Source organism: Rhizobacter sp. P2_D12, from assembly GCF_056404395.1.
The window spans coordinates 1-56,184 of sequence record NZ_JBFUEB010000012.1 but is presented as its reverse complement, the minus strand read 5'-3'; the positions used below and the strand labels follow the sequence as shown (position 1 = coordinate 56,184).

Sequence of the window (56,184 nt, the reverse complement as noted above, 5' to 3'; positions counted from 1 at the left end):
AGCAGGACGTGCTGGACAGCATTGCCGAGTCCTTCCTGTTCCCGTCGCACTTCGGCAAGAACCTGGATGCGCTGTACGACTGCATGACCGATCTGGTTCACAAATCCGGCGCCCAGCCCGGCTTCGTCGTCGTGCTGGAGCAACTGCCCGACAACCCGCGCTTCGACCGCGAGGCCCGCGAGCAATTGCTCGATGTCTTCCGCGATGCGGCCGATTTCTGGGCGGAGCGAAAAATCCCATTCAGGTGCTTCTATTCTTTTCAGTAGCCCGCTCCCAGGAACAAGGGTCATGGGAGCGGGCGACGGAAACGGCCCAGATTGCAGCTGACAGCAAGCCCGCCAAGCCGGCGGCGAAGAGTGCAGCCAACGCGAACTTCGGAATGAACATGCCGATGATGAGCAGTGCGTTCGACACCTCGATGTGGCTGAACGCCGCCTGATCGACGAACCCCTGTCAAGGCCCGCTTCGGCGGGCCTTTTCTTTTGCGTCACAGTCGGCACAATGCGCGCCACACAACGACAGGGAGGAACCATGGCATTCGGTCTGGGCGCACGCGCGTGTCTTGCGGCGGCAACGGCCCTCGGGATGGCCGCTGCGGCGGCGGCACAGGACAGTCCCTTGGCGGTCCAGCCGCTTTCGGCGGCCGATCCGCAATCCGGCTGGTACGTGTCCGGCGGCCCCGGCGTCAGCCGATACCACGTGCTGAAAGAGCAGTCCGGGCCCGACGGGCACGAGACCCTGACGGGGCACGGCGGCAAGCTGATGCTCGGCTACCAGTTCCGGCGCTCGCTGCGGCTCGAGGCCGGCGCCGTGTCGCTCGGCTCCGACTGGAAAACCGGCCCGGCCATCGCGCTGGTCGGCGCCATCCACCTCGGCGACCGCGTCGCACTGCTCGGGCGTCTGGGGGCCTACTACCGGCGCACGGCCCGCAACGACACGTTCCTCGGCATCAACAACGGCGACCGGGACGAAGAGGGCACCGAGCCGACCGTGGGGATCGGCGTCGAGTGGTACCTGCAGCCGCACACGTCCGTCCTGTTCGAGTACGAATCCTTCGAATCGAAGGTGCAGTACTGGTTCGACGAGACACGCGGCGCCAACATGGCGACGCTGTCGTTGCGCTACCGCTTCTGAACCGCCTGCACCAGCGCCAGGTAGTCCGCCACCGGTACTTCCTCGGCGCGGCGCTGCACGTCGAAGCTGCCGCCGAAGCCGCGCTCGTCGAGCCAGCGGCCCAGCGTGTGGCGCAGCAGCTTGCGGCGCTGCGAGAACGCCACCGTCACCAGCTCGCCCAGCAATGACTGCGGCACGCCGGCGGCATCCGGCAGCGGCTGCATGCGCACCACGGCCGAGTCGACGCGCGGCGGCGGGTCGAAGGCCTCGGGCGGCACGTCGAGCACCGATTCGATGTCGTAGCGCCACTGCAGCATCACCGTCAGGCGGCCGTAGTCCTTGCTGCCGGGCGCGGCGGCCATGCGCTCGACCACTTCCTTCTGCAACATGAAGTGCTGGTCCTGCACCTGCTCGACCGCGTCGAGCAGGTGGAACAGGATCGGCGTCGAGATGTTGTAGGGCAGGTTGCCGACGACACGCAGCTTGCGGCCGGCCTGCGCGGCCAGCGCGAGGAAGTCGACCTTCAGCACGTCCGATTCGACGACCGTCAGCTCGCTGCGTTTGCGCAGCCGGGCCGCCAGGTCGCGGTCGAGTTCGACGACGGTCAGGTGCCCGCTGCGTTCGACCAGCGGGTCGGTCATCGCGCCCAGGCCGGGCCCGATCTCGACCAGCGTCTCGCCGGGTCGCGGGTCGATGGCATCGACGATGGCGCCGATGACCGCGTCATCGGACAGGAAATGCTGCCCGAAGCGCTTGCGCGGGATGTGCTTCACGGGACCGCGCTTACTGCGGCGCCTCGCGCATCTCGATGTAGGCCCGGGCCCGCAGGTCGCGCGACCACTCGCTGTAGGCCTCGTCGAACTTCTGTTCGCGCAGGATGTTGCGGGCCTGCTCGCGCTGCTGCTTCGCGTCGAGCGACATGCGGCGGCGATCGACCACCTGGATCAGGTGCACGCCGAAGCGCGACACCACCGGCTCGGACAGCCCGTTCAGCGGCAGCGCGTTCATGGCCTCCTCGAACTCGGGCACGAAGCTGCCCGGCGAGGCCCAGCCCAGGTCACCACCCTGCGCCGCGCTGCCGTCCTCGGAGTTGTCGCGCGCCAGCTGGTCGAAGTTGCGCGAGCCGCTCTGGATCTGGCGCTTCATCTCCTGCAGCCGCCGCACCGCGGCGTCCTGCGACAGCTGCGGCGACACGCGCAGCAGGATGTGGCGCGCACGCGTCTGCGTCACCGAGAAGGCGCCGCCTTCGCGCTTGTCGATCAGCTTCATCACGTGGAAGCCGGCACCGCTGCGCAGCAGCGTGGGGGCCACCTCGCCCGGCTTCAGCCCGCGCACCGCCTCGACGAACACGTCGGGCAGGCGGTCGGCCGGGCGCATGCCGATCTCGCCGCCCTTGGCCTTGTTGCCGTCCTCGGAGATCTCGCGCGCCACCACGTCGAACGGGGCGCTGCTGCGCACCCGGTTCAGGGCCGCCTCGGCACGGGTGCGGCGCTCGGCGACCAGGGCCTCGCTCGCGTTCTCGGGCACGGTGACCAGGATCTGCGCGATGTTGTACTCGGTGGCGCTGCCGGCCGCGGCGCGCTGCTTGTCGAGCACCGCGTCGATCTCGGCGTCGGTGATCTTGATGCGGCCCTGCACCTCGCGTTCGCGCAGGCGCTCGACCATCAGCTGGTCGCGCACGTTGTTGCGAAAGCGCGTGTAGTCGATGCCTTCCTTCTTCAGCCGCTCGCGCAGCTGCGCCGGCGTCAGCTGGTTCTGCGCCGCGACGTTGGCGACGGCACGTTCCAGCTCGACGTCGTCGATCTTCTGGCCGACGTCGCGCGCGTTGGTGATCTGCACGCGCTCGTCGATCAGCGCGTCCACCACCTGGCGGCGCAGGTCGTCCTCGGGCGGCAGCTTGGCGTTGCTGCGCGCCGCGTCCTCGCGCAGGCGGTCGATGCGCTGCTGCACCTCGCCGGCGGTGACGAGTTCCTGGTTGACGATGGCGACGATGTAGTCGGCGGTGCGCGGGCGCTGGGTGGCCGGCGGGGTGGGCGTCTGGGCCTGCACGGCCGCCGACGCAAGGGTCGCGGACAGCAGCGACATCAGCGCGCGGGAAGCAAGGCGTTGGAATGCAATCATGGTGTCGTGGGGCTCGCAGCGGTCGCGGCAGGATCGTCGCGCAGCAGGCGGTAGCCGGGGATATTGTCCTTCAAGACCTTCAGGGGGTTTGTCCCGAGGCGCGACAGGCCGACCAGCTCGAGCTCGAAGCCGAGCGTCGTGGTCGCGTCCTGCTGGCTGGTCGACAGCCGCTTGGCGACGACGCGGCCGATCCAGCAGCCGGCGTCGTATTCGAAGCCGACCACCGAGTCGGTGATCCGGCTGTCCTTCATGCTGTAGTTGATGCGCCCGACGGTGTACCACGCGCCGGTGCAGCGCCCGCCGCGGTCGCTGCTTTGCCCGGGGCGGCCGTACAGCGGCCACTGCCAGCCCACCTCGAACTGCTCGCTCTCGCCGCGCTTGAGGCGGTAGTTGGTGTTGATCGTGCGATAGGGCCCCGGCGAGTAGCGCACGCCGACGATCGAGCGCACCGTCTGGTGCGTCTCGGGGCTGTACTGCAGCGCGGCGTCGAGCTTCCAGTGCTTCAGCATGCTCGACGAGCCGGTCAGCAGCAGGTCGGACACGCTCTGCGTGATCGGCTGCTCGTCCGGCGTGATGCGCTGGTCCTGGAACAGGAAGCGCTGGGCCACGCCCAGGCGCAGCGTTTCGGAGCCGTCGCCCGCGTCGATCACCCGCGTCGTGACGCCGGCCGTCAGCTGGTGCGCATCCGACACGCGGTCGGCACCCGAGAAGCCGTTCTCGGTGTAGATCGAGTCGAAGTTGAAGTCCTTCTCGGCCGAATCGAAGTTCGGCAGGCCGTTCTGCTCGCGGTACGGCGTGTTGACGTAGAAGAGGCGCGGCTCCATCGTCTGGCGCACCGACTTGCCGAACAGCGTGGTGTCGCGCTCCAGCACCCAGGCGCTGTCCAGGCTGAAGGTCGGGATCACGTGGCTGTACTGGGTGCGGCCGTCGGGCAGCGGCTGGTCGAGCCGGTAGCTCGCGGCATTCAGCAGCACCTTGGGCGTCAGCGTCCAGCCGGGCGTGCCGAAAGGCCAGGCCAGCGAGCCCTGTGCGTGCAGGCGCGAGCCCAGCGGCCGCGGCGTCGCCGGCGTGCCGTCCGGGTTCAGTTCCGGCAGGTGGCCATCGGGGTTCACGAAGCGGTTGACCTCGGCCTCGACGCCGAGTTCAAGCCCGCCGCGCAGCTGCTGCCAGGTGCGCACGCCGAGCTGCGGCAGCCGGTCGTACGGTGCCGGCAGCGGGCTCGCCGGGTCCTGCAGCACCTGCCAGCGCTCGACGCGCGCGTAGGTGGTCCAGTCGGCGAAGTCGCTCGCCACCTGGGCATCGCCCAGCAGCAGGCGTGGCGTCAGGCTGTTGATGCCGCGTGGCAGGTCTTTCCAGTAGTCGTCGTCGCTGACGCGCATCAGGTTCGTGCGGTAGCGCGTGTTGCCGAACACCAGGCCTTCCTGCTCGATGTTCAGCGCGCTGCGCGTGATGCCGGCCAGTCGGTCGTTCGGCAGCAGGTTCAGGTCGAGCCGGCCCTCGTGGCCGGGTTCGAGGTAGCGGAACTCGGTGTCCAGGCCGGCGCCGCGCTTCGAGATGATGGCCGGCGTCAGCGTCGCGTCGCGGTTCGGCGCGATGTTCCAGTAGTACGGCACCGACACCTGCAGGCCGCTCTTGTTGTCGAGGTCGATGCTCGGCGGCAGCCAGCCGGACTTGCGCTCGTCGCTGAGCGGAAAGCTCAGCACCGGCGCGCCGAGGATGGGCACGCCGTAGAAGCGCAGCACCGCGCCTTGCGCGATGCCTTCGTTGTTCGCGAAGTCGAGCTTGACGCGGTCGGCCGACAGGATCCAGTCGGGCGTGCTGCCGTCGCTGCCGTCGACCAGGCAGCTGGTGTAGGTGGCACCGGTCGCCACCGTCAGCTGCTCGCCGATGAAGTCGATGCGCTCGGCGCTGCCGCCGGCCTGCGTGCGCGAGAAGAAATAGGTCGGCCGCAGGAAGTAGCCCTCGAAGCGCTCGACCTTCAGCTGCAGTTCCGGCCCGGTATAGGTATTGCCGTCGCGGGTCACCCGCACCTTGCCGGTGGCATGGGCCAGGTCGTTCGCCTGCTCGTAGCTCATGCGGTCGGCGCTGATGCGCATCGTGCCGCGGCTGAACTGGGCGTTGCCCTCGGCGACCATGTCCTGGTCGGGGCGGGCGCGCACCTCGTCGGCCTCGAGGACGACGGGCTCGGCGGCGGCCGGTGCCGACGCGGTGCGGCCCGGGGCGGATGCGGCCGAGGACGCCGCAGAAGCCGCAGGAGCAGGCGCGGCCGGCATCTGGCTCCACCCGGTCGACGCCCAGCCCGCGACCGAGGCCAGCAGGCCGAGGCGGATCGCGTGAACTGAAAGGCGAAGTCGGAACGGCGGCAGCAACAAAAGAGAGCGAGGGCAGGCGGAGGAAGTGTCTCGGCGCCACGGCACCCGGCACGGGTGACAGGCGGCGCGCCCAGGGCGATTTGTAGAATCGATTATCCACGAGCTGTACCATCCGCCACCCCATGTCCTTGCCACCCGACTCGCCAGCCCCTGCGGTTTCCTGGCCCGACGAAGCTCGTCGCGTCGCCTTCGACCGCTGGCTGCAGCAATTGGTGCGTCGCGGCATCCACGCGAGCGGGGCCCGCCCGGCCAGCAACGATGCGAGCTTCCGCCGCTACCTGCGGGTCGACACCGAGGCCGGCACGCGCATCGTGATGGACGCGCCGCCCGACAAGGAAGACTGCCAGCCCTTCGTCAAGGTCGCCGCGCTGCTGCGCGCCGCCGGGCTGAACGCGCCCGAGGTGCTCGACTGGGAGGTGCAGGACGGCTTCATGCTGCTGTCCGACCTGGGCGACCACACCTACCTGTCGCAGCTGAACCAGGACACGGCGCAGGCGCTGTACCAGGATGCCACCCATGCGCTGGTGCGGCTGCAGGGCATCGAGGCGGCCTCGCGCGTGCCGGCCTATGACCGCGCGCTGCTGCTGCGCGAGATGCAGCTGTTCCCCGACTGGTACGTGCAGCACGCCGGCCAGGTGCTGACGGCCGACGAGCAGGTGCAGCTGGCCGATTGCTTCGAGCGCATCGTGCGCAACAACCTGGCGCAGCCGATGGTGCTGGTGCACCGCGACTACCACTCGCGCAACCTGATGGTGTGCCCGGCCGCGGGCGCCGCGACCAACCCCGGCATCCTCGACTTCCAGGACGCCGTGTGGGGCCCGATCACCTACGACATGGCCAGCCTGCTGCGCGACGCCTACATCGAGCTGGAAGAGGACGTGCAGATCGACCACGCGGTGCGCTACTGGGAGCGCGCGCGCAAGGCCGGCCTGCCGGTGCACGACGACTTCGGCGAGTTCTGGCGCGACCTCGAATGGATGGGCCTGCAGCGCCACCTGAAGATCCTCGGCATCTTCGCGCGGCTGTACCACCGCGACGGCAAGGACGGCTACCTGAAGAACCTGCCGCTGGTGTGGCGCTATGCGCACCGCACCGCGAGCCGCTACAACGGGCTGGGCGCGCTGGCGCGCCTGCTGGAGCGGCTGGTCGGCGAGACGCGCCAGGACGTCTTCCGCTGACCCTCAGCGCGTCTGGCACCCCGCCGCCGCGAGCCACGGATCGGTATCCCCACCTCCGAAGGTTTCCAGCAGGAAGTCGATGAACGCCCGCGTGCGCGCCGGCACGTGCTTGCGCGTCGGCATGGCCGCGTAGATCGTCGTCGTCAGCAGGTGCCAGCGCGGCAACACGCGCTCGAGCGCATGCTCCATCAGCGCGTCCTCGACCACGAACGACGGCAGCCCCGCGATGCCCATGCCGGCCAGCGCCGCCGCGTACATCGTGTCGATGTGCGTCGTGCCCAGCGCCGGGCGGCCCGGTGTCAGCGTGTACGACTCGCCGGCCGGCTCGTCGTCGCCCCACACGCCTTCGTGGAAGGTCAGCTCGCGCAGGAAGGTCGGCACCATCGCCTCGTGACCCGCCAGCTCCGACGGGTGCACCGGGCGCCCGCGGCGGTTCAGGTACTCGGGCGAGGCGCAGGTGATGACTTCGGAGCGCGCCAGGCGCCGCGCGACGAAATCGCCATCCAGCGGTCGCTCGCCGACCGACAGGATGCTGATGTCGAAGTTCTCGTCCACCGCCTCCACCGGCCCCGGGCACGACAGCTCGATCGTCACCTTCGGGAACAGCGTGCGGAATTTCGGCAGGTGCTTGGCGATCTGGTGCACCGCGAAGGCCGGCGGCGCCAGCACGCGCAGGTGGCCGCGCGGTTCCGACGTCGCCGCGCTGGCCAGCGCCTCGGCCTCTTCGACCTCGGTCAGGATCTGCTGCACGCGCTCGAGGTACAGCTCGCCGGTGTCGGTGAGCGCGAGGCGCCGCGTCGTGCGGTTGATCAAGCGGGCGCCCAGGTGCTCTTCGAGGTCGGCCACCAGCCGCGTGACCACCGCCGGCGAGAGGTTGAGCCGCCGCGCCGCCGACGCGAAGCTGCCCTCCTCGATCACCCGGGAAAACACCCGCATGGAATGCAGACGATCCATTCTTTCGCCCTCATTGTTTCTGTTTTGACAATGCGGCATTGAAGCACGTGCCGTTTATTGATTCAAGCGCAATGTCTACAGTTCACCCCATCGATGAGCCCAACGCAACAGTGACTCACCGAGGCTGGACAAGACGGCTGAAACACGAACCCCGAAGCCGCCCTGCCTGGAAACGTCAACAACCTGTTTTGAACTGAAGGAATTCATCATGAGCACCAAGAACCTTGCCGCTGTCGCCACCGTTGCCCTGGCCCTGGCCGGCGCTTCCGTCACCGCTTTCGCTGCCGACAATGGCGGCCTCACCCGCGAACAAGTGCGTGCCGAACTGGCCCGTGCCCGGGCTTCCGGCGAGCTGCTGCCGAATTCGGAAAGCTACGGCTACAACAACGCGGCGGTCACGCTGCCCCAAGCCAAGGCCGCTGTGGCCGACAACGGCAAGAGCCGCGCTGACGTGCGTGCCGAACTGGCCCGCGCCCGTGCCGACGGCACGCTGGTCCCGAACTCGGAAAGCTACGGCTACACCGCGCCGGTGACGACCGCCAGCACCCGCACCCGCGCCGAAGTGCGTGCGGAAGCGATCGAAGCCGCCAAGTCGCACAAGACCGACGCCAGCTACGGCGCCGTGTCGACCGGCTACTGATCGCCGGCATGCGCTGAACGCGCATCGGTTGTGGGATACGAGAAGCCGCCTCCGGGCGGCTTTTTCGTGGGCCATTGCGGCGACAATGCGGCATCCCCCCACCTCCCACGCGGCGCACGCCACAAGCCTGCGCCGCCTTGCGTTTGGCGCCGCCATGCTGTCAGCCTTCTTCCTGCAACGCATCCGCCCGACCGCCGTGCCGCACGGCGAGCCGCCCGCCGGCCTGCTGGCGTTCTACTGGCACTTCATCCGCCAGACGAAGCCGCTGTACGCCGCGATGTTCGCCACCGGCCTGTGCGTGGCGCTGATCGACACGCTGGTGCCGGTGTTCATCGGCAAGCTGGTCACGCTGATGCAGGCGGCCGATCGCGCCGCCGCGTTCAGCGCCGCGGCGCCGGTGCTGCTGGGCATGGCCGCGCTGGTGCTGTTCGGCCGGCCGCTCGCGATGATCCTCGACGCCACGGTGCGCAACGTCGCCGTGATCCCCGGCGTCACCAGCCTGATCCGCTGGCAGAGCCACTGGCACGTGGTGCGCCAGAGCTGGCCGTTCTTCCAGAACGATTTCGCCGGCCGCATCGCCAACCGCGTGATGCAGACCAGCAATGCGCTGCGCGAGAGCGTCGTCAGCTCGATCCGCGCCATCTGGTACATCGTCATCTACGGCCTCACCGCGCTCGCGCTGATGGCCAGCGCCGACTGGCGCCTCGCGCTGCCGACCGTGTTCTGGTTCGCGGGCTACGTCGTCTTCCTGCGCCACTTCGTGCCGCGCATGCGCGACCTGGCGCGCGCCAGTTCCGAGCTGCGCTCGGCGGTGATGGGCCGGGTGGTCGACAGCTACACCAACATCCTGACCGTCAAGCTGTTCGCCCGCGCGCGCGACGAGGATGCCTACGTGCGCGAGACGCTCGACGAGCACACGCTCGCGATCGCCGCCCACATGAGGCTGACGACGCAGTTCATGGCCACGCTGTCGATCATGAACGCGCTGTTCCTGGTCAGCACTGCCACCATCGGCGTGCTGCTGTGGGCCCATGGGCAGATCGCCGCCGGCCTGGTGGCCACGGCCTTGCCGCTGGCCTGGCAGATCGCCAGCGTCGCCGGCTGGGTCAGCTGGGAGGTGACCGGCATCTTCGAGAACGTCGGCGTCGTGCAGGAAGGCATGGAGACCATCGCCGTGCCGCACACGCTGGTCGACCAGCCCGGTGCGCGCGAGCTGGTGGTGCCGCGGGGCGAGATCCGCTTCGAGCACCTCACGTTCACCTACGGCCGCAGCGACGGCAAGCGCGTGCTCGACGACCTGAACCTGGCGGTGAAGCCGGGCGAGCGCGTCGGCGTGGTCGGCCGCTCGGGCGCCGGCAAGTCGACGCTCGTGAACCTGCTGCTGCGCTTCCACGAGGTCGAGCAGGGCAGCATCCGCATCGACGGGCAGGACATCGGGCAGGTGACGCAGGAAAGCCTGCGCGCGGCGATCGGCCTCGTGACGCAGGACACCTCGCTGCTGCACCGCTCGATCGCGTCCAACATCGCCTATGGCCGGCCGGGCGCGACGGCGCAGCAGGTCGAGGCGGCGGCGCGCAAGGCGCAGGCACACGGCTTCATCCTCGAGCTGCAGGACTGGACCGGCCGCACCGGCTACGACGCGCACGTGGGCGAGCGCGGCGTCAAGCTCAGCGGCGGCCAGCGCCAGCGCATCGCGATCGCGCGCGTGGTGCTGAAGGACGCACCCATCCTGGTGCTGGACGAGGCCACGTCGGCCCTCGACAGCGAGGTCGAGCTCGCGATCCAGGACCAGTTGCTGAACCTGATGGAAGGCAAGACGGTGATCGCGATCGCGCACCGGCTGTCGACCATCGCGCGCATGGACCGCCTGATCGTGCTCGACGAGGGCCGCATCGTCGAGCAGGGCACGCACGACGAGCTGCTGCGGCTGGACGGCCACTACGCGATGCTGTGGAAGCACCAGTCGGGCGGGTTCCTGCCGCACGACCAGCCGCTTCCCGCGGACCCGGGCGAGGCCGACGAGGCCGTGATCGACGACGCGCCCGTGGACGAGCTGCGCTCGGCCCAGCAGCCCGAGCCCGCGGGACAATAGCGCCCATGTTGCGAATCACCGAACTGCGCCTGCCGCTGGACCATGCCGCCGACGCCCTGCGCCCGGCCGTGCTGCAGCGCCTCGGGCTGGCCGAGGGCGCGCTGAAGGGCTTCACCGTCTTCAAGCGCAGCTACGACGCGCGCAAGAAATCGGCCATCGTGCTGATCTACACCCTCGACTGCGAACTCGCCGATGCGGCCGGCGAGGCCGCGGTGCTGCAGCGCTTCGCGGCCGACCCGCACGTCAAGCCGTCGCCCGACACCGCGTACAAGTTCATCGGCCACGCGCCGGCCGATTTCCACGCGGCGCAGCGCCTGCGCCCGCTGGTGGTCGGCTTCGGGCCCTGCGGCCTGTTCGCCGCGCTGATCCTGGCGCAGATGGGGCTGCGCCCGATCGTGCTGGAGCGCGGCAAGGAGGTGCGCCAGCGCACCAAGGACACCTGGGGCCTGTGGCGCCAGAAGGTGCTGAACCCGGAGTCGAACGTGCAGTTCGGCGAGGGCGGAGCCGGCACCTTCTCCGACGGCAAGCTGTGGAGCCAGATCAGCGACCCGCGCCACCTGACGCGCAAGGTGCTGACCGAGTTCGTCAAGGCCGGCGCGCCGGAGGAGATCCTGTTCGTCAGCAAGCCGCACATCGGCACCTTCCGGCTGGTCAGCATGATCGAGAAGATGCGGGCCGAGATCGACTCGCTCGGCGGCGAGATCCGCTTCGAGCAGCGCGTCACCGACGTGCTGATCGAGGGCGGGCAGGTCCGCGGCGTGACCCTTGCGTCCGGCGAACAGCTGCGCGCCGACCACGTGGTGCTCGCGCTCGGCCACAGCGCGCGCGACACCTTCGAGATGCTGCACCGGCGCGGCGTGTACATGGAGGCCAAGCCGTTCTCGGTGGGGTTCCGCATCGAGCACCCGCAGTCCCTCATCGACCGTGCGCGCTTCGGGCCGAATGCCGGCAACCCGATCCTCGGCGCGGCCGACTACAAGCTGGTGCACCACGCGGCCAACGGCCGCTCGGTGTACAGCTTCTGCATGTGCCCGGGCGGCACGGTGGTCGCGGCCACCTCCGAGGTGGGGCGCGTGGTCACCAACGGCATGAGCCAGTACTCGCGCAACGAGCGCAACGCGAACGCCGGCATCGTGGTCGGCATTGCGCCGAAGGACTATGCGGCCGACCCGAACGCGGCCGGGCCGGTCGATCCGCTCGACGGCATCGCGTTCCAGCGCCGGCTCGAGTCGCGCGCCTACGAGCTGGGCGGCAGCAGCTACGAGGCGCCGGGGCAGCTGGTCGGCGACTTCGTCAAGGGCCAGCGCTCCACCGAATTCGGCAGCGTGCTGCCGTCGTACAAGCCGGGCGTGCTGCTGGGCGACCTGCACCCGAGCCTGCCCGACTACGCGATCCAGGCGCTGCGCGAGGCGCTGCCGGCCTTCGAGCGGCAGATCAAGGGCTTCTCGATGCCGGATGCGGTGCTGACCGGCGTCGAGACGCGCACCTCGTCGCCGCTGCGCATCACGCGCGGCAAGGATTTCCAGAGCCTGAATGTCAAGGGCTTGTACCCGGCGGGCGAAGGCGCGGGCTATGCCGGCGGAATCATGTCGGCCGGTGTCGACGGGATCGAGGTGGCCGAGGCGCTGGGCGCAGCGCTGCTGGCTACGGGCTGACGAGGTAGTCGAGCGCCAGCGTCGCGAGCGCCTTCACGCCCAAGGGCAAGGCCGCCTCGTCGAAATCGAAATCCGGCGCATGGTTCGGCGGCGCGTTCTGCGGCGTCTTGCCGGGCGGCGTCGCGCCGAGGATGAAGAACAGCCCCGGCACCTGCTTCTGGTATTCCGAGAAATCCTCCGACGCGCTGATCTTCGGCAGCTCGACCACGCGGTTGCCGCTCGCGCGCTGCAGCGACGGCAGCATGCGCGCCGTCAGTGCCGCCGGGTTGTCGGTGACCGCATAGGTGGTGGGGCCGAAGCTGACGCTCGCGTGCGCCCCGCTCGCGGCGGCGATCGATCCGGCGGTGGTCACGATGCGGCGCTTCGCGTCCTCGCGCATGTCCTCGTCGAAGCTGCGCAGCGTGCCGCGCATCTCGACCAGGTCGGGCAGCACGTTCTCGCGGTTGCCGCCATGGATCGACGAGATGCTCAGCACGGCCGGTTCGTGGCTGATGTTGAGCTGGCGGCTCACGATGGTCTGCAGGCCGGTGATGATCTGCGCCGACACGACGATCGGGTCGACCCCCGCCCACGGCGCGCCGCCGTGCGTGCCGCGCCCCTGCACCGTGATGCGCAGCGAATCGGCGCCGGCCAGCATCGGCCCGCTGCGGTAGCCCAGCATGCCGGAGGCGAGATTGGGCGAGATGTGCAGCCCGAACACCGCGTCCACCGCCGGCTTGCGCAGCACGCCTTCCTCGATCATCGCGCGCGCCCCCCAGCTGTCGGCCGCGGTCGCCGGCAGGTCGGCCAGCCCTTCCTCGGCCGGCTGGAAGATGAACTTGACCGTACCCGGGATCTGCGCGCGCAGGCCGGCCAGCAGCTCGGCGACACCCATCAGGATGGCGGTGTGCCCATCGTGGCCGCAGGCATGCATCACCGCGCTGTCGCGGCCCTGGAAGCGGCCTGTGGCTTGCGACGCGAACGGCAGGTTCGTCGCCTCGGCCAGCGGCAAGGCGTCCATGTCGGCGCGCAGCGCCACCACCTTGTCGCCGGGCAGCCCGCCGCGCAGCAGGCCGACCACGCCGAGGCCGCCGACGCCGGCCTGCACCTCCAGGCCCAGGCGGCGCAGGTGCTCGGCCACCAGCCGGGCGGTGCGCACTTCCTGGCCGGACAGTTCGGGGTGCTGGTGGATGTCGCGGCGCCAGGCGATGACGCGCGGCGCCAGCGCGGCGATGCGGGCATCCAGGGCGGGGGCGGCGATGCCTTGGGGTTGGGCAAGGGCGGTGCCGGCGAACAGGATGCAGGCCAGGAACAGCCCGTCGACCACCCGCGAGCCGCAGGCCCCGGTTCGCTGCCACCAGGGCTTCGACAGGCTCAGCCCGAACGGTTTGCTGGAGACCGCCGTGTTCGCTGGCACCGCCAGTCTCAGGGACAAGCCGCCATCACCTGCGCCACCGCCGCCGTCAGCTTCTTGCCGTACGGAACGTGCAGGAACTCGTTCGGCCCGTGCGCGTTGCTCTTCGGCCCCAGCACGCCGCAGACCATCATCTGGGCCTTCGGGAAGCCCTGCTGCAGCAGGCTCATCAGCGGGATGGTCCCGCCCTGGCCGACGTAGCCGCAGGGCGCGCCGTAGTGCGCCTGCGACGCGCTGTTCAGGGCCTCCTCCAGCCACGGCGCCAGGCTGGGCGCGTTCCAGCCGGTGGCGCCCTGCGCGCCGGCGCGGCCATCGGCCCCGAAGGTCACCTTCGCGTTGTAGGGCGCGTTGTCCTCCAGCAGCGTCTTCAGCCGCACCGCCGCCTCGTTTCCGTCGACCAGCGGCGGCAGGCGCAGGCTCAGCTTGAACGCGGTGTACGGGCGCAGCACGTTGCCGGCGTTCTTCAGCTCGGGGAAGCCGTCGGCGCCGGTGACGCTGAGCGTGGGCTTCCAGGTGCGGTTGATCAAGGCCTCGGTCGGGTCGGTGGTGGTCGGCAGCGACGGGCCGCCGTCGGCGCCGCAGGCCCACGGAAAGCGTTTCCAGACCTCGTCGCCGAGGATTTGCGCGGTGGCCTTGGCCTGCGCCAGCCGGTCGCCGGGGATCTCGCAGTGGAAGCTCTCCGGCAGCAGCCGGCCGGTCTTGCTGTCTTCCAGCCGGTCCAGCACCTGGCGCAGGATGCGGAAGCTCGACGGCACCAGCCCGCTCGAATCGCCGGAGTGCACGCCTTCGGTCAGGATCTCGACCTTCAGCACGCCGCTGACCATGCCGCGCAGGCTGGTCGTCAGCCACAGCTGGTCGTAGTTGCCGGCGCCGCTGTCCAGGCACACCACCAGGCTCACGTTGCCCATGCGCGGGCGCAGCACGTCCAGGTAGGCCGGCAGATCGAACGAGCCGCTTTCCTCGCAGCTCTCGATGATGCCGACGCAGCGCGGGCGCGGGATGCCCTGCTTGTCGAGCGCCATGATGGCGGTCAGCGATGCGTAGACCGCATAGCCGTCGTCGGCGCCGCCGCGGCCGTAGAGCAGGCCGTTCTCGTACTTCGGCGTCCACGGCCCGAGGTCGTTGCGCCAGCCGTTGAACTCGGGCTGCTTGTCGAGGTGGCCGTACAGGCAGATGGTGTCGGTGCTTCCCGCTTTCGTGGCCGGCACCTCGAAGAAGATCACCGGCGTGCGGCCCTCGAGGCGGATCACCTCCAGCTTCAGGCCGGCGACCTTCTTGCTCTCGACCCAGGTGGCGGCGTCGCGGATCACGCGCTCGATGTAGCCGTTCTCCTGCCAATCGGCGTCGAACATCGGGCTCTTGGCCGGGATCGCGATGTAGTCGGTCAGCGCGGGGACGATCTCTTCGTCCCAGGTGCGGCTGGCGAAGGCGGCGAGGGCGGTGGCCTCGTCGGGTTGCAGCGGGAGGTTGGGGTCGCGAGCGTTCATGCCTGTTCTCCTGGGCGGGATGTCCCTTGTGAGGAACAGGGAGTGTAGACAATCAATGCGGCGGCGAAGCGAAGCGGCCCAGCCCGGCCTGCAGCCCGGCGAACACGCCGATCTGTTCGGGCTCGTTGAAGATCTCGTGGAACAGCGGCCCGAACTCGTGCGCCGTCACGAGCTTCTTCGGCGCCTCGGCCGCGAAGGCGCGGCTGCCGGCGGGCGCGACGCAGCGGTCGCTGCCGGCGTAGAGCAGCAGCGTCGGCACGGTCCAGGTGGCCGCGTGCCGGCGCACCCACTGGCCGGCGTCGACGATGAAGCGCACCATGCGTGGCGTGACGCGGTCGTGCACCAGCGGATCGGCGACGTAGGCGGCGACCACCGCCGTGTCGCGCGAGATCCAGGCCGGCTTCAGCCCGTTGTGCACCGCCAGCCCCGGCGCGAGCGGGCCCAGCACGGCCAGCAGCAGCTTCTGCGCGGCGTTCATGCCGGGGTCGAGCGCCGGCGACGACATCGCCAGGCCGTCGACCGGGCGCGACCACGGTGCGCTTGCATCGCCGGCGAAGCGCGCGGCCACCAGCCCGCCCAGGCTGTGCCCGAGCAGCACCAGCGGGCCGCGGTGGGCGGTGCGGGCGGCGTCCACGACGCGCGCCAGGTCGTCCAGCAGGTCGTGCGGGGTGTGCAGCGCGCCGTGCGGGCCTTCGCTGAGGCCATGGCCGCGCTGGTCGTAGGCCAGCACGTGCCAGCCCCAGTGGTTCAGGTGCGCGATCACGTGGGCGTAGCGGCCCAGGTGCTCGCCCAGGCCGTGCACCAGCACGACGACGCCGTGCGCCGCCGTGCCGGCCGGGTGGTGCGAGAGGTGCAGCTTCAGGCCATCGGCCGTGCTCAACGAGGTGTCCATGGCCGGCGAGTGTGTCACGACAACCCGCCGTCCGACGAGCCTGTCATAAGGCCCCGGGGAGCGGCCCGGCTCAGGCCGCTTCAGGCTGCAGGTCGAGCCTCGACGCGGCCACCGGGTCGAGGTGCGTCGCCATCCAGCGCACCACCGTCGTCCCATGCGTCATCGGTCCCAGGTGCCCGGCCCCGGGCAGCTCGCAGCGCTGCATCTGCGGCAGCGCCTGGGCCAGCAGGTCGGCGATGCGCTGCGCCGGCGCGCGCGTGCGCTGGCCCTGGATCAGCAGCGTCGGCATCGACAGGCGCGCCAGCACCTGCGGCCCCCAGGTGGCGCAGAACAAGGCCTCGAAGTGATGCGGTACCACCGGCATGCGCGACGCGATCGCCGCCTGGCGCGCTTCGCTCAGGCCGTCCCAGGCCGCACTGCCGCCCCAGTAGCCGGTGAAGGCGCGCGCGGCGGCCAGTACGTCGCCCTGCCGCAGCAGCGCGGCGACCTGCGAGGCGATCGCGCGCACCTCGTCGAGCGACGGGTCCTGCGGCGCCATGCGGCGGATGATGCCGACCGCGACCGGCTCGTACAGCGTCAGCGAACGCACCCACTGCGGGTTGCGCAGCGCGATCTGCATCGCCACCGCCGCGCCATACGAATGGCCGACCAGGTGGATGCCGCGCCGCACCAGCCCCCAGGCCGGCTGCACCAGCTGGTTCACCGCGTTGGCATCGACGTGCAGCGTGTTCAGCGACGCCGACGGCCAGGCCGGGCTGCGGCCATGGCCGTGCAGGTCGGGCGCCACCACCTGCCAGCGCGCGCTCAGCGCATCGGCCAGGCCGTTCCATTGCGCATGCGTGCCGGTCGACGAATGCAGGCACAGGACGACCGGGCCGTCGCCCTGCGTGCGGGCGATCAGGCGACCGGGAAGGGGGTGGTGCGCTTTCATGACGACTCCAGCGGATGGGAGCCGCCAGCATGCGCAGCCGGCGTATCAGCCTCGTGTCGCCGGCCCGGCCGATTGCTTCATTGGTTGCGTCAGCCGCTCTCGGTCACGGCCTTCAGGTTCGCGAGGCCGACCTCGAAATCCTTGCCGACCAGCCGGTCCATGCTGATGACCAGCCCCACAAGCTTCGAGATGAACGGCGCCGGCCCGGACATCGCCCAATGCACCAGCGTTGCGTCGCCCTGCGGCTGCAGCGTGAATTCGGCCGTGTTGTGGGCTTCGAAGGGCCTCAGGAAGTCGAGCTTGAACCCGAGCTTCGACGGCGCGCTGCTGTGCGTGATCTCCATGCGGCCGTGGCCGACCTTCGAGTTGCCCTGCCATTCGTAGACGGCGCCGGTGCCGCGTGCCTTGCCGCTGTGCGTGCGCGTCATGTCCGGGTCGAGCGCCTCCCACGGCGACCACTCGGGCCAGTGGTGGAAGTCGTCGAGCAGCGCAAAGATGCGCTCCGGCGGGGCCTTGATCGGCAGCGAACGTTCGACGCGGAAGATGTCGGGGCGCGTGCTCGCGAACAGCAGCACCGCGCCGACCAACACCAGGACAACGAGGAGCAGGGTCATCCACATGGCGGGTCTCCGGGGTCAGCCGCCGGCCGGTGCGGCGCGGCGGCGAGGGGGGAATTGTCGCGTCTCGCCGATCGCGAGCACGAAGAATTCCGGTTCCGGCAGGCCCTGCAGGCGGCGCTGCTCGACGAGTGCGCGCGGCGGTTCGTCGAGCGCCTCGTCGGACAGCTGGAAGGTGCCCCAGTGCACGCCCAGCGAGCGCTTGGCGCGCAGGTCGCGGTGGATGCGGATCGCCTCTTCGACGTTGACGTGCTGCGGCGCCATGAACCAGCGCGGCTCGTAGGCGCCGATCGGCAGCAGCGCGATGTCGAAGCCGCCGCCGTTCGCCGCCGACTGGCGCTCGGCGAAACGCGCCTGGATGTCGGCGAAGTCGCGCGAGTACGCGGTGTCGCCGGCGTAGAACAGGTGGCAGTCGGGGGCGAACACCGCGAAGCCGCCCCACAGGGTCTTCATGCGGTCGCTCAGGCCGCGGCCCGACCAGTGCTGGGCCGGCACCAGCGTCACGTCGACCGGGCCGGCCGGCGCCTGCAGCGTGTGCGACTCCCACCAGTTCAGCTCGATCGCGTGGGCGATGCCGCGCCCGGCCAGCCAGGCCTTGACGCCGAGCGGCACGATGAAGAGCGGCGGGCCGCCCGGCTGCCGCTGCAGCGCGTCGACCGAGGCGCTGTCGAGGTGGTCGTAGTGGTTGTGCGAGGCCAGCACCAGGTCGATGTGCGGCAGGTCGGCCAGCGCGACGCCGGGCGGCAGGTGCCGCTTCGGGCCGACGAAGGACAGCGGCGATGCGCGCTCGGAGAAGATCGGGTCGGTGAGAACGTTGAGCCCGCCCAGCTGCGCCAGCACCGTCGCGTGGCCGATCCAGGTGACGCCGGGCTGCATCGCGGCGCCGGCGCGTGCGTTGGCCTGCAGCGCGGCGAGATCGGGTGCGACGCACGGGATCGGATCGCGCGGCGGCTGCGGCACGCCGCTGCGGTGGGCGGCCCAGCGCCAGCGCAGCACGTCGGCCAGGCTCTTCGGTTCGAACGCGAGGTAGTTGTTCTGGAAGCTCATCCGGCGTGCCCTACACGCCGTCGGCGACGAAGCCGACCACCGCATGCGAGTTGTCGCAGAACGGCTTGTTTTGCGACTGGCCGCAGCGGCACAGGCGCGCGCTGGTGAGCCGGTCGACGGTGCGGCCGGTGCCGGCGCACAGCTCGAGGTTGCCGCTGACCTCGAGCGGGCCGTTGCGCAGCGGATCGACGCGCAACGTGCCATGGCGCACGGCCAGCGGCTGCGACTCGCGCGTCGGCGGCTCGCCGGTCGCCTTGAAGCCGGCGGCGTTGTGCGAGCCGTCGCAGTAGGGCTTGTTGGCCGACTGGCCGCAGCGGCACAGCGTGGCGCGGAACGAGGAGCCGCCGTTCGGCGCGGTGGCCGACAGCGCCAGTTCGGCGTGGAAGGCGATCGGCCCGTTCTCGCGCAGCCGGGCGACGTTGACGCGCGGCGGTGCCTCGGCCGGGCCACCGTCCAGGCGCTCGTAGGTGACCGCGCCCGACGGGCAGCTGTGCGCGACGATCGCGATGCGTTCCGGCGTCGCCTGGTCGGGGTACAGCCAGTCGCCGGGCGTGTTGGCGAGGAACACCGCGGGCTCGCCGAGCACGCAGTGGCGCGCGTGGATGCAGCGCTGGGTGTCGAAGCGCAGCAGCACGTCGCGGCCGCGAGCCTCGTCGGGCGGCTTCGGCCGGCTGGCCACCAGCGCCACGGGTGCGGCCATTGGCGCGGGTGGCTCGGGTGGTCCGGCAAATGGGGCCAGCGTCGACGGCTTGTGCCCGAGGGCCGGCCAGCGCTTGGCGTGCTCGGCCGACCAGTGGTCGGAGAAGCGTCGCAGCGAGTGCGCGTGGCGTGCCAGCGAGGGCAGTGCGCCGGGTTGGGCGGCGAGCGCGGCCAGGCGGTCGGCGACGCAGCCGCAGCGCTCGGCGAGCACCAGCGTCGCGGTCTCGGCCGACAGGTAGGCCAGCACGGTGCGCGATGCGGTGAAGGTCATGCCGGCGTGGACGCCGGGGTGCTTGTCGCTGGCCGGCAGCGTGGCCAGTGCGCTGCCGATGTCGCCCATCATGTGCATCATCGCGAGCGTCTGGTCGGCCATCTCGCGGCGTCGCGCGGTGGCCTCTTCGGAGCGCGGCGGCACGTCGGACATGGCGGTCAGCAGGCGCAGCATCAGCTCGTAGCAGACGTTGGCGGCGTCCAGCAGGCTCGCGGCCGGCTCGGCGGTGACGTGGATGCGCAGGCCGGCGACCACCGGGTCGCGCATCACCGGGTGGCGTGCGGCGGGGCGGGCCGGCTCGAAGCCCGGGCGGCGCGCCTTCAGGCCCTGCCACTCGCTGCGGATGGCGCAGAAGCGCGCGTAGTGCGAGCCGGCTTTCTCGGAGCGGGAGCCTTCGCCCTGGTGCACGATGAAGTCGATGGCCTGCTGCGCCTCGGCCAGCGTGCCGATGGTGATCAGGCCGGGCAGCCGGAAGTCCTGCAGCGACAGCTGGGCAGCGCGCGGGCCGATGAACAGGGTGGCCTCGCCACCGTGTTCCACGAGGCGCCCGCAGCTCTCGCGGATCGATTCGTACAGCTCGCCGACGGTGGTGTAGTCGTCGGGCAGCATCGACAGCCGGCCGGCGACGGCATGGCGGCGGTAGCTGGTCTTTTCGTAGTGCGCGCCATCGCGCTCGGCCACGTCGATCGGCCGTTCGAGGTAGACGAAGTGGTCGAGCGTGGCTTCGTCGAAGGGTGCGAGCTCGACCGCGATGTCGGCCGGGAACAGGCCGGGCGCGATCGGGAAGTTGAAGCGCCGGTAGTGCGGGCGTGCGCCGATGGCGATGGCCAGGTTGTTGGCGAGCGACAGGTGCAGCATCTCGTCGGTGGCGATCGCGATGATCTCGCGGCGCCAGCGCTGCACGGCGGCCAGTTCGTCGGGTTCCAGTCCTTCGTCGGCCTGCTGCTTCAGCGAGAAAGCGGCATACAGGTAGGTGCACATCAGGCAATGCTCGATCTCGGCCGCTTCGGCGAGCATGCCCACGAGCTGGGCGCGGTGGGAGGCGGGGGTCATGGCGCGAGCATGCCGGGGTGGGCGGTGGGATGCAAGAGGCCTGGGCGCAATGGCGTGTTAGCGTCTCGCCGATGATGAAACGCAGCCTGCAGGCGGGTACCGAAGGTGTCGCGTCATGAGCGTGGCAACGCGAGACGCCTGTGTTCCCGTGTTCCTTCGCTACCTGGGGCGCCTGCGTGCGCTGCTCGATGCTGCCGAGGCGCATGCGTCGTCGCGGGGCTGGCCGGCATCGCAACTGCTGGGGGCGCGGCTGGCGGACGACATGAATCCCTTCGCGACGCAGGTCGTCATCACCGCGAACTTCGCGTTGCGCGCGTGCTTTCCGCTGGCGGGGCAGGCGATTCCGCCGGACGAACGGGTGGGAGCCGGCTTCGATGGCTTGCGCGCCCGGATCGACCGCGTGTGCGAGCTGCTGAATGCGCTGGCGCCCGAACTGTTCGAAGGTGCGCAGGCCCGGGTGCTGCAGAGCCAGGCTGGCGAGGCCCTGGTGTCCTTGCCGGCGCCCGAGTTCCTGTTGCAGTACGCGTTCCCGAATTTCTTCTTCCACCTGTCGATGGTGTACGCCATCCTGCGCAGCCGCGGCGTCGTGATCGGCAAGGCGGATTTCGACGGGTTCCACGCCTATCCAACGACAGCGAGCCGCTCATGACCGATCGTGTGTCCGCTGACGACATCCGCGACCTGGAGCGTTCGCGCCTGCGGGCGTTGGTCGAGCGCGACATGCCACTCGCTTGGCAGCTTCACGCACCGGACTTCCAGCTCGTCACGCCGGCCGGCCGTGTGTTCACGCGCGAGCAGTATCTCGGCAAGGTCGAGGAGGGCGTCCTGCGCTACCTGCGCTGGGAGCCTGGCCCCATCGACGTGCGGCTGGGCCAGGACAGCGCCGTGATCCGCTACCAGGCGACGCTGGAGTTCGAAGCCGGCATGCCATTCCAGTGCTGGCACATCGATTCGTACGAGCGCATCGATGGTCGTTGGCAGGTCGTGTGGTCGCAGGCCACCGCGATCAAGCCGTAGCCCGGATGCCAATCCGGGATGTTCGCAGGAAGCTGCTGTGTCGGCGAAGGCGCGCCCCACCCTCCCCACACGCGCCTTCGCTCGCGCCAGCGCCGAAACCCCGGATTGGCATCCGGGCTACATCAATTCGTCGATGCCGCGGGTTCCTTCCACCCACCACCCAGCGTCTTGTACAGCGTCACCAGGTTTTGCGCCTGCGCCGCCTGCACCTGCACCACCGCCTGCTGCGCGGCGAACAGCGAGCGCTGCGCGTCCAGCACGTCCAGGTAGCTGGCCGCGCCGTTGCGGTAGCGCAGGTCGGCCAGCCGGTAGCGTGCCTGCTCGGCATCCGCCTGCGCGCGCTGCGCCCGCGCCTGCTCGCCCAGCGTCGCGCGACCGGCCAGCGAATCCGAAACCTCGCGGAACGCCGTCTGGATCGCCTTCTCGTACTGCGCCACCGCGATCTCGCGCCCGGCCTTCGCGCTCTCGAGGTTGGCCTGGTTGCGCCCCGCATCGAACAGCGGCAGCGAGGCCTGCGGCTGGAAGCTCCAGCCGAACGACCCGCTCTTGAACAGCCCTGACAGCTCGGTGCTCACCGAGCCGACCAGCCCGGTCAGCGTGATGCGCGGGAAGAAGGCCGCACGCGCCGCGCCGATGTTGGCATTGGCCGCGATCAGCTGCTGCTCGGCCGCGCGCAGGTCGGGCCGGCGGTTCAGCAGGTCCGACGGCAACCCGGCCGGCACCTCGGGCAGCACCTGGTCGGCCACCAGCGACACGCCCGGCGGCAGGTCGTCCGGGATCGATTGGCCCAGCAGCAGCACCAGCGCGTTCTCGTCCAGCGTGCGCTGGCGCGTCTGCTGCGCAAGCGCCACGCGCGCCGCCTCGAGCAGCGATTCGGCCTGGCGCAGGTCGAGCTCGGAGCTGGCGCCGTTGTCGAACTTCAGCCGCGTCAGCTTCTGCGAATCCTCGCGCGTCTTCAGCGTCTGCTTCGTCACCTCCAGCAGCTCGTCGTCGGCCAGCAGCGTGAAATAGCCGTTCGCCACCGCCGCGATCAGGCTGATCTGCACCGCCTTGCGCGTCTCCTCGGTGGCCAGGTACTGTGCCACCGCCACCTGGCTCAGGCTGCGCACGCGGCCGAACAGGTCGAGTTCGTAGGCCGTGACCGCCAGCCCCGCGCTGTAGGTGCTGCTGATGCTGTCGTTGCCGGTCGTCACGCGCTGGCCGTTGGCCGCCGCGGCCACCGTCGGCCACTCGTCGGCGCGCTTGATCTGGTACTGCGCCCGCGCCTGCTCGATGTTCAGCACCGCGATGCGCAGGTCGCGGTTGTTCTTCAGCGCCAGGTCGATCAGGCGCTTCAGCCGCTCGTCGGCGAAGTAGCTCTGCCACTCGATGTCGCTTGCCTTCGGGCCGGGGCGCGGCGTCGTCGCCTCGCCGGCGAAGGAGCCGGCCACCGGCGCCGGCGGGCGCTCGTAGGTCGGGATCATCGTGCAGCCGGCGGCGAGCAGCGTGCTCGCCAGCAGGGCCGCACCGCGCAGGGTCCGGGATTCACTCATGGGAACCATCCTTCGGCGCAGCCGCTGCCGCAGGGGCCGGCTTGCCGTCGAGTTCGTGGGCGTACATGCGGCGCTGCCGCTCGCTGCCCTTGAAGATGCGTCGCACGACGACGAAGAACACCGGCACGAAGAACACCGCCAGCAGCGTCGCGGTGAACATGCCGCCCATCACGCCGGTGCCGATCGCGCGCTGGCTGGCCGAGCCCGCGCCCGAGGCCACCACCAGCGGCAGCACGCCCAGGATGAAGGCCATCGAGGTCATCAGGATCGGCCGGAAGCGCAGGTGCGCCGCCTCGAGCACCGCCTCGACGATGCCCTTGCCCTGCGCATGCAGGTCTTTCGCGAACTCGATGATCAGCACCGCGTTCTTCGCGCTCAGCCCGATCACCGTGATCAGGCCGACCTTGAAGTAGATGTCGTTCGACAGCCCGCGGAAGGTGGCGGCCAGCACCACGCCCAGCACGCCGAGCGGCACCACCAGGATCACCGACAGCGGGATCGACCAGCTCTCGTACAGCGCCGCCAGGCACAGGAACACCGCCAGCAGCGAGAAACCGAGCAGGATGAACGCGGTCGAGCCCGACAGCTTTTCCTCGCGCGACTGGCCGGTCCATTCGAACGCGAAGCCCGGCGGCAACTGGCCCGCGAGCCGCTCCATCTCGTCCATCGCCTCGCCGGTGCTGCGCCCGGGCGCGGCATCGCCGGCCAGGCGCATCGTCGGGTAGCCGTTGTAGCGGATGGTCTGCACCGGGCCGCTGACCCAGCGCGTGGTCGCGAACGCCGACAGCGGCACCGGCTGGCCCTTGCCGTTCAGTGCGTTCAGCCGCAGCAGGTCTTCGGGCTGCATGCGCGCCGGCGCATCGGCCTGAACCACCACGCGCTGCAGGCGACCGGCGTTCGGGAAGTCGTTGATGTAGGCCGAGCCGAGCGCGGTCGAGATGGTCGCGTTGATCGAATCGAAGCCGACGCCCAGCGCGTTCGCCTTGTCGCGGTCGATGTCGATCTGCAGCTGCGACGCGTCTTCCAGGCCGTCCGGGCGCACGCCCGCGACGATCTTGCTCTGCGCCGCCATCCCGAGCAGCTGGTTGCGCGCTGCCAGCAGCGCCGCGTGGCCGTTGCCGCCGCGGTCCTGCAGCCGGAACGCGAAGCCCGAGGCGGTGCCCAACTCGGGGATCGGCGGCGGGCTGAGCGGGAAGATGAACGCATCGCGCACGCCCATCAGCGCGCCGAACGCGCGGCCCGCCACGTCCTGGGCCGCATGGCCGTGGCCCTTGCGCTCGTCCCAGTCTTTCAGCGTGACGAACGCGAGGCCGGCGTTCTGGCCCTGGCCCGAGAAGCTGAAGCCCAGCACGCCGACCATGCTCTGCACCTCGGGCTGCTTCAGGATGAAGCCCTCGACCTGCTGCATCACCTCGACCGTTCGGTTCACGGTGGCGCCCGGGGGCAGCTGCACGTTGACGATCAGGTAGCCCTGGTCCTCGGCCGGCAGGAACGAACTGGGCAGGCGCGAGAAGAACCAGCCCACCGCCGCGATGATCGCCACGTAGACGATCAGGTAGCGGCCGGCGCGCTTCAGGATGCGCGCGACCCAGCCTTCGTAGCCCTTCGCGGTGCGCGAGAAGCCGCGGTTGAACCAGCCGAAGAAGCCGGTCTTCTCGTGGTGGTGGCCGGCCTCGACCGGCTGCAGCAGCGTGGCGCACAAGGCCGGCGTCAGCGACAGCGCCAGGAAGGCCGACAGCCCGATCGACGCCACCATCACCGCCGAGAACTGGCGGTAGATGTTGCCCACCGAGCCGCTGAAGAACGCGAGCGGCACGAACACCGAGATCAGCACCACCGTCACGCCGATGATGGCGCCCGAGATCTGGCCCATCGCCTTGCGCGTGGCCTCGCGCGGCGACAGCCCCTCCTCGCTCATGATGCGCTCGACGTTCTCGACCACGACGATCGCATCGTCCACCACGATGCCGATCACCAGCACCATGCCGAACATCGTCAGCACGTTGATCGAGAAACCCAGGCCGAGCAGCGCGCCGAAGGTGCCCAGCAGCGCGATCGGCACCACCAGCGTCGGGATCACGGTGTAGCGCCAGTTCTGCAGGAACAGGTACATCACGACGAACACCAGCGCGACGGCCTCGAGCAGCGTCTCCACCACCTGCGAGATCGAGATCTTGACGAAGCGCGAGCTGTCGTAGGGCACGCTGTACTTGACACCCTGCGGGAAGTAGCGCGCCAGCTCGTCCAGGCGCTTGCGGATCGCGGTGGCGGTGGCCAGCGCATTGCCGCTCGGCGACAGCTGCACGCCGATGCCGGTCGACGGCTTGCCGTTCAGGCGCGCCGAGGTGGCATAGGTCTGGGCGCCGAGCTCGATGCGTGCAACATCCTTCAGGCGCACCGTCGAGCCGTCGGCGTTCGCGCGCAGCACGATGTTGCCGAACTGCTCGACGTTGGTCAGCTGGCCGTTGACGACGACGGTCGCGAAGATGGCCTGGCCGGGCAGGTTCGGCAGGTCGCCGATGGTGCCCGACGAGACCTGCGCGTTCTGCGCGCGGATCGCGTTCGCGACGTCGCTGGCCGACAGGTTGAAGCCGACCAGCCTGGCCGGGTCGATCCAGACGCGCATCGCGCGCTCGGTGCCGAACAGCTGCGCCTGGCCGACGCCGGGGATGCGCTGGATCTCGGGCAGCACGGTGCGCGAGGCGTAGTCCCCGAGCGCGATCGGGTCGAAGGCCGGGTTGTCGGAGGACAGGATCGTGAACAGCAGGAAGTTCGAGCGCGCCTTGTCGACGCGCACGCCCTGCTGCGTCACGGCGGCCGGCAGGCGCGGTGCGGCGCGGCTCAGGCGGTTCTGCACGTCGACCTGGGCCAGGTCGGGGTTGGTGCCGGGCTCGAAGCTGATGGTGATCGAGCCGGTGCCGTTGGCCTGGCTGACCGATTCCATGTAGATCAACCCGGGCGAGCCGTTCAGCTCCTGCTCGATGACGCTGATCACGCTGTCTTCCAGCGTCTGCGCCGAGGCCCCGGGGTAGGTGGCCGACACGACGATGGAGGGCGGTGCGACCGGCGGGTACTGCGAGACGGGCAGCTGCGTGACCGCCACGCTGCCCAGCACGATGATGAACAGCGCGATCACCCACGCGAAGATGGGGCGATCGATGAAGAACTTGGCCATGGAGGAAGGCTCGCTGGTTCTGTCGGGGGAGGTCCTGGCGTCAGCTGCCGGACGCGGCGGAGGCGGGTGCGGATGCGGCCTTCGCGGCGGCATGCGGCTGCCACGGCACCGGCTTCACCGGACCGGGGCCGCGCAGCTTCTGGAAGCCGTCGACCATCACCTGCTCGCCGGGCTTCAGGCCCTCGAGCACGACCCACTGGCCGCCCTGCGCGGCCGAACCCAGCTTGACCGGGCGCGGCGCGATCTTGCCGTCGGCGCCCACCACCGTGACGCTGTCGCCCTGGTTGCTGCGCGTGACGGCCTGCTGCGGCAACGTGATCGCGTCGTCCAGCTGGGCCTGCTCGATGCGCACGCGCACGTACATGCCGGGCAGCAGCAGGCCGTCGGCGTTCGGCAGCTCGGCACGCAGCGTCACCTGGCCCGAGCTCGGGTCGACCGTCAGGTCGGTGAACAGCAGCTTGCCGGTCTTGTCGTATTCGGTGCCGTCTTCGAGCACCACGCGCACCGCGGCGGCCTCGGTGCCGGCGCGCTTGAGCTTGCCGGCCTCGAGCGCCTTGCGCAGCTTCAGCACCTCGGTGGTCGACTGCGTGAAGTTCACGTACATCGGGTTGATCTGCTGCACCACGGCCAGCTGGGTCGCCTCGCCCTGGCCGACCAGCGCGCCTTCGGTGACCAGTGCGCGGCCGATGCGGCCCGAGATCGGCGCGGTGACCGCGGCATAGCCGAGGTTGATCTGCGCGGTCTGCAGCGCGGCGCGGCCGGCGGCCACGTCGGCCTCGGCGGTCTTCTGCGCCGCGACGGCGTTCACGAAGTCCTGCTTGCTGATCGCGTTGGCTTCCATCAGCGGCTTGTAGCGCTCGGCCTGCGCCGTGGCCTGCACCAGGTTGGCCTGCGCGCGGGCCAGCGAGGCCTGGGCGCTCTGCTGGCTGGCGACGTAGGGCGCCGAGTCGATCTGGAACAGCGCCTGGCCCTGCTTCACGTCGCTGCCTTCGCGGAACAGCCGCTTCTGCAGGATGCCGGCGGCGCGCGCGCGCACCTGCGCGACGCGCGAGGCCTCGAGCCGGCCCGGCAGCTCGGTGACGAGGCCGACCTCGCGCGGCGCCACCGTCACGACCCCCACCTCGGGCGGCGGCGGGGCACCCGCTCCGCCTGCGGCACCGCCACCGGGCGCGCCGGCTCCGTCCTTGGCCCCACAGGCCACCAGCATCACGATCGCCACTGCCACCGGCAGCGCCTTGAACACAACAGCAGCACTTTCCGCCGCGACGCTTTTCAACGCAGACATGCAAATCCCTTCCGGATGCTGCGCCCGCCGCGGGCGCCTGGAGAACTGGTGGGGCACCGGCAATTCGCGGACCCGGGCGCGAAACCCGGATGGACTTGCCAGCATTGCGGGTTAGTATACATACACGACTGAATGTAAACGTCCCTTTACCTACACGGTAGCCGGCCCGCGCTTGCGGCGCACTGACCGGCTGCCTATGACCGAAGGAGTCGCCACCGCGATGGCGCGCCGAACGAAAGAAGAGGCCCAGGCCACCCGCAGCCACATCCTGGACACCGCCGAGCTGGTGTTCCAGGAGCGTGGGGTGTCGCGCACTTCGCTCAACGACATCGCGCTCGCGGCCGGCCTGACCCGGGGCGCCATCTACTGGCACTTCAAGGACAAGGCGGACCTCTTCAACGCGATGCTGCTGCGCGTGACCCTGCCGATGGAGCAGATGGTGCACGCGAGTGACGACCCGCAGTTGGACGCGCCAGTGGATCACATTCTGGAAAGCTTTGTCGATGCCCTTCGCAAGACGGTGCACGACCCGCAGGTGCGGCGGGTGTTCTTCATCGCGACCCACAAGGTCGAGTACGTCGACGAGCTGCACAAGGTGTGGGAGCGCCACCTGCAGGTGCACGACGAGATGCTGGTGCACGTCGAGAGCGCGCTGAAGCGCGCGGTGCAGCGCGGGCAGATCGCGCTGCGCGCACCGGGCCGCACGGTCGCGCTGGGCCTGCATGCGCTGACCGACGGGCTGATCCGCAGCTGGCTGCTGGCGCCCGAGTCGTTCGACCTGGTGAAGGTGGGGCGGCAGGTGTTCGAGGGCTACCTGGCCGGCATGGCGCCGCCGCCCGTCAGGCCCGCGCCGGATGCGCCTGCAGCGAAGGCGCCGGCTCGTCGAGGTGCTGGGCCAGCGTCGCGATGACGGCCGCCAGCCCGGCCAGCACCAGCAGCGCGAAGCGCAGGCTGGTCAGCTGGGCCAGCCAGCCGATCAGCGGCGGGCCGAGCAGGAAGCCGCCGTAGCCGAGCGTGGCCATCGCGGCAATGCCGTGGCCGGCGCCGCGCTTCGAGCGCCGGGCGGCGGCGCCGAACACCAGCGGAGCCACCGTCGCGACGCCGAGGCCGACGCTCACGAAGGCCACCATGGTCCAGCCGGTGTGCTGCGTCCACAGGGCCGCGGCCAGCACCAGCGCCGCCACCGCGTTGCCGATGCGCAGCAGCGTCGACGGGCGCCACAGCGTCGTCAGCCGGTCGCCGGCCAGGCGCAGGCCCATCATCGCGAAGGCGAACGCGGCATAGCCGAAGGCGCCGAGCGCCGCGGTGCGGCCAAGGCCGTCCTTCACATACACCGCGCTCCAGTCGGCCATGCCGCCTTCGATCAGGAAGGCGCAGAACACGATCGCGCCCAGGCCCAGCATGCCCGGCTCGGGCATCGCGAAGTGGGGGCCCGGCTCGGCCGGTTTCGGCGGCGTGGCCGGCAGCCAGCGCCGTGCACCCAGCAGGATCAGCGCCAGCACGACCGCGACGGCACCGAGGTGCACGCCGGGCGCGATGCCGTGGTGCGCCATCGTGCCGCCGAGCGTCGCGCCGCACAGGCCGCCGGCGCTCCACAGCCCGTGCAGCCCGGACATGATGGGCTTGCCGCGGCGCGCCTCGACCTCGACCGCCAGCGCGTTCATCGCGACGTCCATCGCGCCGTTGGCGGCGCCGAACAGGAACAGCGTGAACGCGAGCGCCGGCAGCGAGCCCACCAGCACCGGCTGCGGCAGCAGGAAGCAGTAGATGAAGCCGGTGGCCAGCGTCAGCGTGCGCGCGCCGAGCTGGCCGATGCCGCGGCCGGCGAGCTGGAACGACAGCAGCGCGCCGCCCCCCATTGCCAGCAGCGCCATGCCGAGCTGGCCCTCGCTCAGCGTGAGCGCGTCGCGCACCGCCGGGATGCGCGAAACCCAGCTCGCGAAGCCGGCGCCGTTGGCGAAGAACACGGCCGCCATCGCGACGTGTTCGGCCCGCGAGGCGGGCGTGGGGGTGGACATGGGTTGCTCCAAGGGGATGCTCGGTCAAGCGAAATCGATCAATTTCGAGCATATTAGAGCATTCAATGGGGCCAGGCAAGCTACACTTTCGCCACCATGGTTCGCAAAACCCCCGCTCCCCCTTGGTTCGGCGAAGAACGCCGGGCCCGGACGCTGAAGCTGTTGCAGGAGAAAGGCCGGGTCGAGGTGCTCGACCTTGCTCGGATGATGGGCGTTTCCGAGCACACGATCCGCCGCGACCTGCTCGATCTGCAGGCCCAGGGGGCCTTGCACAAGACGCATGGCGGGGCGGTGTCGCTGGACACGGCGCGGCTGGATTTCGCCGGGCGCGCCGGGGTGATGGCCGATGCGAAGCAGGCGATCGGGCGGGCCGGCGCGGCACTCATCGAGCCGGGGCAGACGGTGATCATCGATGCTGGGTCGACGTCATTGAGCCTGGCGCGCGAGCTGAAGGCGCGGCCGCTGACGGTGATCACGAATGCGCTCGATGTCGCGGCGCTGTTCGACCGCGAGCCGGGTGTGCAGCTGGTGTTGACCGGCGGCACCTGGCATCCGCAGGCGCGTGCGCTGTGGGGGCCGGCGGCGCGCGAGATGCTGCTGCAGTGCCGGGCCGACTGGGCGGTGCCGGGCGCATGCTCGGTCGACCTGGCGATGGGCGTCACCGTCACCGACGAGGCCGATGCGGCGACCAAGCGCGCGATGATCGGCGCCGCGGCGCGCACGATGGTGCTGGCCGATCACTCGAAGCAGAGCAACGTGTCGCCGTTCGCGGTCGCGCAGTGGCGCGACGTGCACACGCTGGTCAGCGACCGAGCCTGGCCCGAGGTGGAATCCCTCGGCGTCCAGGTGGTCGTCACGTAACCCGGATGCGAATCCGGGATTCGTCGCTCGAACTCAGCGAATCTGCTGGTAGTCCACCGGCACCCACACATACCCGCGCCCTTCGGCCCGGATGTGCCCGATCCCCGGGAACGGCAGGTGCGCGGCAGCCACGAGGTAGCCTTCCTTCGCGGCTTCCGCATACGCCTTCTTGCGCTGGATTGCGGCCGACTTCGAGTCGGTGTCGAACGAGATCGTGATCTGCGGCTGCGGGAACTGCACTGCCGCCACGTGCATCAGGTCGCCCCACAGCACCAGCTTGCGCCCCTTGGATTCGACCGCGTAGATCGAATGGCCGGGCGTGTGGCCGCGCGCGGCGATGGCGCGCACGCCGGGCACCAGGTCGGTCTCGCCGTCGAAGGCCTTGAACTTGCCGGCGCTGACGTACGGGTTCAGCGATGCTTGTGCGCCCTGGAAGAAGCCCTTCATCGCCTCCGGGGCCTTGTCGAGGTTCTCCTTGCTGAGCCAGAAGTCGGCATCGTGCTGGTCGGCGCGCACGATGGCGTTGGGGAACACCAGCTTGCCGTCGGCCGCGAGGCCGCCGACGTGGTCGCCGTGCATGTGGGTGATGTAGATCTCGTCGACCTGCTCGGGCTGGTAGCCGGAGGCCTTCAGGTTGGCGACCAGGTTGCCCACCGTCGGGCCGAACAGGTTGCCGGCGCCGGTGTCCACCAGCACCAGCTTGCTGCCGGTGTTGATCAGGTAGCCGTCGACCGAGGTCGGCACGACGTCCTTCTGGAAGCCCTTGTCGAGCAGCTTGCCGACGTCCTTCTGCGTCGTGTTGGTCAGCAGCTGCTTGGGCTGCAGGTCGATGGTGCCGTCGAACAGCGCGGTCACCTCGATGTCGCCCAGCATCATGCGGTAGAAGCCGGGCGCCTGCGTCTTGACTTGCGGGGCGCCGGCCTGGGCAGCCGTCGCCAGGACCAGCGCGCCGGTGAGGGCGGCAGCGCCGTTGCGAATCCAGGACGTGAATGTCATTCGAATTTCTCCTCGGGTGCGGAATTGCGGGCGCAAGCATAGGGGTGGGGTGCAATCCCCACAGAAGAGAGGGTCGCGGTGATGGCGCGCGCGAAGGCGCGGGCAAAGGCGCGGGCGGGCAGGCTGGGGCGCGCCGGATGGGGCGGTCTTCGACTTCCCTGCGCTGACTGCTTTCAAGGCCCGTCGCCGAAACTCCCGCCGCTCGCTGCGCTCGCTGTGGTCAAACAGTCGGCGACAGTCAGATCACGAAGCGTGCTGCGCACGCGGGCCTTGAAAGCAGCCAGCTCCGGCGCCCCATCCCTATTGGCGCTCCCCAGCCTGCCCGCCCGCGCCTTCGCCGAACCCGCGGCTTGGTGCGGAGATCCCGGATTGGCATCCGGGCTGCGAACACGGGGTAGCCCGGATGCCAATCCGGGAACGCCCCACGCCGCTAAACGCCTGCTTTCGCGAGCACCACGAGCGAGATGCCGCGCGCGGGTTCTTGTGCATCGGCGTTCTGATACGAATGCGGCAGGTTCCCCGGGAAGGCCAGCACCTCGCCCTCGCTGAGCGCATAGCGCTCGCCCGCCACCATCAGGTTCACGCGCCCGTCCAGGCAGGTGAAGAACTCGCGCGTGCCCGGCAGGTGCGGCGTGCCACCCATCACCGCGCCGGGCTCGAAGTCCATCACCTCCATCATTTCATCGGGCACCGACTCCGGGATCAGCACCCGCAGCCGCACGCCGCGCCCGCGCCCGGCCGGCCGGCTGCGCAGCGCGACCTCGTCGGCGGCCCAGTGGCGCACCATCGCGCGCGGCGAGGCCAGCAGCTCGTCGATCGGCACGCCCAGCGCACCGGCCACCTTCACCAGCACCGCCAGCGACGGGTTGCCGTCACCGGACTCCAGCGTGGCCATCGTCGAACGCGGCAGCGAGGCGGCCTTGGCGAGCCCGTCCTGCGTCAGGCCGCGTGCATGGCGCAGGCTGACGAGGTTGCGGGCCAGGTGGCTGGCGGTCGGGTCGGAGGGCTCATCCATGGCATGCATTGTCACCAGATGACGGCGGATCGGACGCTTCGCCAATCTGACGGACCGCCCGCTGGGCGCCGCGGACCACGCTGCCTATCGTGCAGCCATCACTCCACGGAGCCTTCCATGAACACCCTTCGAGACGATCCCATCGCCGGCCTGCGCATCGCGGTGACCGGCGGCACCTCCGGCCTCGGCCTGGCGCTGGTGCGCGCGCTGTCGGCGCGCGGCGCCCGCGTCGCCTTCATCGCCCGCGACGCCGCCCGCGTGCGCCGAATCGCGCAGGACATCCCCGGCAGCCACGGCATCGCCGGCGATGTCTCGCGCAAGGACGACATCCACCCGCTCGCGCTGCAGGTCACCGCCGCGCTGGGCGGGCTGGACGTCCTCATCAACAACGCGTCCAGCCTCGGCCCGGTGCCGCTCGCGCTGCTGGCCGACACCGATTGCGAAGACCTGGAGACGGCGCTCGCGACCAACCTGCTCGGCCCGTTCCGCCTCGGCAAGGCGCTGCTGGGCGCACTGGCCGCCTCGGCCCGCACCGGCGCGCAGGCGCTGGTGCTCAACATCAGCAGCGATGCCGCGGTGACGCCGTACCCCGGCTGGGGTGCTTATGGCGCCAGCAAGGCGGCGCTGCACCACCTGAGCCGCATCTGGGACGCCGAGCTGCGCGAGCACGGCGTGCGCGTGCTGTCGGTCGACCCCGGCGACATGGACACGCCGCTGCACGCGGCCGCCGTGCCCGACGCCGACCCCGCCACGCTGAAGCAGCCGGCCGACGCGGCACGCGTCATCGTCGCGCTGATCGCCAACACCGTCGCCCACCCGGAGTTCGCATGAAAGCCGCTCACCAACCCACCCAGCGCCCGCGCGACGCGCGCCTGCTGGTGCTCGACGCCCAGGGCGTGCTGCACCACGCGCAGCGCTCGCAGCTCGCGCGCTTCCTGCGGCCGGGCGACCTGCTGATTGCCAACGATGCGGCCACGCTGCCCGCCAGCCTGGGCGGCATGCATGCACGCAGCGGCGCCGTCGTCGAGGTGCGCCTGGCCGGCCGCCGCTCGCTCGAGGTCGACGCGGTGCGCGACTTCACTGCGATCGTCTTCGGCGCCGGCGACCACCGCACGCGCACCGAGGACCGCCCGGCGCCGCCACCGTTGCGCGCCGGCGACCTGCTGCAGCTCGGGCCGCTGCAGGCGCGCGTCGAACGCCTGCTCGGCCACCCGCGGCTGATCGAGCTGCGCTTTGCCGGCACGCCCGACGAGATCTGGGCCGGCATCGCCCGCCATGGCCGGCCCATCCAGTACGCGCACGTCGCTCAGCCGCTCGCGCTGTGGGACGTGTGGACGCAGGTGGCGGCGCTGCCGGTGGCCTTCGAGCCGCCGTCGGCCGGCTTCGTGCTCGACTGGCAGATGCTGCACGCGCTGCGCGAGCGCGCGATCGGCTTCGCGACGCTCACGCATGCGGCCGGCATCTCGTCGACCGGCGACGTCGCCCTCGACGCGCGGCTGCCCTTCGACGAGCCCTACCACCTGCCCGAAGCCACGGTGCAGGCGATCGCCGACACGCGGCGCAGCGGCGGGCGCATCGTCGCGCTCGGCACGACCGTGACGCGGGCGCTCGAACATGCCGCCGCGCAGGCGCTGCCGCTGCGCCCGGGCATGGGCCTCGCGACGCAGCGGCTGGGCCCGGCGTCGCGGCTGCGCGTGGTCGATGCGATCGTCAGCGGCACGCACGAACCCGGCAGCAGCCACCATGCGCTGTTGCAGGCCTTCGTCGACCCCGTGCTGCTGCGGCGCGCCGATGCGGCGCTCGAGGCGGGCGGCTACCGCACGCACGAATTCGGCGACTCGGTGCTGGTCGAGGCCTCGCGCGAAATCGGCCGCCAGCCCCAAAGATCACCGCGCCAAGCTTCACGAACGATCGTGCGATCCGGGGCGGAGTCAGGGTGTGCGGGCTTGTTGCGGCCGGCATAAGCCCGAATAATCGGCGCCATCCAAGAAACAGATGGCCCCGAGGAGACGCATGACCCCGTTCCGCACGAATGCTGCCGCCGCCACGTTGGCCGTGGCCCTGGCACTGACCGTGGGGGCCGCGCAGGCCGCCACCACCTCGACCAAGTTCGAGCCGCTGATGCAGGTGCAGGGCACGCCGCTGCTGCTGAACGGAGCCGGCACGCGTTTCCGCGCGATCTTCAAGGTCTACGACCTCGGGCTCTACACGACGAAGAAGGTCGGCACCGCCGACGAACTGCTGGCGCTGCCGGGCCCGAAGCGGCTGCAGTTCACCGCGCTGCGCGACCTGCCGGGCACCGACCTGGGCCGCCTGTTCATCAAGGGCATGTCGGAGAACTCGCCGAAGGAGATGGTGCAGAAGCACACCTTGTCGGCGACGCGGCTGATCGAGATCTTCTCCGGCCGCTCGAAGATGGCGACCGGCGAGACCTTCGCGATGGAGTTCGTGCCCGGCAAGGGCACCACCTTCTACATCATGGGCCAGCCGCAGGGCGAGCCGGTGGGCGACGCCGAGTTCTTCGCGATGGTGCTGAAGATCTGGGTCGGCAGCGCGCCGGCCGACCACCTGCTGAAGGCGGCGCTGCTGGGGCACGACAAGGAATAGGGCAGCCCGAAGCGCCCCAGAGCCCCCGCGCTTGCCAGTGCCTCGCGGATCATGTACATATCATGTCCATGACCCATTCCGCGGGAGCACGCCGTGTCCGGAGCCGTTGAACGCATCGTGGTGCAGGCCACGTCCCAGGAGAAGAAGGCGATCGCCGCGAAGGCCGAGCGGCTCGGCCTGCCGATTTCCGAGCTGATGCGCCGCGGCGCGGCGGCCTATGAATCCACCGAAGGCGAGGCCGACCTGATCGCGCTGGCCGATGCGGCCAAGGCCGCCGCCGACCGGGCTGCCGCGTCGATCGACGATGCGCTCGACTTCATCGCCGCCAGCAACAAGCGCATCGCCGCGATGGAAGCCAAGGCCGCCAAGACCCCAGCGCGCAAGGCCGCTTGATGGGGGTCACCGAGAAGATCTGGAGTGCGTTCACCTCCGTCATCAAGCTCGAGGACAAGGTCAACCGCCAGTCGGAGGCGATGAAATCCCAGCAGCAGAAGATCGAAGATTTGACCGGCCGGGTGATCCGGCTCGAGGCCCAGCTCGAACTGCTGACCGGTGCGGCGCTGCTCAAGCGCCTGAAGAACGACTGAAGCTCAGGCCTTCTCGAACTTGAACACCGCGACGCTGGCCGTCAGGTTCGGCCGGCGCCGGCGCACCGTGCCGTTCTGGATGCCGAAAGAATCGATGATCTGCAGCCCGCTCTTGCGCGCCAGCACCTCGAAGTCGGCATAGGTGCCGACGCGGATGTTCGGCGTGTCGTACCACTCGTAGGGCAGGGCCTTGGTCACCGGCATGCGGCCGGTCGCGATGCGCAGCCGGTTGGCCCAGTGCGCGAAGTTCGGGAAGCTGACGATGCCCACGCGGCCGACGCGCGCCGTCTCGAGCAGCATGCGTTCGGTGTTGCGCAGGTGCTGCAGCGTGTCCAGCTGCAGCACCACGTCGAAGCTGCGGTCCTCGAACATCGACAGGCCTTCCTCGAGGTTCAGCTGGATCACGTTGACGCCGCGCTGCGTGCAGGCCAGCACATTGGCGTCGGCGATCTCGATGCCGTAGCCCGTGCACTGGCGCTTGTCGCGCAGGTGGGCCAGCAGCTCGCCGCTGCCGCAGCCGAGGTCGAGCACGCGCGAGCCGGGCGGAACCATCTCGGCGATGAGTTCAATGTCTTTCCTGTCGCTCATGCCCCGAACTCCTTCGCGATGTTGTCGAAGCGAGCCCGCAGCACCCCGTGGTAGCGCACGTCGTCGAGCAGGAAGGCGTCGTGCCCGTGCGGCGCGTCGATCTCGGCGTAGCTGACGTCGAAGCGGTTGTCGAGCAGCGCGCGCACGATCTCGCGCGAGCGCTCCGGCGAGAAACGCCAGTCGGTCGTGAAACTGACCAGCTGGAACTTGCAGCGCGCGCCGGCGAAGGCCGCGCTCAGGTCGCCACCGAACTCGCGCGCCGGGTCGAAATAGTCGAGCGCGCGCGTGATCAGCAGGTAGGTGTTGGCGTCGAAGTACTCGCTGAACTTGTCGCCCTGGTGGCGCAGGTAGCTCTCGATCTCGAACTCGATGTCCTGCGTGCTGTAGCCCGGGGCGCCGGCCTTGAGCCCACGGCCGAACTTGGCCTCCATCGCGTCGTCGCTCAGGTAGGTGATGTGGCCGATCATCCGCGCCACGCGCAACCCGCGCTTGGGCACGACGCGGTAGCCGTAGTAGTGGCCGCCGTGGAACTCGGGGTCGGTGACGATGGCGCGCCGCGCCACCTCGTTGAACGCGATGTTCTGCGCCGACAGGTTGGGCGCGGTGGCCACCGCGATGCAATGGCGCAGCCGGTCGGGGTGCCGCAGCGACCAGCTCAGCGCCTGCATGCCGCCGAGGCTGCCGCCCAGCACCGCCGCGAGCTGCGCGATGCCCAGCCGGTCGAGCAGGCGCGCCTGCGCATCGACCCAGTCTTCCACCGTGACGACCGGGAAGTCGGCGCCGTAGACGCGACCGGTGGCCGGGTCGACGTGCATCGGCCCGGTCGAGCCGAAGCATGAGCCGGGGTTGTTGACGCCGATCACGAAGAAGCGGTCGGTGTCCAGCGGCTTGCCGGGGCCCACCAGGTTGTCCCACCAGCCCTCGCTGCGCGGCTCGCCGGCGTAGGTGCCGGCGACGTGGTGCGACGCGTTCAGCGCATGGCACACCAGCACCGCATTGCTGCGGTCGGCATTCAGCGTGCCGTAGGTTTCATAGACGAGCGTGTAGTCGCCCAGCCTCGCGCCGCTGCGCAGCGGCAACGGATCGGTGAACGGCATCACCTGCGGTTTGACTTCACCCACGGAACCCATGTGGAGCGCACCCCAAAAAAGAAAACCGGCGTCGCCAAGAATCGGGACACCGGTGTGCGTCCTGTCTTTAGCTGCATTTATAGAGCGCCCGCAAGCCGGAACAAATCAGCGCTGGCCGGCAGTATACGGCCCCTCAGGCAGCGTGCTCCGGGGGGACCAGCAAGCCCTCGGCCGCCCACTGCTGGATCGCGCCGACCACGCCCGCGACCGCCTGTTCGTCGCCGAGTTCGCGGCCGCCGATCGCGCACAGCGCAGTGAAGTCGCTGCCCTGCATCGCCGCCGCCAGCAGGCCGGCCTCGAAGTCGCTCGCCGCGGTGCGCCAGCGCGTCTCCAGTGCCGGGCGCCAGACGATCAATGCGTGTTCGCCGGCTTCGGGCTCCGGCAGCTCCGGGTCGTCGCCGCCGGCCTGCAGCGCACGCCAGGCCGGTTCGACCCGCCAGGCCAGCGCGAGCACCTGCACGCTCGGATGGAAGCGCAGCACGCGCTGCGGCCAGCCGTCGGGCGGCAGTGCCGCCAGCCCGGCCGGCGTCAACGGCGTTGCATCGCCTGCATCGAAGGCATCGCGCAGTGCCCATTCCATGCGGGCCAGGTCGACGAAGGCCGGGTGCGGCACCAGCTCGCTGTTCGCCACCATGAAGTCGGCCAACCGGTGCCCGAACCAGCGGATCGACGGATGCCGCGACGGGTGTGCCTGGAGGTAGGCCTCGGCCAGCGCATCGAAGGCCTCGTCGCCCATTGCGCGCGGCAGCACGCCATGGTTGTCGCGCAGCGCGGCGACGAGCCGGGCGCGGTAGGCGTGTTGGTAGATGTGCAGCAACGGTTCGTGCCGGGCGGGCTCGCGCAGCAGGCCCTCTGGCGCGGTGCCGCCCAGCATCGCGCGATGCAACTGGCGCTGTTGTTCCTGCAGCGTCGTCATGCCGTTGCCGCCTTGTCCAGCGCCGCGGCCGCCACCGCGCGCGCCTGGTCCAGCTCGTCCAGCAGCTCGGCCAGCGGCGGGATGTGGTCGTCGCGCTCGATCATCGCCGGCACCTCGCCGAGCCGCCGCACGGTGTAGGCATAGAGATCCCACACCGCCGGGCACACCGGGTGGTCGTGGGTGTCGACCAGGTGATCGCCGTGGTCTTCGTGCCCGGCCAGGTGGATCTGCCGCACGCGTTCGCGCGGCATCGCGTCGATGAAGCGGCGTGCGTCGAAGCCGTGGTTCACGCTGCTGACGTGCACGTTGTTGACGTCCAGCAGCAGCTCGCAGTCGGCGCGCTGCAGCAGCTCGGCGATGAACTGCCACTCGTTCATCTCGTCGGCCGCGAAGGCGACGTAGCTGGACACGTTCTCCAGCACCAGCCGCCGGCCCAGCAGGTCCTGCACCTGCTGCACGCGCGGAACCAGGTGGCGCAATGCCGCCTCGGTGTACGGCATCGGCATCAGGTCGTGCAGGTTGTGGTGGTCGACGCCGGTCCAGCACAGGTGGTCGGAGATCCACGCGGGCTCGACGCGATCGGCCAGCGCCTTCAGGTCGCGCAGGTAGCCGGCATTCAACGGGTCGGTGCTGCCGATCGACAGCGACACGCCGTGCATCACCATCGGGTGATCGCGGCGGATGCGGTCCAGGTGGTGCAGCGGCTGGCCGCCGGGCACCATGTAGTTCTCCGAGATCACCTCGAGCCAGTCGACGCGGCGCGCGAGCGCGCGCTCGCTGAAATCGCCGTAGTGCTCGGTTCTCAGGCCGAGCCCGAAGCCGTGCAGCGCGGTGTTCATGTCGGTGCCGGCTTCGGGGGACCGCCTTACTTCAGCACCGTGCCGCCGGCGCTGGTGCACTCGGCGGCCGTCTTCTTGCCGACCCAGCCCTGGCCCTTGCAGCTGTTCTGGCCCTTGCAGCCGCTCTTGGCGGTCTGGCACTCCGAGGTGCCCTTGCAGCTGTTGACGCCGGCGCACTTGACGCTGCCTTCTTCGGCGGCCTGCACGCTGGTGGCAACAGTGCCCAGCGAGAACAGGGCGGCGGCGGTGGTGGCCAGGGCGAGGCCGGATTTCAGGTTCAGCATGATCGGTTCCTTCAGGTTGGTGTGGGGGTGCAGCCGATGCGTCGGCTTGCCTGCGTCTGTCGACCCGTGCTGGACGGCCTTACACGCGACCTGAAAGAACTTGTTGCGCTCGGGGGGGGGTGCCCGGGCTACTTCAGCACCTCGGCCATCGCGACGGCCGTCGCCTCGACGTTGCCCGAGTTGAGGCCGGCCACGCACATGCGGCCCGAGCGCACCAGGTACACCGCATGCTCCTCGCGCAGCCGGTCGCACTGCTGCGGGCTCAGCCCGGTGTAGCTGAACATGCCGCGCTGGCTCAGGAAGTAGCCGAAGTCGCGGCCCGGCAGCTTGGCCGTCAGCACCGCATGCAGCTTCTCGCGCATCGCCTTGATGCGGGTGCGCATCGCGTCGAGCTCGGCCGCCCACTGCGCGTACAGGGCCGGCGTCTGCAGCACGCGCGCGACGATCTGGCCGCCGTGCGTCGGCGGGCTGCTGTAGTTCTTGCGGATCGTCGCCTTCATCTGGCCCAGCACCAGCGCGGCCTCGGCCGCGTTCGGGCACACCACGCTCAAGCCCCCGCAGCGCTCTCCGTACAGCGAGAAGCTCTTCGAGAACGAGCTTGCGACGAAGAAGCTCAGCCCCGCGTCCGCCAGCGCGCGGATCGCGAACGCGTCCTGGGCGATGCCGTCGCCGAAGCCCTGGTAGGCGATGTCGACGTACGGGATCAGCTTGCGCTGCGCCAGCACCGGGATCAGCTCGGCCCACTGCGCCGCGCTCAGGTCGRCGCCGGTCGGGTTGTGGCAGCASGCGTGCAGCAGCACGATGCTCTTCTCGGGCAGCACCGACAGCGCGGCCAGCATCTCGGCAAAGCGCACGCCGCCGGTCGCCGCGTCGTAGTAGGGGTAGGTGCTGACGGTGAAGCCGGCGCCTTCGAACATCGCGCGGTGGTTGTCCCAGGTCGGGTCGCTGACCCAGACGTTCGAGTTCGGGAAGTAGCGCTTCAGGAAGTCGCCGCCCACCTTCAGCCCGCCCGAGCCGCCCAGCGTCTGGATGGTCGCGACGCGCCCGCTCGTCACCGCCTCGTGCGTGGCGCCGAACAGCAGGTGCTGCACGGCCTGGCGGTAGTTGGCCGCACCTTCCATCGGCTGGTAGGGGCGGGCGCCGATCGATTGCAGCATCGCGCTCTCGGCCTCGCGCACCGCGCGCATCACCGGCAGGCGGCCGGCATCGTCGAAGTAGATGCCGATGCTCAGGTTGATCTTGTGCGGCCGCGGGTCGTGGCCGAAGGCCTCGTTGAGGGTCAGGATGGGATCGCCCGCGTAGGCGTCGACGTGCTCGAACATGGTGGCTGCCTTGGGTGGAGAAGTCTGTGTCGGATGGAAATTATCGGCGACCCTCTCCCTTCAGTGCCGATGGCCTGGGCCGATATCCACCGCACGAGGTGTAGCCAGTGTCCGTCAGATCGATCAGCATGAAGGCCCATTGGGCGGCTTACGTCACCGTGGTGACCTTGGCCGCTGCCGCCTTCGTGGCCGCGTGGTCGGCCCGCCAGGACCGCCTGTGGGGCGAGATGCAGGATGCCGCGCACGAGGCGGCACGAGAGGTCAGCCTGTCGACCCGCTCTGCGCGCGACAGCGTCTTCATGCTGCAGGGCGTGGCCAACGGCCTGTTCCAACAGGAGGCCATCGAGCTGAGCGAGGCGCACCGCAACGCGCTGGCCGAGCGGCTGGACGTGCCGAACACGATCGTGCTGCTGCCCATCGTGCGCGCCGCGCACCGCACCGCCCGCGCCTCGGTCAACAACCATGCCGATTCGCCGGCCTTCAGCATGGCGGGCAGCAAGCCCGGCCCGAAGAGCGCGCTCGGCCGCGAGATCGAGATCGCGCTGTCGCTCGGGCCGGCGCTGATCCATGCCAAGACCACGCAGTCGGCGGCCGCCGCGGTGTACTACCTGTCGGGCCGGGGCTTCCACCTGATCTACCCTCCGGCCTCCGACGACCTGCAGCTGTTCACGCCCGACATGCTGCGCCGCGACGCCTACCTGAACGGGCTGGTCGAGCGCAACCCGGGGCGCGCGCCGGTCTGGTCGGCTTCGTACGACGATCCCAAGGGCAACGGCCTGGTCAGCACGCTGGCGATCCCGATCGACGATGCCGATGGCAACTACCGCGGCATCGCGGCGATGGATTTCCAGCTCGACAACCTGTCGCAGTACGTGCGCCGGCCGGCGCTGGGCATCGCCACCGCCTTCATCCTGGACGACAAGGATCGCGTCATCGCGCACCCGACGATGGTGGGCGGCGCCTCCGACAAGGCGCCGACGCTGGCCGAGGTGGCGCAGCGGGCTGGTGCGGCCGGCGACTGGAGCCCGCTGCGCACCGCGCCGGCCAACAACCGCCAGCGCCTGGGCGCCGACCTGGCCCTGGTCTACGACATCGAATCGACCCCGTGGCGCTATGCGATGGTGGTCGACAGCGCGCAGCTGCGCTGGGCCGCGCTGCGCACCATGCCGCTGGAAGCCGGCGTGCTGGTGGCGCTGCTGCTGTTGCTGGGCTATGCCGAGAAGCGCCGCCGCGAGGTGGTGGTGTCGCTGCGCCGCAAGGCGGCCGAAGACGTGCTGCAGGCCGCGCCCGCGCCGGTGGCGGTGCTGCGCCAGGCCGACCTGTCGATCGTGCTGGCCAATGCCGCGCTGCTGCGGCTGTTCGGCGACGACGGCCAGGCCGATGCGGCGGCGGCGCAGCAGAGTGCGCACGCGCAGCTGCACGACCTGATCAAGAGCCTGTCGTCGCAGGCGCAGATCCAGCCTGGCCGCGTCAACGAGATGTGCCTGCACCGCGGCGACGACACGCCGTTCTGGGTGCTGGTGCGCTGCGTGCCGATGGTGCACGAGGACGAGCCCGGCTGGCTGTGCAGCCTGACCGAGGTGACCGCGCTGAAGCAGGCGCAGAGCCAGCTCGAGACGCTGGCCACGACCGACCCGCTGACCGGCGCGCTGAACCGCCGTGCCATCGCCATGCGCGGCTCGGCCGAGCTGAAGCGCGTTGCGCGCACCGAGAGCAGCTTCGCGGCGCTGCTGCTGGACATCGACCATTTCAAGCGCGTCAACGACGAGCACGGCCACCTGGCCGGCGACCGCGTGCTGCAGGCGGTGTCGCGCGCCTGCCAAGCGGCGCTGCGCGAGGTCGACGTGTTCGGCCGCTGGGGCGGCGAGGAGTTCGTCGCGCTGCTGCCCGAGACCGGGCACGACGGCGCGGTGGCGGTGGCCGAGCGGCTGCGCGTCGCGATTGCCGCGCTGTGCGTCGAGGACGATGCCGGGCGGCCGATCCGCCCGACCGTCAGCGTCGGCGTGGCCGGCTGGCAGCCGGGCGGGGACACGCTGGAGGCCTTGCTGTCGCGCAGCGATGCGGCGCTGTACGTCGCGAAGGCGACCGGGCGCAACCGGGTCTGCGTGGCACCGGCGGGCAATGCGCCGGTCGAGGTTCAGCCGGCCGCGGGTGCGGCCAGCGCGGCCTCGATGTCGGCCGACAGCGATTCGGGCGTGTCGGTCGGCGCATAGCGCTTGATCACCTGGCCGTCCTTGCCGACCAGGAACTTCGTGAAGTTCCACTTGATCGCCTTGGTGCCGAGGATGCCCGGGGCTTCGGCCGTCAGCCATTTCCACAGCGGGTGGGCTTCGCCGCCGTTGACGTCGACCTTGGCCATCATCGGGAAGCTGACGCCGTAATTGAGCTGGCAGAACGACGAGATCTCGTCGTTGGTGCCCGGGTCCTGGTGGCCGAACTGGTTGCTCGGGAAACCCATCAGCACCAGGCCCTTGTCGGCGTACTTCTTGTTCAGCGCCTCCAGCCCGGCGAACTGCGGCGTGAAGCCGCAGGCGCTGGCGGTGTTGACGAACAGGATCACCTTGCCGCGCTGCGCCGCGAGGCTTGTGGGCTTGCCGTCGATGGAGGTGGCTTCGAAGTCGTAGGCGGTGGTCATCGGGGTCTCCTTTGTCCTTTGATCTACGCCATGGTACGCATTTGCCGAACCAGCATCTCTTTTGGGCGAGAACACAAGCTCGGTGTGTGCATGGTGCAGGCCGTTCGAGAACGGGGTCTTGTATCTGTAGCCCGGATGCCAATCCGGGATCTCCGCAAGAAGCCGCTGCTTCGGCAAAGGCGCGGGCGGGCAGGCTGGGGAGCGCCAATGAGGATGGGGCGCCGGAGCTGACTGGTTTCGAGGCCCGCGTGCGCCAGCACGCTTCGTGGTCTGACTGTCGCCGACTGTTTGACCACAGCGAGCGAAGCGAGCGGAGGGAGTTTCGGCGACGGGCCTTGAAACCAGGCAGCGCAGGGTAGTCATCGCCCCCAGGGGCGATGACCGCTCCGTCCGGCGCGCCCCAGCCTGCCCGCCCGCGCCTTTGCTCGCACGAGCGTACGAACGAACGAACAAACCCGGATTGGCATCCGGGCTACGARAACGCRGCAATCCCGGTCTGGGCCCGGCCGAGGATCAATGCATGCACGTCGTGCGTCCCCTCGTAGGTGTTGACCACCTCCAGGTTCACCAGGTGCCGCGCCACCCCGAACTCGTCGCTGATGCCGTTGCCGCCCATCATGTCGCGCGCCAGCCGCGCGATGTCCAGGCTCTTGCCGCACGAATTGCGCTTCATGATCGACGTGATCTCCACCGCCGCCGTGCCCTCGTCCTTCATGCGCCCCAGCCGCAGGCAGCCCTGCAGCCCCAGCGTGATCTCGGTCTGCATGTCGGCCAGCTTCTTCTGGATCAGCTGGTTGGCCGCCAGCGGCCGGCCGAACTGCTTGCGGTCCAGCACATACTGGCGCGCACGGTGCCAGCAGTCCTCGGCCGCCCCCAACGCCCCCCACGCAATGCCGTAGCGCGCGCTGTTCAGGCAGGTGAACGGGCCTTTCAGCCCGCGCACCTCGGGGAAGGCGTTCTCCTCCGGGCAGAACACGTTGTCCATCACGATCTCGCCGGTGACGCTGGCGCGCAGCCCCACCTTGCCGTGCACYGCCGGCGCGCTCAGGCCCTTCCAGCCCTTCTCGAGCACGAAGCCGCGGATCGCSCCGCCGTCATCCTTGGCCCACACCACGAACACGTCGGCGATCGGGCTGTTGGTGATCCACATCTTGGCGCCGCTCAGGCTGTAGCCGCCCTCCACCTTGCGCGCGCGCGTGACCATGCTGCCCGGGTCCGAACCATGGTCGGGCTCGGTCAGGCCGAAGCAGCCGATCCACTCGCCGCGCGCCAGCCTGGGCAAATACTTCTGCTTCGTCGCCTCGCTGCCGAACGCGTGGATCGGCACCATCACCAGCGACGACTGCACGCTCATCATCGAGCGGTAGCCCGAGTCGACGCGCTCGACCTCGCGCGCCACCAACCCGTAGCAGACGTAGTTCAGGCCGGCACCGCCATAGGCCTCGGGAATCGTCGGGCCGAGCAGGCCCAGCTCGCCCATCTCGCGGAAGATCGCCGCATCGGTGCGCTCGTGGCGAAAAGCCTCGAGCACGCGCGGCGCCAGCCGGCCCTGCGCGTAGTCGTGCGCGGCGTCGCGCACCTGGCGCTCGTCGGCCGACAGCTGCTGCTCGAGCAGCAACGGGTCGTCCCAGTGGAAGCGCGGGATGGAGTGCGTTCTGCTCATCTGAAAGTCCGGACGGAAAAATGGATGGCACCGACTCTAGAATGACCGCCGTTCGTGGACAAACGATTTATCCGCACCCACCTGTGCGATATCGGAACTCCGAGGCCCACCCTGCATGCGCCGCAAGATCCCGCCCACCGCCGCGCTCGCCGCCTTCGAGGCCGCGGCCCGCCACCAGAGCTTCACGCTGGCCGCCGATGAACTCGCGGTGACGCAGAGCGCCGTGTGCCGCCAGGTCGCGGCCCTGGAGAGCTTCGTCGGCGTCAAGCTGTTCCGCCGCACCCGCCGCGGCGTGCTGCTGACCGAGGCCGGGCAAACCTACAGCCGCAGCGTGCGCTCGCGGCTCGACGAGGTGGAACGCGACACGCTCGAAGTGATGTCGCGCGCCGGCGCCGGCGGTGCACTGGAACTCGGCGTGGTGCCGAGCTTCGCGACACGCTGGCTGCTGCCGCGCCTGCCGGATTTCCAGCGCGCGCACCCGGACATCACGCTGCACCTGAGCGCCCGCACCCGCCCCTTCCTGTTCGAAGGCAGCGGCCTCGACGCAGCACTCTATGCCGGCGAGGCCGCCTGGCCGGGCACGCAGGCGCTGCGCCTGATGGACGAGCCGCTGCTGGCCGTCGCCAGCCCGGTGCTGCTGGGCTCGCGCCGGCGCCTGAAACCGGCCGAGGTGGCCCGCCTGCCGCTGCTGCACATCGGCACGCGACCCTACGCCTGGCGCGAATGGTTCGGCTCGCTGGGCCTGGCCGTCGAGCACGACATGCGCGGCGCCCGCATGGAGCTGTTCTCGATGCTCATCGAGGCCGCCACGCACGGCCTCGGCGCGGCCCTGGCCCCGCCCTTCCTGATGCAGCCGGAGCTCGAACAGGGACGGCTGCAGCCCCTGCTGCCGCACGAGTTCCGCAGCGGCCGCGCGTACTGGCTGGCCTGGCCGGAGCAGAAGGCACACGACCCGGCCCTGCAGGCCTTCGGCACCTGGCTGCAACACCAGGCCGGGCCCACCCCTCAGAGGTGAACCTTCAGGCCCACGACGAAGGTCCGCGGGCTGCCCAGGAAATACCGCCCCGAAGTGAGCGGGTTCGACGTCGTCAGCTCCGCGCCGAGCCCGCCGATGCAGTGCTCGTTGAACAGGTTGTCGACGTTGAAGGTCAGCTCGGCTTGCCGTTCTGGATCGAGATGCGATCGCGGCAATCGATGTCGTACACCTGGACCGAGAAACCCGCGGTCCGCCCCAGCCAGCGCACGCCGACGTCCTTGTTGATGGACGTCTCGGGCCGGATGCCGTTCTTCGCATCGACCGCCGCCGTGCCCTCGAACACCGAGTCCGGGATCGCGCTGAAGTTCTTCGAGCCCCTCGCGAACACCTCCCACTGGTCGCCGATGCGGACCAGCGGCGCGATCTTCGGCAACAGGCCCGAGTTGACGCTCAGCTCGCGCGTGCCGAAGAACTCGACCGGCGAACGGTAGGTCTCGCTGAAGCGCTGGTAGGTCACGCCCAGGTCCAGCTCCATGCGGTCGCCGAACAGGCTCATGCGGTCCTGCGCATAGGCCATCGACGCGTTCGACTTGTTGTGCCGGTCCTGCGTGATCGAGTACAGGCTGCTCTCGGCATGGTCCCCGCTGGTCTTCGGGTCGGTCGCCTGGTACCCGTTGCGCGTCTTCGTGCGGTCGATGTGCTCGTACCAGCCGCACGGTGCAGGCGGTGGCCGCACGCTCGGGCTTGCCGACCTTCGCGAACCTGCGTACCGTGCTCGGCGACGCGGTCGACGCACCGCCCGACACCGAAGCGGAGGATCTCCCATGCTGAACATCGTGCTCGACTGCGACCCCGGCATCGACGACGCACTCGCCGTTCTGATGGCCGCGGCCGCGCCGGAGCTGAACCTGCTCGGCGTCAGCTGCGTGGCCGGCAACCGGCCGGTGGACGCGACGACCGCCAACACGCGGCGGCTGCTCGACCTGGCCGGGCGCGAGGCGACGCCGGTGTACGCCGGTTGCGGGCGGCCGCTGGCATCCCCCGAGGCGCGTTGCAACCTGGTGCACGGCGAGGATGGGCTGGGCGGCGTCGCGCTGCCGCCGTCGCGCGGGCCCGAGTCCGAGCATGCGGTCGACTGGCTGGCGCGGGTGCTGCTGGACGAGCCGGCCGGCAGCGTGACGCTGATCGCGATCGGGCCGCTGACCAACCTGGCGATGGCCGAGATCCGCCGGCCCGGGCTGCTGCAGCGTGCGCGCGAGCTGCTGGTGATGGGCGGGGCGGCGTTCCGGCGCGGCAATGTCACGCCGGCGGCGGAGTTCAACTTCTGGGCCGATGCGACGGCGGCCAGCGTGGTGCTGAATGCCGGTGCGAAGCTGACGCTGTTCGGCCTCGACGTGACCGAGCAGGCGGTGATGGGACCGGAGTGGATCGCGTCCTTCGGCCGGCTGGGCACGCGCACCGGCGATGCGGTGCGGCACATGCTGGCGGCCTATGCATTCAAGGACCCGCTGCTGCACGATGCCTGCCCGGTGGCGTATGCGCTGCAGCCAGCGCTGTTCAGCGGCCTGGCGCTGAAGGTCGACGTCGACCGCACACCCGGGCCCGAGGAAGGCCGCATGCGCGTGCTGCCCGACGCGCCGCTGCCGCTGTCGACGGTGATCACCGGTGTCGACCGCGAGGCCTTGCTGCGCCTGGTGCATGAAGAGATTGCGCGACTGCCGTAGCCCGGATGAGAATCCGCGATCGTTCACATGGCGACGCCGCCCCGGATGGGCATCCGGGTTACACGGAGACGGGCGATGAGATGGCGCGCGGCGTGCGGGCTGCTGCGGCACTTCGGCGGCATCTCGGGGGCCGAGCGCGATGCAGCGTCGGACACCTGGCTGATGGTGAGCGACGGCAAGTCCGAAGAGGCACCGGCGCGCTTCTACACGCTGCGGCTGCGCATCGATGAACACGGCATCAGGCCGATCGAACCGCTGGCAGTCACCGAGCTGCTGCAGCCCGACGGCACGCGCTACCCAGGGCTGGCCGAGGCGCGCGGGCGACCCGGTGCGGTTGTGCCCGACATCGAGGCGCTGCGCATCGACCCGCAGGATGGCAGCGTGCTGTATTCGAGCGAAGGCGACCGCCGGCTCGTCCTGGATCCCTTCGTGCGCCGCGCCGATCGCGATGGCCGCTTTCTCGGCGAGCTGGCGTTGCCGCAAAGGCTGCGCATGCACCGCGACGAAGGGCGCGGCCCGCGCCACAACCTGAGCCTGGAGGGGCTGGCCTTCACGCCCGATGCGCAGGCGCCGTGGATCGCGATGGAAGCGCCGCTGTACGAGGACGGCGTCGGCGAGATCCTCGCGATCGGCGCGCGAGGCGGGCGAGTTCCGTTTCCGCTTCCATGTCCGGCTGTACGAAGCGGATTTCTCGCTGGCGAGCGACGTGGCCGGCGTGGATTCGCTGGCCGGTGCCGACCTGCGCGTCGCCACCAAGCRCCTGCTGCTGGACCTGAACGAGGCCGGGCTGGGCGAGATCGACTACTTCTCGCCGCACCAGCGCAACCAGTTCATCGTGCTGGAGGTGCTGCCGCGCTGAGCAAGCGCAGCGACGACTGGGGGGCTATACTAGATGCGAACAATTCTCATTGAGCTGATGCGCGAGCTGATCCAGGAACTGGTGGACCACGTGGCGGATTTGCGCCGGCAGCTGACCCGCGAGCTGCGGGATCCCCAGCACGCGGCCGACATCGCGCAGTCGAGCTTCGAGCGCGTGTTCGTCCAGGCGCTCGGCGCCGGCGACGCGATCGCCTCGCCCCGCGCCTTGCTGTTCCGCGTCGCGCGCAACCTCTGCATCGACGAGGCACGCCATCGACAGGTCGCGCAGAATTGGCTGGCCCATCAACCGATGGCCGGGCTGCACGCGACCGCCCCGTCCTGCGAATACGTGCAGGCGCAGCGCCAGGTGATCCGCCGCGTCATCGAGACGCTGGAATCGTTGCCGCCGCTGCGCCGCGAGGTCTTCCTGCTGTTCCGCGCCTACGGCTTCACGCGCACCGAGATCGCCGGCCGGCTGCAGCTCGGCGAGGCGGCCGTCGCCAAGCACCTGGTGCGCGCCGCGCTCGACTGCTCGCGCGTGTTCGCGCAGATGCAGGGCCAGTTGCTCGATGCGCCGGCCGTGCCCCTGCGCCTCGGCTTCAGCGCGGCACTGGCGGAGGAACACGCGTGACGGCACCTGCCGAGAAGCTGGTCGAGCATGCCCTGGGGCTGATCGTGCAGAGCGAGGTGGCGCCGCCCCGGGCCGCCCGCAATGCACTGGCGCGGCTGCAGCAATGGATCGGCGCGGCCCCCGAGCACGCCGCCGCGGCCGACGAAGCGCGGCGCCGCTGGCAGATGCTCGACGGCATGTCGCAGGACCTGCGCGGACACTTCGACCCGCCCGCTGTCGCCTCGCCCGGCCGCCGCAACCTGCTGCTGTCGATCGCCGCCCTCGGCGCGGCCACCCTCGCAGGCCGACTGGGCTGGCGGTACTGGCACGCGCCGGTCTTCAGCGCCGGCTACAGCACGCGCCCGGCCGAAATGCGCCAGCTCAGCCTGCCGGATGCGCAGCCGGGCAGCCAGCTGGCGCTCGGCGCCGACACCGCGATCGACGTCACGCTGTACCGGCAACGCCGCGTCGTCCGGCTGGACGGCGGCGAACTGCGCTGCGACGTCGCCCATGACGCCGCACGGCCGTTCCAGGTGCTGACCCGCGATGCCCGCATCGAGGTGGTCGGCACGCTCTTCAACCTGCGCGACCGCGGCGGCGCCCTCAGCGTGGGCGTCGAGCGCGGCCAGGTGCGCGTGGCGCTGCGCGACCCGCGCACCGGGGCTGCCGCCGATGCCTACGGCGACCCGGTCGACCTTGTCGCCGGCGAGGTGCTGGAGGTGCGCGACGGCACGGCGCTGCCGGTCCGTCGTGGCGATGCGTCGGCGCTGGCGGCCTGGCGCGACGGCTGGCTGGTGTTCCAGGACACGCCGCTGCGCGAGGCGCTGGCCACCGTCAACGCCTACCGCCCCCTCCCCATCGTCAGCGCCGATCCGCGGGTCGACGCATTGCGCCTGTCGGGCCGTTTTCCGCTGCGCGACTCGGCCGGCTTGCTGGCCACCCTGCCCCAGGTGCTGCCGTTGAGCGTGCGCATGCGCGCGGACGGCAGCGCCGAGCTCACCCTGCGTTGACGCCAGCGTTGCGGGCCGGGCTGTCCCACTTCGGGCGGCTCATCCGTCTAAGCCAGCAAGAACCACCCTTCCTGCTGACTTTCACTGGAGTAACCCGATGCATTCCCTCCCCCGCCAGCGCCTGCTGGTCGTCGCGCTGGCCGCCGCCTTCAACGGCACTGTCGCCTTGCCCGGCGCCTTGGCCCAGACCCCCGCGCCGCAGGCCGAAATCCCGGCGTTCGACGTGCAGGTGCCGGCCCAGCCGCTGGGCGACGCGCTGAACGAGCTGTCGCGCCAGGCGCAGGTGCCGATCCTGGCCGCCGGCGAGCTGGTGGCGGGCCGGACCTCGCGCGCGGTGTCCGGCCGGCTCAGCGCGGCGCAGGCCCTGCAGCAGATGCTGGCGGGCAGCCCGCTCGAAGCGACGCGTGCCGCCAACGGCGGTTTTGCGATCCGCCAGGCGGTCGCCGCCGCCCCGGTCGCCGCGCCCGAGACCACGCTGCCGGTGCTGAATGTGCGCGGCCGCAGCGATGCCGAAACCGCCGGCTACGTCGCCCGCCGCGCCAGCACCGGCACCAAGACCGACACGCCGCTGGTCGAGGTGCCGCAATCCATCTCGGTGATCGGCAGCCAGGAGCTGGAGGACAAGGGCCTGACGACGCTGACCGATGCGCTGGCGCAGACGGCAGGCGTCACCGTCAACCCGTACGGCTTCGATTCGCGCGGGCTCGACTGGGTGCTGCTGCGCGGCTTCGACGGCTGGTACACCAGCAGCTTCCGCGACGGCCTGGCCCAGAACGTCGGCATCACCTTCCTGGGCGTGCAGACCGAGGTCTACGGCCTGGAGCGGCTCGAGGTGCTGCGCGGCCCGTCGTCGGTGCTGTTCGGCAAGGGCGACGTCGGCGGCGTGGTCAACCGCGTCAGCAAGATCCCGAGCGCCGATGCGCTGCGCGAGATCGGCGTGCAGGTGGGCCGCTACGACCGCAAACAGGTGATGGCCGACCTGGGCGGCGCGCTCGATGCCGACGGGACGCTGCGCTGGCGTGTCGTCGGCCTGGGGCTGGACACCGGCACGCAGGACCAGTACCCGAACGGCGAGCGAATGAAGCAGAAGCGCCAGTACCTGGCACCGTCGCTCACCTGGCAGCTGGGCCCGCAGACCTCGCTGACGCTGCAGGCCGAGGTGCTGCGCGACGACGGTTCGGACGACGTGCAGTACGTGACCGCTGCCGACGGCTCGCCGACGAGCGTGAAGGAAGGCGACCCGGGCTACAGCCGCATCGAGACCGGCTCGGATGCGATCGGCTGGCAGCTGTCGCACCGCTTCGACGGCGGCTGGCAGCTGCAGCAGAAGATGCGCTACGCCCACCGCACGTCGGACAAGCACCACATCCTGTCGTTCTTCGACACCGACCCGAACACGCTGGAGCGCCAGGCGCGGCACGACGTCGAGTCGGTCGACGAGACCGGCCTGGACACCTCGGTGCAGGGCCGGCTGGACACCGGCGGCGTCTCGCACACGCTGCTGTTCGGGCTGGATGTCGACCGCAGCCGCGCCGAATGGCAGCGCTGGCAGGACATGACGACGCCGCTGGACATGGCGAACCCGGTGTACGGCATCTCGATCGCCGAACCGACGACGAAGGCGCGCGACAAGCAGGTGATCAGCGAGCAGGTGGGCCTGTACGCGCAGGACCAGCTGCGCTTCGATTCGCACTGGGGCCTGACCTTCGGCCTGCGCCAGGACCGCGTGAAGTCCAGGCTCGACGACCGCCAGTCGGCGCTGCAGGACCAGCGCACCGACAACGCGACCACCGGGCGCGTGGGCGTGGCTTACCAGGTCGGCAACGGCTGGGCGCCGTACGCGAGCTATGGCGAGTCCTTCGTGCCGGTGATGGCGGTCGACGACGACGTGCTGTTCGATCCGAGCCGCGGCAAGCAGGTGGAGTTGGGCGTCAAGTACATGCCCGGGGACAGGACGGTGTCGTTCACGGCGGCCGTCTTCCACCTGGAGAAGACCAACGTGGTCTCGTACGACCCGGTCGACTTCGTGCCGCACGCGATCGGCAAGGTGCGCTCGCGCGGGCTGGAACTGGAGGCGAAGGCCGCGTTGACGAAGCAGCTGCGGCTGACGGGTTCGTTCACCGCGTTGAACATGAAGGTGCTGTCCAGCGCGATCGATTCGGAGGTCGGCAACATGCCGATCCTGACGCCGAAGCAGACGGCGTCGGTCTGGCTCGACTACGCGCTGGGCGCCGAACTGATGCCGGGCATCAGTGTCGGCGGCGGCCTGCGCTACGTCGGCAAGCGCTGGAACGACGGCGCCAACACCTCGTACGAGCCGGGCTACACGCTGGCGGACGCGGCGGTGCGCTATGACAACGGGCCGTGGCGCTTCGCGCTGAACGTCAGCAACCTGTTCGACAAGGAGTACCTGGCCGGCCGCGCGTACGGCAGCTACTTTCGCGGCAACGAACGCAACCTGGTGCTGACCGCGAAGTACCGGTTCTGAACTTGTAGCCCGGATGCCAATCCGGGTTCGTGTGCCTGTGCGAGCAAAGGCGCGGGCGGGCAGACTGTGCCGCGCCGGATGGAGCGGTCCTCGCCCCGGGGGGCGAGGACTCCCCTGCGCTGTCTGCTTCCAAGGCCCGCCGCCGAAACTCCCGCCGCTCGCTTCGCTCGCTGTGGTCAAACAGTCGGCGACAAGTCAGTCCACGATCGCGCTTCGCGCGGGGCCTTGAAAGCAGCCAGCTCCGGCGCCCCATCCTGATTGGCGCGACACAGCCTGCCCGCCCGCGCCTTTGCCGAACCAGCGGCTTGGTGCGGAGATCCCGGATTGGCATCCGGGCTACAGGTTCTCGGCGAGATGGGCGTGCAGTTGCGGACTGCGAATGATGTCCAGGTGAGTCGCTCCCGCCACCACGTGCGTCGACAGCACCGGCGCGTGGTTCTCCCAGGCCCGCAGCACCCCCGGCCCGCCCAGCGACTGCTCTGCATGGAACACGTGCACCGGCGTCTCGATGCGCTGGTACGCGTAGCGCGATCCCTGCGCGCGCTTGTCGATCGTCGCCCACAGCAGGTACTCGGCCGCATCGTCGCCGTCGCCGTCCAGCGGCAACACCTGGTCGTCCAGCAGCACCTGCTCGGCCAGGCCGGCGCGCTCGCCGTCGTCCAGGCGCGCCAGCAGTTCGCGCCATCGCGCCGCCATCGTCGAGCGGCCGAGCCAGGCCTCGATCTCCTGCTCCGCCAGCACGCGCTGACCGGCATCGATCGCATGCCTGGCCTCCAGCGGCTCGGTCTCGAACACGTCCACCATGCCGACGAAGACCACCTCGACCCGCCCCTGCAACTGCCGCGCGACCTCGAAAGCCAGGTCGCCGCCCGACGACCAGCCGAGCAAGGCGCAGCGGCCCCGCGTCGCCGTGGCCTCGATGCAGGCCGCGTACTCGCCCGCCAACGCCTCGACCGCAAAGCCGCGCCAGCGCTGGCGCGTGTAGACATGGCTGACGAAGGCATGCACCGGGCGCGTGCCTTTCAGCGCCTCGGCCAGCGGCAGGAACTCGCGCGAGTTCACGATCATGCCGGGCAGGCAGTACAGCGCCACGCCCTCCCCCTGCGCCTGCAGGCACACCGCATCGTGCTGCTGCTCGAAACGCTGCTGCAGCCGCAATGCCAGGTCGCGCAGCCGCGTCGCCTGCATCACCTCCGACAAGGCCAGCCCCGCGCCGCCCGGCACCTGCCGGCGGATGCGTGCGATCAGCTTCAGGCTGCGGATCGAATCGCCGCCGAGGCCGAAGAAGTCATCGTCGCGGCCGACACGGTCCAGGCCCAGCACCTCTTGCCAGATGCGCGCCAGCGCCTCTTCGACCGGCCCGCACGGCGCTTCGGACGGGGCAAGCGCTTCGCGCACGGCAGGCCGTGGCAAGGCCTGGCGGTCGACCTTGCCGTTCGCCGTCAACGGCAAGGCGTCGAGCACGGTGATCGCCTCCGGCAGCAGCCAGGCCGGCAGGCCGTGCTGCAGCGACAGCCGCAGCGCATCGCCGTCCAGCATCTCGCCGGCACGCGGCACCACGTACGCCCACAGCGCCCCGTCGGTCGCCACGACCACCGCATCGGCCACCGCGGGAAGCTCGCGCAGCCGCGCCTGCAGTTCGCCCGGCTCGACCCGGTGGCCGCGGATCTTCACCTGGTCGTCGCTGCGGCCCAGGAAGCCCAGCGCCCCATCGCTGCGCTGCCACACGCGGTCACCGGTGCGGTACAGCCGCTCGCCGTCGCCGAACGGCGACGCGACGAAGCGGCTCGCCGTCAGCCCGGGCCGCCCCAGGTAGCCGCGCGCGACACCCGGCCCGCCGACGTACAGCTCGCCGGCGATGCCGGGCTGCACCGGCTGCAGCGCGTCGTCCAGCACGAAAGCCGACATCCGAGCGATCGGGCGGCCCAGCGGCAGCGTCTCGCCATCCGTTGCAGGGCCGTGCACCAGCATGCCGACGCAGGTCTCGGTCGGCCCGTAGTGGTTGACGATGCGCAGCCCCGGCCGCAGCGCGCGCACCGCCGCCAGCAGGGCCGCATCGGCCGCCTCGCCGCCCAGCACCAGCGTGTGCGCCGGCAGCACATCCTGCGGGCGCGCTGCGTTCAGCAAGCCCTTCAGGTGGCTCGGCACGATCTTCAGCACGTCGATGCGCTGCCGCGCCATCTGCGCCGCGAACGCATCGGGATCGAAGGCGGCCGCAGTGTCGAGCAGCAACAGGCTGCCGCCGGAACACAGCGCGCCGAACAGCGCGGTGTGCCCCAGGTCGGCCGCCACCGTCGACACCATCGCGAAGCGCAGCCCCTCGGGCAGGGCCAGCCGCGCCAGCAGCGCCTGCGCATAGTTGGCCAGCGCGCGGTGCGACACGACCACGCCCTTCGGCTGGCCGGTCGAGCCGGAGGTGTAGACCACGTAGGCCGCCTGGTCGGGCAACAGCGCCGGCAGCGCCCGGTGCGGCACGGCGGGCAATGCCTCGAAGCCCGGGCTCCAGACCGGCAGCGCCGTCCAGGCCACCGGGCCGGCCGCCAGCACGGCGCGCGCCCCGCAGTCGCGCACCAGGTCCTGCAGGCGCTGCTGCGGCAAGGCCGGGTCCAGCGGCACGAAGACGGCACCGGCCTGCAGCACCGCCAGCATCGCCAGCACGAACTCGCTGCAGCGCTCGTACAGCAGCACCACGCGGTCCTCGGGGCCGATGCCATGGTGCTGCAGATGTGCCGCCCAGCATCGAGCAGCATGGGCCAGCTCGGCATGGGTGCGCGGGCCGTGCCGGTCGACCAGCGCCGGCGCGTCGGCATGCCGCACCGCGCCGTCGGCCCACAGTGCCGGCACGCTGTCCCAGGCCCAGCGGGCCGGCTCGCCGTGCAGCACCGCGCCCGTGCCCGGCAGCGCCGTCGACGCCAACGGCCGCCGCGGGTCCTCGGCCACCTGGGCCGCCAGGTGCTGGAAGGCCTGCGCCAGGCGCTCGGCCGTCGCGCGATCGAACAGGTCGCAGGCCCACGCCAGCTCGAAGCCCAGTCTGTCGCCCTGCTCGACCAGGTCCAGGCTCAGATCGAAGTGCACCTCGTCGACCGCGATGCCCTCGACGTCGATCTGCAGGCCGCCGGCCGGCGCCGCCACCGGCCCGCCGGTGTTCTGCGACGCGCACTTGACCTGGAACAGCGGATTCAGGCCGGCGCCGCGCTCGATGCCCAGCGCCTCGACCAGCTGGTCCAGCGGCAGGTCCTGGTGGCGCTTCGCGGCCAGCAGCCGCTCGCGCACCAGCGCCAGCAGGTCGACGAAACCGGCCTGCGCATCGATGCGCAACCTCAGCACCAGCACGTTCGTGAAATGCCCGACCATGCCGGCCAGCTCGGCGCGATCGCGGTTGGCCGTCGGCGCCCCGATGCACAGGTCGCGGTCGCCGCCGTAGCGGTGCAGCAGCAGCGCGAGCAGCGCGACCGCCAGCATGTAGGCCGACGCGGCCTCGCGGCGCGCCAGCGCCGCCAGCGCGGCGCCGCTCTCGCGCGGCAGCGTGAACC

50 protein-coding genes and 1 riboswitch (1 of these 51 only partly in view) are annotated in these 56,184 nt (G+C 70.4%); of the genes, 22 read left to right on the top strand and 28 right to left on the bottom strand.

Annotation, left to right across the window (positions count from 1 at the left end):
- Both AC1DYN_RS06040 and AC1DYN_RS06035 read left to right on the top strand, forming a co-directional pair.
- Positions 1-266, top strand: the 3' portion of a protein-coding gene (locus tag AC1DYN_RS06040) for a barstar family protein (protein WP_047501403.1). 130 nt of this gene lie to the left of the window's left edge; 266 of the gene's 396 nt are visible here — the last part of the coding sequence; its start codon lies off the left edge, out of view; the stop codon is at positions 264-266.
- 265 nt (positions 267-531) lie between these two features.
- Positions 532-1,134, top strand: a complete 603-nt coding sequence (locus AC1DYN_RS06035; protein WP_477958211.1) for an outer membrane beta-barrel protein — start codon at positions 532-534, stop codon at positions 1,132-1,134.
- Here AC1DYN_RS06035 and rsmA read toward each other — a convergent pair.
- Genes rsmA through AC1DYN_RS06020 form a run of 3 tightly spaced genes read right to left on the bottom strand, consistent with a single transcriptional unit; the run spans position 1,122 to position 5,603 of the window.
- Positions 1,122-1,886, bottom strand: a complete 765-nt coding sequence (gene rsmA, locus AC1DYN_RS06030) for a 16S rRNA (adenine(1518)-N(6)/adenine(1519)-N(6))-dimethyltransferase RsmA (RefSeq protein ID WP_477958210.1) — start codon at positions 1,884-1,886, stop codon at positions 1,122-1,124. The genes AC1DYN_RS06035 and rsmA overlap by 13 nt on opposite strands.
- Positions 1,887-1,896: 10 nt before the next feature.
- Complete coding sequence (locus tag AC1DYN_RS06025; RefSeq protein WP_477958209.1) at positions 1,897-3,234, bottom strand: peptidylprolyl isomerase; 1,338 nt, start codon at positions 3,232-3,234, stop codon at positions 1,897-1,899.
- The gene (locus tag AC1DYN_RS06020) at positions 3,231-5,603 is read right to left on the bottom strand and encodes an LPS-assembly protein LptD (protein ID WP_477958208.1); all 2,373 of its coding nucleotides are present in this window, start codon (positions 5,601-5,603) and stop codon (positions 3,231-3,233) included. Before AC1DYN_RS06020 ends, AC1DYN_RS06025 begins: the two co-directional genes overlap by 4 nt.
- Positions 5,604-5,728: 125 nt before the next feature.
- Between AC1DYN_RS06020 and AC1DYN_RS06015 the strand changes: the two genes are divergently transcribed.
- On the top strand, positions 5,729-6,784 hold the full coding sequence (locus tag AC1DYN_RS06015; protein ID WP_477958207.1) for an aminoglycoside phosphotransferase family protein: 1,056 nt from the start codon (positions 5,729-5,731) through the stop codon (positions 6,782-6,784).
- A 3-nt stretch (positions 6,785-6,787) separates the two neighbouring features.
- Here the strand turns inward: AC1DYN_RS06015 and AC1DYN_RS06010 are convergent, their stop codons facing one another.
- Positions 6,788-7,720, bottom strand: coding sequence for a LysR family transcriptional regulator (locus AC1DYN_RS06010; protein WP_477958206.1), 933 nt, complete (start codon positions 7,718-7,720; stop codon positions 6,788-6,790).
- Positions 7,721-7,946: 226 nt separating this feature from the next.
- Between AC1DYN_RS06010 and AC1DYN_RS06005 the strand changes: the two genes are divergently transcribed.
- The 3 genes from AC1DYN_RS06005 (at position 7,947) to AC1DYN_RS05995 (ending at position 12,125) form a co-directional block, all read left to right on the top strand.
- Positions 7,947-8,378 (top strand): DUF4148 domain-containing protein, encoded by a 432-nt coding sequence (locus AC1DYN_RS06005; RefSeq protein ID WP_477958205.1) that lies wholly within the window; start codon positions 7,947-7,949, stop codon positions 8,376-8,378.
- A gap of 154 nt (positions 8,379-8,532) precedes the next feature.
- A complete protein-coding gene (locus AC1DYN_RS06000; RefSeq protein ID WP_477958204.1) occupies positions 8,533-10,470 on the top strand; it encodes an ABC transporter ATP-binding protein in 1,938 nt (645 codons plus the stop codon).
- Between the two features lie 5 nt (positions 10,471-10,475).
- Positions 10,476-12,125, top strand: a complete 1,650-nt coding sequence (locus AC1DYN_RS05995) for an NAD(P)/FAD-dependent oxidoreductase (protein ID WP_477958203.1) — start codon at positions 10,476-10,478, stop codon at positions 12,123-12,125.
- Here the strand turns inward: AC1DYN_RS05995 and AC1DYN_RS05990 are convergent.
- The 7 genes from AC1DYN_RS05990 to AC1DYN_RS05960 all read right to left on the bottom strand — a co-directional run bounded on the left by AC1DYN_RS05990 (position 12,115) and on the right by AC1DYN_RS05960 (position 20,515).
- Positions 12,115-13,431, bottom strand: coding sequence for an amidohydrolase (locus AC1DYN_RS05990; RefSeq protein ID WP_477958236.1), 1,317 nt, complete (start codon positions 13,429-13,431; stop codon positions 12,115-12,117). The two genes, AC1DYN_RS05995 and AC1DYN_RS05990, sit on opposite strands and share 11 nt — an antisense overlap.
- Before the next feature lie 98 nt (positions 13,432-13,529).
- Positions 13,530-15,005, bottom strand: coding sequence for a M20 family metallopeptidase (locus tag AC1DYN_RS05985; protein ID WP_477958202.1), 1,476 nt, complete (start codon positions 15,003-15,005; stop codon positions 13,530-13,532).
- Between the two features lie 52 nt (positions 15,006-15,057).
- Complete coding sequence (locus AC1DYN_RS05980; RefSeq protein ID WP_477958201.1) at positions 15,058-15,897, bottom strand: alpha/beta hydrolase; 840 nt, start codon at positions 15,895-15,897, stop codon at positions 15,058-15,060.
- A gap of 70 nt (positions 15,898-15,967) precedes the next feature.
- Positions 15,968-16,828, bottom strand: a complete 861-nt coding sequence (locus AC1DYN_RS05975; RefSeq protein WP_477958200.1) for an alpha/beta fold hydrolase — start codon at positions 16,826-16,828, stop codon at positions 15,968-15,970.
- A gap of 89 nt (positions 16,829-16,917) precedes the next feature.
- Positions 16,918-17,448 carry an SRPBCC family protein gene (locus tag AC1DYN_RS05970; RefSeq protein ID WP_477958199.1) on the bottom strand — a complete coding sequence of 177 codons (531 nt, stop codon included), beginning with the start codon at positions 17,446-17,448 and terminating at the stop codon, positions 16,918-16,920.
- A 15-nt stretch (positions 17,449-17,463) separates the two neighbouring features.
- Positions 17,464-18,492 carry an MBL fold metallo-hydrolase gene (locus AC1DYN_RS05965; RefSeq protein ID WP_477958198.1) on the bottom strand — a complete coding sequence of 343 codons (1,029 nt, stop codon included), beginning with the start codon at positions 18,490-18,492 and terminating at the stop codon, positions 17,464-17,466.
- 10 nt (positions 18,493-18,502) lie between these two features.
- Positions 18,503-20,515: a ferritin-like domain-containing protein gene (locus AC1DYN_RS05960; protein ID WP_477958197.1), complete on the bottom strand. Its 2,013-nt coding sequence runs from the start codon at positions 20,513-20,515 to the stop codon at positions 18,503-18,505.
- Between the two features lie 115 nt (positions 20,516-20,630).
- Between AC1DYN_RS05960 and AC1DYN_RS05955 the strand changes: the two genes are divergently transcribed.
- Entirely contained in the window at positions 20,631-21,164 is a 534-nt protein-coding gene (locus tag AC1DYN_RS05955) for a DUF1993 domain-containing protein (protein ID WP_477958196.1), read from the top strand.
- The gene (locus AC1DYN_RS05950; RefSeq protein ID WP_477958195.1) at positions 21,161-21,532 is read left to right on the top strand and encodes a nuclear transport factor 2 family protein; all 372 of its coding nucleotides are present in this window, start codon (positions 21,161-21,163) and stop codon (positions 21,530-21,532) included. Before AC1DYN_RS05955 ends, AC1DYN_RS05950 begins: the two co-directional genes overlap by 4 nt.
- Positions 21,533-21,654: 122 nt before the next feature.
- Here the strand turns inward: AC1DYN_RS05950 and AC1DYN_RS05945 are convergent, their stop codons facing one another.
- Genes AC1DYN_RS05945 through AC1DYN_RS05935 form a run of 3 tightly spaced genes read right to left on the bottom strand, consistent with a single transcriptional unit; the run spans position 21,655 to position 27,524 of the window.
- Positions 21,655-23,064: an efflux transporter outer membrane subunit gene (locus tag AC1DYN_RS05945; RefSeq protein ID WP_477958194.1), complete on the bottom strand. Its 1,410-nt coding sequence runs from the start codon at positions 23,062-23,064 to the stop codon at positions 21,655-21,657.
- Positions 23,057-26,239 (bottom strand): efflux RND transporter permease subunit, encoded by a 3,183-nt coding sequence (locus AC1DYN_RS05940; RefSeq protein WP_477958193.1) that lies wholly within the window; start codon positions 26,237-26,239, stop codon positions 23,057-23,059. Before AC1DYN_RS05940 ends, AC1DYN_RS05945 begins: the two co-directional genes overlap by 8 nt.
- Before the next feature lie 40 nt (positions 26,240-26,279).
- Positions 26,280-27,524: an efflux RND transporter periplasmic adaptor subunit gene (locus AC1DYN_RS05935; RefSeq protein ID WP_477958192.1), complete on the bottom strand. Its 1,245-nt coding sequence runs from the start codon at positions 27,522-27,524 to the stop codon at positions 26,280-26,282.
- Positions 27,525-27,720: 196 nt separating this feature from the next.
- Here AC1DYN_RS05935 and AC1DYN_RS05930 point away from each other — a divergent pair, with 196 nt between their 5' ends.
- Positions 27,721-28,434: a TetR family transcriptional regulator gene (locus AC1DYN_RS05930; protein ID WP_477958191.1), complete on the top strand. Its 714-nt coding sequence runs from the start codon at positions 27,721-27,723 to the stop codon at positions 28,432-28,434.
- Here the strand turns inward: AC1DYN_RS05930 and AC1DYN_RS05925 are convergent.
- Positions 28,364-29,542 carry an MFS transporter gene (locus AC1DYN_RS05925; protein ID WP_477958190.1) on the bottom strand — a complete coding sequence of 393 codons (1,179 nt, stop codon included), beginning with the start codon at positions 29,540-29,542 and terminating at the stop codon, positions 28,364-28,366. The genes AC1DYN_RS05930 and AC1DYN_RS05925 overlap by 71 nt on opposite strands.
- A 96-nt stretch (positions 29,543-29,638) precedes the next feature.
- Here AC1DYN_RS05925 and AC1DYN_RS05920 point away from each other — a divergent pair, with 96 nt between their 5' ends.
- A complete protein-coding gene (locus AC1DYN_RS05920) occupies positions 29,639-30,403 on the top strand; it encodes a DeoR/GlpR family DNA-binding transcription regulator (protein WP_477958189.1) in 765 nt (254 codons plus the stop codon).
- A 33-nt stretch (positions 30,404-30,436) separates the two neighbouring features.
- On the opposite strand, the gene AC1DYN_RS05915 is transcribed toward AC1DYN_RS05920, so the two are convergent.
- Entirely contained in the window at positions 30,437-31,399 is a 963-nt protein-coding gene (locus AC1DYN_RS05915) for an MBL fold metallo-hydrolase (protein ID WP_477958188.1), read from the bottom strand.
- Between the two features lie 430 nt (positions 31,400-31,829).
- Complete coding sequence (locus tag AC1DYN_RS05910; RefSeq protein WP_477958187.1) at positions 31,830-32,414, bottom strand: helix-turn-helix domain-containing protein; 585 nt, start codon at positions 32,412-32,414, stop codon at positions 31,830-31,832.
- Between the two features lie 117 nt (positions 32,415-32,531).
- Between AC1DYN_RS05910 and AC1DYN_RS05905 the strand changes: the two genes are divergently transcribed.
- The 5 genes from AC1DYN_RS05905 to AC1DYN_RS05885 all read left to right on the top strand — a co-directional run bounded on the left by AC1DYN_RS05905 (position 32,532) and on the right by AC1DYN_RS05885 (position 35,608).
- The gene (locus AC1DYN_RS05905; RefSeq protein ID WP_477958186.1) at positions 32,532-33,245 is read left to right on the top strand and encodes an SDR family NAD(P)-dependent oxidoreductase; all 714 of its coding nucleotides are present in this window, start codon (positions 32,532-32,534) and stop codon (positions 33,243-33,245) included.
- On the top strand, positions 33,242-34,378 hold the full coding sequence (locus AC1DYN_RS05900) for an S-adenosylmethionine:tRNA ribosyltransferase-isomerase (RefSeq protein WP_477958185.1): 1,137 nt from the start codon (positions 33,242-33,244) through the stop codon (positions 34,376-34,378). Before AC1DYN_RS05905 ends, AC1DYN_RS05900 begins: the two co-directional genes overlap by 4 nt.
- Positions 34,379-34,427: 49 nt before the next feature.
- Positions 34,428-35,021: a chalcone isomerase family protein gene (locus AC1DYN_RS05895; RefSeq protein ID WP_477958184.1), complete on the top strand. Its 594-nt coding sequence runs from the start codon at positions 34,428-34,430 to the stop codon at positions 35,019-35,021.
- Positions 35,022-35,114: 93 nt separating this feature from the next.
- The gene (locus AC1DYN_RS05890) at positions 35,115-35,414 is read left to right on the top strand and encodes a hypothetical protein (RefSeq protein WP_477958183.1); all 300 of its coding nucleotides are present in this window, start codon (positions 35,115-35,117) and stop codon (positions 35,412-35,414) included.
- Complete coding sequence (locus tag AC1DYN_RS05885; RefSeq protein WP_477958182.1) at positions 35,414-35,608, top strand: hypothetical protein; 195 nt, start codon at positions 35,414-35,416, stop codon at positions 35,606-35,608. Before AC1DYN_RS05890 ends, AC1DYN_RS05885 begins: the two co-directional genes overlap by 1 nt.
- Before the next feature lie 3 nt (positions 35,609-35,611).
- Here AC1DYN_RS05885 and metW read toward each other — a convergent pair whose 3' ends face one another.
- The 6 genes from metW to AC1DYN_RS05855 form a co-directional block, all read right to left on the bottom strand.
- Positions 35,612-36,196, bottom strand: coding sequence for a methionine biosynthesis protein MetW (metW, locus tag AC1DYN_RS05880; RefSeq protein ID WP_477958181.1), 585 nt, complete (start codon positions 36,194-36,196; stop codon positions 35,612-35,614).
- Positions 36,193-37,326, bottom strand: coding sequence for a homoserine O-succinyltransferase MetX (metX, locus tag AC1DYN_RS05875; RefSeq protein WP_477958180.1), 1,134 nt, complete (start codon positions 37,324-37,326; stop codon positions 36,193-36,195). The genes metW and metX overlap by 4 nt, the downstream gene beginning before the upstream one ends.
- Positions 37,327-37,370: 44 nt before the next feature.
- Positions 37,371-37,448: riboswitch (SAM riboswitch) on the bottom strand.
- Positions 37,449-37,459: 11 nt separating this feature from the next.
- Positions 37,460-38,242, bottom strand: coding sequence for an HvfC/BufC family peptide modification chaperone (locus tag AC1DYN_RS05870; RefSeq protein ID WP_477958179.1), 783 nt, complete (start codon positions 38,240-38,242; stop codon positions 37,460-37,462).
- The gene (bufB, locus tag AC1DYN_RS05865; RefSeq protein ID WP_477958178.1) at positions 38,239-39,081 is read right to left on the bottom strand and encodes an MNIO family bufferin maturase; all 843 of its coding nucleotides are present in this window, start codon (positions 39,079-39,081) and stop codon (positions 38,239-38,241) included. The genes AC1DYN_RS05870 and bufB overlap by 4 nt, the downstream gene beginning before the upstream one ends.
- Positions 39,082-39,107: 26 nt before the next feature.
- The gene (gene bufA2, locus AC1DYN_RS05860) at positions 39,108-39,365 is read right to left on the bottom strand and encodes a BufA2 family periplasmic bufferin-type metallophore (RefSeq protein WP_477958177.1); all 258 of its coding nucleotides are present in this window, start codon (positions 39,363-39,365) and stop codon (positions 39,108-39,110) included.
- Between the two features lie 128 nt (positions 39,366-39,493).
- Positions 39,494-40,687, bottom strand: coding sequence for an amino acid aminotransferase (locus AC1DYN_RS05855; protein ID WP_477958176.1), 1,194 nt, complete (start codon positions 40,685-40,687; stop codon positions 39,494-39,496).
- A gap of 128 nt (positions 40,688-40,815) precedes the next feature.
- Between AC1DYN_RS05855 and AC1DYN_RS05850 the strand changes: the two genes are divergently transcribed.
- Entirely contained in the window at positions 40,816-42,900 is a 2,085-nt protein-coding gene (locus AC1DYN_RS05850; protein ID WP_477958175.1) for a sensor domain-containing diguanylate cyclase, read from the top strand.
- Here AC1DYN_RS05850 and AC1DYN_RS05845 read toward each other — a convergent pair.
- Together AC1DYN_RS05845 and AC1DYN_RS05840 are read right to left on the bottom strand one after the other, a co-directional pair.
- Positions 42,825-43,322 carry a glutathione peroxidase gene (locus AC1DYN_RS05845; protein WP_477958174.1) on the bottom strand — a complete coding sequence of 166 codons (498 nt, stop codon included), beginning with the start codon at positions 43,320-43,322 and terminating at the stop codon, positions 42,825-42,827. The genes AC1DYN_RS05850 and AC1DYN_RS05845 overlap by 76 nt on opposite strands.
- A gap of 472 nt (positions 43,323-43,794) precedes the next feature.
- Positions 43,795-44,985: an acyl-CoA dehydrogenase gene (locus AC1DYN_RS05840; protein WP_477958173.1), complete on the bottom strand. Its 1,191-nt coding sequence runs from the start codon at positions 44,983-44,985 to the stop codon at positions 43,795-43,797.
- A gap of 115 nt (positions 44,986-45,100) precedes the next feature.
- Here AC1DYN_RS05840 and AC1DYN_RS05835 point away from each other — a divergent pair, with 115 nt between their 5' ends.
- The gene (locus AC1DYN_RS05835; RefSeq protein WP_477958172.1) at positions 45,101-46,000 is read left to right on the top strand and encodes a LysR family transcriptional regulator; all 900 of its coding nucleotides are present in this window, start codon (positions 45,101-45,103) and stop codon (positions 45,998-46,000) included.
- Here AC1DYN_RS05835 and AC1DYN_RS05830 read toward each other — a convergent pair.
- Positions 45,991-46,176, bottom strand: coding sequence for a hypothetical protein (locus tag AC1DYN_RS05830; protein ID WP_477958171.1), 186 nt, complete (start codon positions 46,174-46,176; stop codon positions 45,991-45,993). The genes AC1DYN_RS05835 and AC1DYN_RS05830 overlap by 10 nt on opposite strands.
- Complete coding sequence (locus AC1DYN_RS05825; RefSeq protein WP_477958170.1) at positions 46,134-46,697, bottom strand: TonB-dependent receptor domain-containing protein; 564 nt, start codon at positions 46,695-46,697, stop codon at positions 46,134-46,136. The genes AC1DYN_RS05830 and AC1DYN_RS05825 overlap by 43 nt, the downstream gene beginning before the upstream one ends.
- Positions 46,698-46,785: 88 nt before the next feature.
- Between AC1DYN_RS05825 and AC1DYN_RS05820 the strand changes: the two genes are divergently transcribed.
- From AC1DYN_RS05820 to AC1DYN_RS05800, 5 genes are all read left to right on the top strand, one after another.
- Entirely contained in the window at positions 46,786-47,685 is a 900-nt protein-coding gene (locus AC1DYN_RS05820) for a nucleoside hydrolase (RefSeq protein ID WP_477958169.1), read from the top strand.
- Between the two features lie 75 nt (positions 47,686-47,760).
- Positions 47,761-48,597 (top strand): esterase-like activity of phytase family protein, encoded by an 837-nt coding sequence (locus tag AC1DYN_RS05815; RefSeq protein ID WP_477958168.1) that lies wholly within the window; start codon positions 47,761-47,763, stop codon positions 48,595-48,597.
- 4 nt (positions 48,598-48,601) lie between these two features.
- Positions 48,602-49,174 carry an RNA polymerase sigma factor gene (locus tag AC1DYN_RS05810; protein WP_477958167.1) on the top strand — a complete coding sequence of 191 codons (573 nt, stop codon included), beginning with the start codon at positions 48,602-48,604 and terminating at the stop codon, positions 49,172-49,174.
- Positions 49,171-50,163, top strand: a complete 993-nt coding sequence (locus AC1DYN_RS05805; RefSeq protein WP_477958166.1) for a FecR family protein — start codon at positions 49,171-49,173, stop codon at positions 50,161-50,163. The genes AC1DYN_RS05810 and AC1DYN_RS05805 overlap by 4 nt, the downstream gene beginning before the upstream one ends.
- A 97-nt stretch (positions 50,164-50,260) precedes the next feature.
- Positions 50,261-52,651: a TonB-dependent siderophore receptor gene (locus tag AC1DYN_RS05800; protein WP_477958165.1), complete on the top strand. Its 2,391-nt coding sequence runs from the start codon at positions 50,261-50,263 to the stop codon at positions 52,649-52,651.
- Positions 52,652-52,987: 336 nt separating this feature from the next.
- On the opposite strand, the gene AC1DYN_RS05795 is transcribed toward AC1DYN_RS05800, so the two are convergent.
- On the bottom strand, positions 52,988-56,184 hold a 3,197-nt coding region (locus AC1DYN_RS05795), incomplete at its 5' end, for an amino acid adenylation domain-containing protein (protein ID WP_477958164.1).

Bases quoted from the DNA above. Each gene is read 5' to 3' on its own strand.
- AC1DYN_RS05970 (WP_477958199.1), bottom strand. From the start codon at position 17,448: ATGTGGATGACCCTGCTCCTCGTTGTCCTGGTGTTGGTCGGCGCGGTG.
- AC1DYN_RS05980 (WP_477958201.1), bottom strand. From the start codon at position 15,897: ATGGACACCTCGTTGAGCACGGCCGATGGCCTGAAGCTGCACCTCTCG.
- AC1DYN_RS05845 (WP_477958174.1), bottom strand. From the start codon at position 43,322: ATGACCACCGCCTACGACTTCGAAGCCACCTCCATCGACGGCAAGCCC.
- AC1DYN_RS06005 (WP_477958205.1), top strand. From the start codon at position 7,947: ATGAGCACCAAGAACCTTGCCGCTGTCGCCACCGTTGCCCTGGCCCTG.
- metW (WP_477958181.1), bottom strand. From the start codon at position 36,196: ATGAGCGACAGGAAAGACATTGAACTCATCGCCGAGATGGTTCCGCCC.
- AC1DYN_RS05945 (WP_477958194.1), bottom strand. From the start codon at position 23,064: ATGAGTGAATCCCGGACCCTGCGCGGTGCGGCCCTGCTGGCGAGCACG.
- AC1DYN_RS05900 (WP_477958185.1), top strand. From the start codon at position 33,242: ATGAAAGCCGCTCACCAACCCACCCAGCGCCCGCGCGACGCGCGCCTG.
- AC1DYN_RS05930 (WP_477958191.1), top strand. From the start codon at position 27,721: ATGACCGAAGGAGTCGCCACCGCGATGGCGCGCCGAACGAAAGAAGAG.
- AC1DYN_RS06010 (WP_477958206.1), bottom strand. From the start codon at position 7,720: ATGCGGGTGTTTTCCCGGGTGATCGAGGAGGGCAGCTTCGCGTCGGCG.
- AC1DYN_RS06025 (WP_477958209.1), bottom strand. From the start codon at position 3,234: ATGATTGCATTCCAACGCCTTGCTTCCCGCGCGCTGATGTCGCTGCTG.
- bufA2 (WP_477958177.1), bottom strand. From the start codon at position 39,365: ATGCTGAACCTGAAATCCGGCCTCGCCCTGGCCACCACCGCCGCCGCC.
- AC1DYN_RS05870 (WP_477958179.1), bottom strand. From the start codon at position 38,242: ATGACGACGCTGCAGGAACAACAGCGCCAGTTGCATCGCGCGATGCTG.
- AC1DYN_RS05850 (WP_477958175.1), top strand. From the start codon at position 40,816: ATGAAGGCCCATTGGGCGGCTTACGTCACCGTGGTGACCTTGGCCGCT.
- AC1DYN_RS05975 (WP_477958200.1), bottom strand. From the start codon at position 16,828: ATGAAAGCGCACCACCCCCTTCCCGGTCGCCTGATCGCCCGCACGCAG.
- AC1DYN_RS05955 (WP_477958196.1), top strand. From the start codon at position 20,631: ATGAGCGTGGCAACGCGAGACGCCTGTGTTCCCGTGTTCCTTCGCTAC.
- AC1DYN_RS05925 (WP_477958190.1), bottom strand. From the start codon at position 29,542: ATGTCCACCCCCACGCCCGCCTCGCGGGCCGAACACGTCGCGATGGCG.
- AC1DYN_RS05800 (WP_477958165.1), top strand. From the start codon at position 50,261: ATGCATTCCCTCCCCCGCCAGCGCCTGCTGGTCGTCGCGCTGGCCGCC.
- AC1DYN_RS05995 (WP_477958203.1), top strand. From the start codon at position 10,476: ATGTTGCGAATCACCGAACTGCGCCTGCCGCTGGACCATGCCGCCGAC.
- AC1DYN_RS05920 (WP_477958189.1), top strand. From the start codon at position 29,639: ATGGTTCGCAAAACCCCCGCTCCCCCTTGGTTCGGCGAAGAACGCCGG.
- AC1DYN_RS05895 (WP_477958184.1), top strand. From the start codon at position 34,428: ATGACCCCGTTCCGCACGAATGCTGCCGCCGCCACGTTGGCCGTGGCC.
- AC1DYN_RS06035 (WP_477958211.1), top strand. From the start codon at position 532: ATGGCATTCGGTCTGGGCGCACGCGCGTGTCTTGCGGCGGCAACGGCC.
- AC1DYN_RS05965 (WP_477958198.1), bottom strand. From the start codon at position 18,492: ATGAGCTTCCAGAACAACTACCTCGCGTTCGAACCGAAGAGCCTGGCC.
- AC1DYN_RS05835 (WP_477958172.1), top strand. From the start codon at position 45,101: ATGCGCCGCAAGATCCCGCCCACCGCCGCGCTCGCCGCCTTCGAGGCC.
- AC1DYN_RS05960 (WP_477958197.1), bottom strand. From the start codon at position 20,515: ATGACCCCCGCCTCCCACCGCGCCCAGCTCGTGGGCATGCTCGCCGAA.
- AC1DYN_RS06015 (WP_477958207.1), top strand. From the start codon at position 5,729: ATGTCCTTGCCACCCGACTCGCCAGCCCCTGCGGTTTCCTGGCCCGAC.
- AC1DYN_RS05810 (WP_477958167.1), top strand. From the start codon at position 48,602: ATGCGCGAGCTGATCCAGGAACTGGTGGACCACGTGGCGGATTTGCGC.
- AC1DYN_RS05950 (WP_477958195.1), top strand. From the start codon at position 21,161: ATGACCGATCGTGTGTCCGCTGACGACATCCGCGACCTGGAGCGTTCG.
- AC1DYN_RS05915 (WP_477958188.1), bottom strand. From the start codon at position 31,399: ATGACATTCACGTCCTGGATTCGCAACGGCGCTGCCGCCCTCACCGGC.
- AC1DYN_RS05910 (WP_477958187.1), bottom strand. From the start codon at position 32,414: ATGGATGAGCCCTCCGACCCGACCGCCAGCCACCTGGCCCGCAACCTC.
- AC1DYN_RS06000 (WP_477958204.1), top strand. From the start codon at position 8,533: ATGCTGTCAGCCTTCTTCCTGCAACGCATCCGCCCGACCGCCGTGCCG.
- AC1DYN_RS05885 (WP_477958182.1), top strand. From the start codon at position 35,414: ATGGGGGTCACCGAGAAGATCTGGAGTGCGTTCACCTCCGTCATCAAG.
- metX (WP_477958180.1), bottom strand. From the start codon at position 37,326: ATGGGTTCCGTGGGTGAAGTCAAACCGCAGGTGATGCCGTTCACCGAT.
- AC1DYN_RS05985 (WP_477958202.1), bottom strand. From the start codon at position 15,005: ATGAACGCTCGCGACCCCAACCTCCCGCTGCAACCCGACGAGGCCACC.
- AC1DYN_RS05820 (WP_477958169.1), top strand. From the start codon at position 46,786: ATGCTGAACATCGTGCTCGACTGCGACCCCGGCATCGACGACGCACTC.
- AC1DYN_RS05940 (WP_477958193.1), bottom strand. From the start codon at position 26,239: ATGGCCAAGTTCTTCATCGATCGCCCCATCTTCGCGTGGGTGATCGCG.
- bufB (WP_477958178.1), bottom strand. From the start codon at position 39,081: ATGAACACCGCGCTGCACGGCTTCGGGCTCGGCCTGAGAACCGAGCAC.
- AC1DYN_RS05935 (WP_477958192.1), bottom strand. From the start codon at position 27,524: ATGTCTGCGTTGAAAAGCGTCGCGGCGGAAAGTGCTGCTGTTGTGTTC.
- AC1DYN_RS05905 (WP_477958186.1), top strand. From the start codon at position 32,532: ATGAACACCCTTCGAGACGATCCCATCGCCGGCCTGCGCATCGCGGTG.